Genomic DNA, 48,025 nt, shown 5'->3' on the forward strand with positions numbered 1-48,025 from the left:
GCTCGACCCCGGCGGCGGCAAATGGCGCTACGTCACCACCTCCCGCACAAGGATCGCGGATGCACTCGATCTCCGCCTGGCCCAATCGGACTAGGTGCCAGTCGGACTAGGTGCCAGTCGGACTGAGTGCCAGCCGGACCAGGTGCCAGCTGGACTTGGTGCTAGCCGGACCAGATGCTAACCGGACCAGGTGCCAGCCGGACCAGGTATCAGCGATCCGGCGAAACCCTCAGCACGATCTTGCCGCGAGTGTGTCCTTGCTCGAGCAGCCGGTGCGCCTCCGGACCCTCGGCGAGGTCGAACACTCGGTCGACATGCACGCGCACGGCTCCCTCGTCGATCAGCTGGGTGATCAGCTCCAGGGTGCGCGCGTCGGCGGCGACCTTGTATCCGGTGGCGCGGATGCCTGCGGCCGCGGCCTCGGCCATCATCGTCGGCCAGCTCCCGGTCGGCGCATTCACCAGAAGGCCGCCCGGCCGCAGCACCGCGAGCGACCTGCTGCCGGTCTGGTCGTGCACATTGCCGACCAGGTCGATCACGGAGTCGAGACCGGACAGCACCTCGTCGAAGCGCTGGTTCGTGTAGTCGACGACTTCGTCCGCGCCGAGTTCCCGCAGGAATTCAAGGCTCCTGGCCGAACCGGTCGCGATCACGTGGGCACCGAAGGCCTTGGCGAACTGCACCGCGAAGTGTCCCACGCCGCCGCTGCCGGCGTGGATGAGCATCCGTTGCCCCGGAGCGGCAACGTCGACGACCATGCCCCAGGCCGTGAGCGCGGCGAGCGGCACGGCCGCGGCTTCGATGTGGCTCAGGCGGGCGGGCTTCCGCGCGACGCTCATGCTCGACACGGGCACGTACTCGGCGTAGGTTCCCGGGGTGCGGGGCACCCGTGCCATCCCGTAGACCTCGTCGCCGGGCTGCAGGGGGAACGACTCGTAGGGCGCGCGCACGACCACGCCGCTGAAGTCGTTGCCGAGAATCGTCGGGTAGGCGGCGATGGCGGCCGAAGCGCCCTTCCCGGCCCTGGTCTTGGCATCGATCGGGTTGATCCCGGCCGCGATGACGCGCACGATGAGCTCGTCGCTGACCGCGATCGCCATCGGCACCTCCGCGAGGCGCAGTTCGTCGGGGTCGCCGGTTCGGTCGATCACGAGGGCGCGCATGGATGTAGGCAGGTCGGTGGCATGTCCCATGCCCCCAGTCTGCTCCATGGAGGGTGCCGGCGCCCTACCGAGCGGCCTGGCGGTTGAGCACGTCGATCAGGTCGTTGGCGAAGCCGACCAGGATGGCGATCTGGTCCTCGTCGCGTTCGATCCAGCGGCACTCCGGCTCCGCGCTGACGGGCACGAAGTCCAGGTGCTGCTCCCAGACGAGGAGCGTGCGTTCGGCGCCGAGCACGTACTGCTGCCACCAGACCTGGCGGAGGTACGAGCGCGGGATGCTCCGCCAGGGCTTGCTCGTCGTCTTGATCTCCGCAAGCTGAAGTGAGCCGTCGGACGAGTGCCCCACGCCGTCCGGCGTTGCGAGGTGCCGGGTCTGGCCGGCCGCATGGAAGAGGTTCGTGCTGGGTTCGATCCCGTGGTTGCGCAGCACCCAGGCGGCGATCTCCGGTTCCCGGGCACGTCCGTGGTCGGTGAAGGTGTTGCCGCTGAAGCCGGTGCCGTGGGTCTTGTCCCTGGCCGCGTTCCGCACGGATGCCGGGGTCGCCAGCTTGGCGGCATCCGTCGCCGTGATGCCCTGGCTGCGTGCCCGCAGCCAAGCGACCCGGTCGGTCGAGTCGGCCACGATTCGGGACAGGTGAGGGGCGAGGCGGGGCCCCCGGGGTGACGGCGGCTCGGCCTCGTCGAAGAGGGAGAGCACCTGGACCGTCACCCCCCTATTCTGCACGCTCTCCGCTCACAGCGTGGGCGCGGGGCGCTCAAAGCTGATTCATAGAAAACTCTGGATACTAAGAGGATCATGACCACGCCCGCGAAGAACCCGTCCCATGGCCCGCGCCTGACCAAAGCCGACGGCAGCCCGATCCGGGTTCTCGTGGTCGACGACGAACCGATGCTGACCGACCTGCTCTCGATGGCGCTGCGCTACGAGGGCTGGGAGGTGCGCACCGCCGGAGAAGGGCGTCAGGCCCTGACCATCGCGCGGGAGTTCCGGCCCGACGCCATCGTGCTCGACATCATGCTGCCCGATATCGACGGACTGCAGGTGCTGCAGCGGGTGCGGGCCGACGGCCACGAGACGCCCGTGCTGTTCCTGACCGCGAAGGACGCCCTCTCCGACCGCATCGCCGGCCTCACCGCCGGGGGCGATGACTACGTCACCAAGCCGTTCAGCCTCGAGGAGGTGGTGGCCCGCCTGCGCGGGCTGATCCGCCGGTCCACCCTCTCCGTGACCGACTCCAGCGACCCGCGGATCACCGTCGGCGACCTCACCCTCGACGAGGACAGCTACGAGGTCTTCCGCGCGGGTGAGCCGGTGGAACTGACCGCCACCGAGTTCGAGCTGCTGCGCTTCCTCATGCGCAACCCCCGGCGCGTGCTGAGCAAGGCGCAGATCCTCGACCGGGTGTGGAGCTACGACTTCGGCGGTCGGTCATCCGTGGTCGAAATCTACATTTCCTACCTGCGTAAGAAGATCGACGCCGGCCGAGAGCCCATGATCCACACCGTCCGCGGCGCCGGCTACATGCTGAAGACCGCCTGATGGCGACGCGCAAGCCGCGCACGCCCTGGACACTGCGCCGGAGGCTCGTCCTGGCCGTCGTCGGCCTCCTGGCGCTGGTGAGCCTGGCCATTGGGCTGGCGAGCGTCGCGATCCTGCGAGCCTCCCTGCTCGACGGCCTCGATGGGCGCCTCGCATCCGCCGCCGACCGGTCGAGCGCTGTCCTCGGCAGCGACGGGGACGGCGACGAAGACCACCCGCGGCCCACGCCCTCGGCCGAGGTCATCCTGAACGGTCCGGCCCAACCGCCAGGAACGCTCGCCCTGGTCTTCGACGGCAACACGATCACGGCCGGCTACACCAACGACGAGAGCGGCGAAATCGAGTCGCTGACCGCCGAGCAGATCAAGCTCCTCGGTGAGAACCTCGACCAGTCGGCGCCGGTCACCATCGACCTCGGGGGAGGACTCGGGGACTATCGGGTCGTCGCGCAGACGAGCAGGACGGGCACGCTGTACATCCTCGGCTACCCGCTGTCCACGGTGAACGGCACGGCCGCCCAGTTGGCCGTGATCATCGGCGTGGTCTCGCTCATCGGCCTGCTCGTCGTCGCCGTCGTGGCGGCCTGGATCGTGCGGCTGGCGCTTCGCCCGCTCGACCGGGTGACCGACACCGCCGCGCGGGTGGCCGAACTGCCGCTCGACCGGGGTGCCGTCGACCTCGTCGACCGGGTGCCGGCCGCCGACACCGACCCGCGCACCGAGGTCGGCCGCGTGGGATCCGCGCTCAACCGGATGCTCGACCACGTCGACCTCGCCCTGGAAACGCGCCACGCCAGCGAGAGCAAGGTGCGCCAGTTCGTCGCGGATGCCAGCCACGAACTGCGCACGCCGCTGGCCTCCATCCGCGGCTACGCCGAGCTCACCCGCCGGAGCGGTCAGGAACTCCCGCCCGACGCCATCCGCTCGCTGGACCGGATCGAGTCCGAGTCCATCCGGATGTCCGGCCTGGTCGAAGACCTGCTGCTGCTGGCCCGCCTCGACGAGGGCCGCGAGCTCGAACGCGAGCCGGTTGACCTCACGCGCATGCTCGTCGACGCGGTCAGTGACGCGCACGCGGCCGGGCCCGAGCACAGCTGGAATCTCGACCTGCCGGAGGAGCCGATCGAGGTGACCGGGGACGCGAGCCGGCTGCACCAGGTGTTGGCCAACCTCCTGGCCAACGCCCGCGTGCACACGCCGCCGGGCACGAGCGTCACGACCGCGCTCGCCGCGGAGGGCGACCGCGCCGTCGTGACGGTGACGGATGACGGCCCCGGCATTCCCGAGAACCTGCGGTCGACCCTCTTCGAGCGGTTCGCCCGCGGCGACAGCTCACGCTTCCGGGGGACCGGCAGCACCGGTCTGGGGCTGGCCATCGCCCGGGCCGTCGTCACCGCGCACAGCGGCGAGATCACCGTCGAGAGCCGCGAGGGGTTCACCCGGTTCCGGGTGACGCTTCCCCTCGACCAGACGCAGGTCGGCAACCCCGATCTGCGGACCTCGGGCGCCTCGCATCACAACTGAGTTGCGGACAAACACCCTTCCCCGGGCCAGGGAAGGTACATTCTCCGCAACTCAACCCCTGGCGCACGCGGCCTTGGCTAGCGCGGCGCGGTACTACTGCGCGTCGGGCGCGTTCAGCCGGGCGATCAGCGCGGCGAACTGCCGGAGGTCCGCTTCGGGCCAGGTGCCCAGCCGCCGGTTCACCACGGCGATCTTGCCGGCGCGCAGCTCGGCCAGCTTCTGCTCCGCGGCGGGCGTCAGAGCGAGGAACCGGGCCCGGCCGTCGCTGGGGTCCGCCTGGATCTCGAGCAGGCCCAGCTCCTGGAGCTGAGCCGCCTGCCGGCTGACGACGCTGCGGTCAACGGTGAGGGCCTCGGCGACGGCGCTGGCATGGGTCGGGCCGCTGCGCGAAAGCAGACGCAGCAGCTTCAGCCCGAACGGCTGCAGGGCCGGGTCGATGCTCAGCGCGGCATCCCGGATACTCCTCCGGATGAGGCCGGCGAGGATGTTCATCTGCTCCTCGACCTCCGCGAGTGCCTCGGCCGTGGTCATTTCACGACTTCGATCGACCCGGTCGGGTGCGCCTCACCGACCGGGGGCAGGGCTGCGGCCGCGGCGCTCACCTCGATCAGGATGTCTTCCGCGTCTTCGATCTCGCGCTGGTGCACGGATCCTTCGGTCTGAGCGAGTTCAATCGCGTTCTTGCGCCCGAGCGGAAGGTTGGGCAGGAGCGCGACCATGATCAGGGTGACCACGGCCAGCGGGGCCCCGAGCAGGAAGACGGTGCCGACGCCCGAGCCGTACGAGGATTCGACGAGCACGCGGATGGCGTCCGGAAGCTCCGACACGTGGGGGATCGCCCCGCTGCCGAGGGCCTTGCCCGCGGCGACCTGGTCGGCGGGGCTGAGCGAGCCGATGCCGTCCGTGATCGTCGAGGCGACCGTGCTGCCGAGCACCGAGCCGAGCACCGAGATGCCGATCGTGCCGCCGATGCTGCGGAAGAACGTCACGGCGCTGGTGGCCACGCCGAGGTTCTTCACCTCGATGGCGTTCTGCACGACCAGGACGAGGTTCTGCATGAGCATCCCGAGGCCGGCGCCGAGGACGAACATGTACATTCCGACGAGCACGAGGTTCGTGTCGTACTGAAGCGTGCCGAGAAGCAGCAGGCCGGCGATGACGAGCACGCTCCCCCAGACCAGGATCGCCTTCCATTTGCCGGTGCGGCTGACCATGCTTCCGAAGACGGTCGACGAGATGAGCAGGCCGCCCATCATCGGGATGGTCAGCAGGCCCGACTGGGTGGGGGTCGCGCCGCGCGCAAGCTGCATGTACTGGCTCAGGAACACCGAGGTGCCGAACATGGCGACGCCCACCGACAGGCTGGCCACGGTGGCCAGGGTGAAGGTGCGGTCCTTGAACAGGTCGAGCGGGATGATCGGCTCCTTCGCCCTGAACTCCACGAACACGGCGGCGATCAGCAGGGCAGCCGCGCCGGCCACCATGACGAAGGACTGGGCGGATGCCCACTCGAACTGGTTGCCGGCCTGGGTCACCCAGATCAGGAGCAGGGAGACCCCGGCCGCGATGAGCACGGCGCCGAGGTAATCGATGCGGGCGACGCGCCTGGGCCGCTTGGGCAGGTGCAGCGTCATCTGCAGCAGGATGATGGCGATCATGGCGATCGGCAGCGCGATGAAGAAGTTCCAGCGCCAGCCGAACGCATCCGTCACAACGCCGCCGAGCAGCGGGCCGCCGACGGTGCCGAGGGCCATCACGCCGCCGAACAGGCCCGCGTACTTGCCGCGGTCCCGGGGGCTGATGATGTCGGCCATGATGATCTGGCTGAGCGCCGCGAGGCCGCCGGCGCCGAGGCCCTGCAGCACGCGGAATCCGATCAGTGTGTTGGTGTCCTGCGAGAAACCGGCCAGGGCCGACCCGATCACGAAGATCGCCAGCGCGAGCTGGATGAGCAGCTTGCGGTTGAACAGGTCGGCGAATTTACCCCAGATGGGCGTGCTGACGGCAGTGGCGAGGAGCGTCCCGGTGACGACCCAGGTGTACGCGGACTGGTCGCCCCCCAGATCCGCGATGATGAGCGGCAGTGACGTGGCCACGACCGTGCCGGCCAGGATCGCGACGAACATGCCGAGCAGGAGGCCGGAGAGGGCCTCCAGAATCTGGCGCTGGGTCATGGTTCCGTCGGTGGTGACGGGGTGCGTGGGGGCCCGGCGGACCTTCTGCGTTCTGGGTGACATCGTGCTCCTGCTGATAATTGACAAGAGTCAACCATAACCATGTAGTGGACCTGTGTCAACTACATGGCCGGGTCGGCGGCGGCGCCCCGAACGGCATCCGCTCGCCCGGCCCGCGTATGCTGTAGGCCGTTCTATTTAGCCGGAGGAAGCCCCTGTGACGAACTACCCCCGCCTGGTGGCATTCGACCTGGATGACACTCTGGCCCCGTCGAAATCACCGCTCGACCCGCGCATGGCCGCGCTGATGCTGCGCCTGCTCGACGTGGCGGAGGTCTGCGTGATCTCCGGCGGGCAGCTCGCGCAGTTCCGGATGCAGGTCGTCGACACCCTCGAGGGTGCCACCGCCTCCCAGCTCGAACGACTGCACCTCATGCCCACCTGCGGCACGCAGTACTACCGCTTCTCGGACGGCGTCCTGGCGCAGGTCTACGCGCAGAGCCTCTTCGCTGACGAGAAGAAGAACCGGCTGCGCGCGGCCGTGCAGGCCCTGTTGCCCGACCTCGAGGTGCGCTCCGGCGGGTCGACGTCCGTCGACATCACTCGGCGCGGCATCGACAAGGCCTACGGGATGACGCAACTCGCCGAGCTGACCGGCGTGCCCCTGGATGACATGCTCTTCGTCGGTGACCGGCTCGACCCGGACGGAAACGACTACCCGGTGAAGGCGCTCGGCGTCGCATGCCACTCGGTCCGCGACTGGCAGGACACCGCGGGATACCTCGAGACGCTCATTCCCACCCTCCTGGCAACACCCGCCCGGGCCGGAGCCTGAGCCGGAGCGGCGGCAGGGTGCCGATTTGCACCCGGGCCGCCGCATCCGGTAGCGTGGGCAACAGCCAAAGACCGCCGGTTATTGCCTTGCCCAGAGATGGACAGAGCAATCGAAGGTTCATTCACGTGAACGGCCCGCGCAGGAATCGAAGTAGAAGTGCAGTGAAAGCTGCTCCCGCTCCGGCCTTGCGCTGGAGCTTTTTTCATGTCTGCGCCCCGGGCTACCGGCACATGAAAACTAAGAGGAGCGCCATGGCGAACAAGGAAGCAACGGTCGCCGAGCTTACGGAGAAATTCGAGAGCTCGACCGCCGTTCTGCTCACCGAGTACCGCGGTCTCACTGTTGCGAAGCTCAAGGAGCTGCGCACGTCCATCAGTGAGGACGCCACGTACGCCGTGGTAAAGAACACGCTGACCAAGATTGCGGCCAACAAGGCCGGCATCTCGTCGTTCGACGACGAGCTTGTCGGTCCGTCCGCAATCGCATTCGTGCACGGAGACCCTGTCGCCGTCGCGAAGACCCTGCGTGCCTTTACCAAGGCAAACCCTCTCCTGGTGGTTAAGGGCGGTTACTTCGACGGTAACCCGCTGACCGCCGCAGAGGTAGGCAAGCTCGCCGACCTCGAGTCCCGTGAGGTGCTGCTGGCCAAGCTGGCCGGCGCCTTCAAGGCCTCGCTGTTCGGAGCCGCATATCTGTTCAACGCACCGCTGTCGAAGGCTGTTCGCACCATCGACGCGCTGCGTGAGAAGCAGGAGTCCGCGAACTAGGCATCGGCCTGGCATCGCGGTGAGTAACTAAGAAACTATAAGGAGAAAATCATGGCAAAGCTTTCCACTGAAGAACTGCTTGAGCAGTTCAAGGGCCTGACCCTCATCGAACTCTCCGAGTTCGTCAAGGCGTTCGAGGAGACCTTCGAGGTCACCGCCGCTGCTCCGGTCGCCGTTGCCGGCGCTGCCGGTCCCGCCGCCGCTGCTGAAGAGGTCGAAGAGCAGACCGCTTTCGACGTCATCCTTGACGCCGTCGGCGACAAGAAGATCCAGGTCATCAAGGTTGTGCGCGAGCTCACCGCCCTGGGCCTCGGCGAGGCCAAGGCAGTCGTCGACGGCGCTCCGAAGGCCGTCCTCGAAGGCGTCTCGAAGGAAGCAGCCGAAAAGGGCAAGGCTGCCCTCGAGGCTGCCGGCGCCACCGTCATCCTCAAGTAGTCACGCCCCGCAAGGGGTACTGATTGAGGCGTGACCGGCGTTAGCCGTGTGAACGCAGAGGGCGTCGCATCCGTATGGATGCGGCGCCCTCGCTTCGTTAACCGGTGCCGGCCCTTCGGGGGAATCGGGCGCTGATCGGGCGATCCCCTGCCCCCGCTCGAGGGTATCGATTTGGCATCCACTCGCCGCAGGCCTTGCCGCGCTCGCGCGCCGCCTCTAGGTTGGTGGGCGAAAGGCTTGCCATGCGTTCGGCAGATCCTTGAGGCCACGTGGAAGCGCTTTCTTATACTCAACGAGGAGGAATCGCATGAGCGTGAAGAATCATCCCCGACTCATCATCCCGACCGCCGCTCTCGCCGCCATCGGGCTCGCCCTGACCGGCTGCACGGGCGACACCGCCGGGGGAGACAAGGCGAACACCGAGTGTGCCGACTACGACGCCTACGGGACGTTCGACTCCGGCACGGAGGTCAACATCTACGGCACGATCCTCGAGGTTGAGGCCGACCGCCTGCAGGCGTCCTGGAAGGACTTCGAAACCTGCACCGGCATCGACGTCGTGTACGAGGGCAGCGCCGAGTTCGAGGAGCAGATCAACGTTCGGGTCCAGGGCGGGAAACCGCCGGACCTCGGGATCACGCCCCAGCCCGGACTCGTGGCCGACCTGGCCCGGTCAGGCGCGCTGTTGCCGGCGCCGAAGGCCGTCGCGGACAACGTAAAGGAGTTCTGGTCCGAGGACTGGGCCGGTTACGGCACGGTCGACGGGGAACTCGTCGGTTCGCCGCTGATGGCGAGCGTCAAGGGCTACGTCTGGTACTCGCCCTCCACGTTCAAGGACAACGGCTGGGAGGTTCCCACCACCCTCGACGAGCTCAGCGCCCTCACCGACAAGATCGCCAAGACCGAGACCAAGCCGTGGTGCGTCGGCTTCGCCTCAGGAGTCGCAACGGGCTGGCCCGGAACGGACTGGGTGGAGGACATGGTGCTTCGCCTGTCTGGACCCGAGGTGTACGACCAGTGGGTCACCCACGAGATCCCGTTCAACGACCCGGCCATCGCCGAGGCCTTCGACGAGGTCGGTGGCTTCATCAAGGACGAAGCCAACGTGAACGGCGGCCTCGGCGCGATCAACTCGATCGCGACAACGGAGTTCGGTGACGCCGGGCTGCCCGTGCTCGAGGGAACGTGCGCCCTGCACCACCAGGCCACCTTCTACGAGGGCTTCTGGCCCGATGGAACAGAGGTCGCACCGGATGGTGACGTGTGGGCGTTCATCCTCCCCGGAACCGAGGCGGACGCGAACGCGGTCACCGGCGGTGGCGAGATCGTCGCAGCCTTCAGCGACTCGAAGGAGACCGTCGCGGTGCAGACCTACCTGTCGAGCGACACCTGGGCGAACAACCGGGTGAAGCTGGGCGGCGTGATCAGCGCCAACAAGGGCCTCGACCCGGACAACGCGAGCAGTGAGCTGCTCTCGACCAGCGTCGAGATCCTGCAGAACCCGGACACGACGTTCCGCTTCGACGCGTCGGACCTCATGCCAGGCGCCGTGGGTGCCGGATCGTTCTGGAAGGGAATGGTCGACTGGATCGGCGGCAAGAGCACCGCCGCGACCCTCGACTTCATCGAGGGAACCTGGCCCAAGTAGCAGCCCGGACCTCGGGGGCCGTGCGGCATCCGCCACGCGGCCCCCGAGGGCAACTCGCGTGACAGCACTCAATGGGGAGGCGGATTTCTCGTGACCACAACCGATCTCATCGGCAAGATCATCCAGGTCCTCGTGGGCCTCGCCGCCTTCGCGGCGGTCCTCGGGCTCGTCCTGTTCTTCATCGACCGGGCGCCCAAGAAGGGCCGGGACGTCATCCAGCTGGTCGCGTTCCTGCTGCCGGCCATGATCCTGGTCGCCATCGGGCTGGTCTACCCGGCGATCCGAACGACCATCACCGCCTTCGGCGACAAGTCAGGCAACTTCATCGGCCTGGACAACTTCGTCTGGATGTTCACCCAGCCCGAGGCGCTGATCACCCTCCGCAACACCGTCATCTGGGTGATTCTCGTCCCGCTGGTGTCCACGATCGTCGGGCTCGCCTACGCCGTCTTCATCGACAAGTCGCGGGGGGAGAGGATCTACAAGGTCCTCGTCTTCATGCCGCTGGCCATTTCGTTCGTCGGCGCCGGCATCATCTGGAAGTTCGTCTACGAATACCGTCCGGCCGAGCGGGACCAGATCGGCCTGCTCAACCAGTTCCTCGTCTGGTTCGGCCAGGAGCCCGTGCTCTGGCTGCAGACGGAGCCGGTCAACACTCTGCTGCTCATCGTGGTGCTGATCTGGGTGGAGACCGGGTTCGCCATGGTCGTGCTGTCGGCCTCGATCAAGGGCGTCCCGGTCGAGCAGGTCGAGGCTGCGGAACTCGACGGGACGAACGCGTGGCAGCGCTTCCGCAACGTGACGCTGCCCAGCATCCGCGGCGGCCTCGTCGTCGTTGTGACGACCATCACCATCGCCACGCTGAAGGTCTTCGACATTGTGCGGACGATGACCGGCGGCAACTTCAACACCAGCGTGGTCGCCAACGAGATGTACACGCAGGCGTTCCGCGCGGTCCAGCCGGGCCGTGGCGCCGCGCTGGCCCTCATCCTGTTCGTGATGGTCCTGCCGATTGTGATCTACAACGTTCGCGTCATGCGTCAGCAGAAGGAGATCCGATGAGCGACAACGTGGTCGACCTGCCTCTTCCCGGCGCCGCCAAGCCCCGGGACACCACCTTCGAGGTCGCCGCCGCCGACCTCACCAAGGCCGGCCGGGTCAAGCGACGCCTCACCTCCCGGACCGCGACCATCGCCTCCCTGGTGATCGCCGTCATCTGGACGATCCCCACCTTCGGTCTCCTGCTGTCCTCGTTCCGGCCGGAGGAGCTGATCCGGACGACGGGATGGTGGACGATCTTCCAGAATCCCGGTTTCACCCTCGACAACTACCGGGACGTGCTGTTCTCCTCGAGTTCGTCGGCGCCGCAGCTGGGCAGTTACTTCGTCAACTCCCTGGCGATCAGCATCCCGGCCACGATCTTCCCGCTGGTGCTCGCCTCGATGGCCGCGTACGCCTTCGCGTGGATCAAGTTCAAGTGGAGCGGCGCGCTCTTCGTGTTCATCTTCGCGCTGCAGATCGTGCCGATCCAGATGGCGCTGATCCCGCTGCTTCAGATGTTCACCACGGCGCTCCAGCCGATGCAGGACCAGATTCACGCCGTCATCCCGATCATCCCGGAAGACACCTACCTGCAGGTCTGGGTCGCGCACACGATCTTCGCCCTGCCGCTGGCCATCTTCCTGCTGCACAACTTCATCTCGGATATTCCCTCGGAAGTGATCGAGGCTGCCAAGGTCGACGGGGCGAGCCACAGCCAGTTGTTCTTCCAGATCGTGCTGCCGCTGGCCCTGCCGGCCATTGCCTCCTTCGCGATCTTCCAGTTCCTCTGGGTCTGGAACGACCTGCTCGTGGCGCTCGTCTTCTCCGGCGGCACGGCGGATGTCGCGCCGCTGACCCAGCGATTGGCCGAGCTCAGTGGAAACCGAGGCCAGGACTGGCAACGCCTGACGGCTGGGGCATTCGTGTCTCTCGTGGTGCCGCTGATCGTGTTCTTCAGCCTGCAGCGATACTTCGTCCGCGGCCTGCTCGCGGGGTCGACCAAGGGGTAGCTCCCCGGCAGGGGAATGGCGGGTCGGCCATCGCGCTTAGGGTAAGCGTATGAGTGGAATGCAGGGCGGCGGCAGGTCGCGCTCCCGCGTGAGCGGCGGGGATGTGGCGGCCCAGCGCGCCGAGAATGCCGAGGCTCCGCGCATCCCGAATCTGCTCCGGCGGATACTCGGACTGTTCGCGCCGCACCGCCCGGCCCTCATCGTCACGATCGTGCTCGTGCTCATCGGCGCCGCGATGTCGGTGCTCCCGCCGCTGCTCACCCAGCGCGCCTTCGATGAGGGGCTCTTCCCTCAGGACGGCCCGCCGGACCTCGAGCGGCTGGCCTTCCTCGTCGGGCTGATGATCGCTGTCTACCTCGGCAGCGTGCTGCTCGGCGTCTGGCAGACCTGGCTGACGTCCACCGTCGGCAACACCGTGATGGGCGCCCTCCGGGTGCGCCTGTTCACCCATCTTCAGGCGATGGAACTCAGCTTCTTCACGAAGACCAAGACCGGCGTCATCCAGTCGCGCCTGCAGAACGACGTCGGCGGCGTGGCTGGCGTGCTCACCAACACGATCTCCAGCGTGCTCGGCAACATCGTCACCGTGATCGCCGCGTTCGTGGCCATGCTGCTGCTCAACTGGCAGCTGACGATCGTCGCCGTCATCCTGATGCCCATCCTCGTGATCGCGCAGCGCCGGGTGGGCCAGGTGCGTGCCCGGATCGCCTCGAAGACGCAGGAATCGCTCTCCGACATGACCGCGATCACCCAGGAGACCCTGAGCGTCTCCGGCATCCTGCTCTCGAAGAGCTTCACCCGGCAGCAGACGGAGATCAGGCGCTACGCCGACGAGAACGACAACCAGATCCGGCTGCAAATCAGCCAGCAGATGAGCGGCCAGTGGTTCTTCGCGATGGTCAGCCTGTTCCTCTCCAGCATCCCGGCCATCGTGTACCTCGTGGCCGGCGCGCTCATGGTCAACGGCCAGACGGACGTCACGCCCGGCACGATCGTCGCCTTCACGACCGTGCAGGCCCGGCTCCTGTTCCCGCTCCTCGGGCTGATGCGGGTCGCGCTCGACCTGCAGACCTCGAGCGCGCTGTTCGCCCGGATCTTCCAGTACCTTGACCTGGTTCCGGCGATCAGCGACGCACCGGCGGCGCAGGCCGTGCCGGCCGAGGGCCCGGATGTCGGCCGGGTTGAGTTCGACCGGGTCACCTTCCGCTACCCGGATGCCGCCGCCGACTCCCGCCCCACCCTCGACGACGTCTCCTTCACGATCGAGCCCGGCGAGTTCGCGGCCTTCGTCGGACCGTCGGGGGCCGGCAAGACCACCGTCTCCTATCTCATCCCGCGGTTCTACGAGGTCGCGGCCGGGCGAGTGCTGTTCTCCGGCGTCGACGTGCGGGAACTGGAACAGAAGTCGCTCGTCTCCCACATCGGCATCGTCAGCCAGGAGACCTACCTCTTCCACGCGACAATCGCCGAGAACCTGCGCTACGCGAAGCCCGACGCGACACCTGAAGAGCTCGAGACGGCCGCGCGGGCCGCGAACATCCACGACACGATCGCATCCTTTCCCGACACCTACGACACGGTGGTGGGTGAGCGCGGCTACCGACTGTCCGGCGGCGAGAAGCAGCGGATCGCGATCGCGCGGGTGCTGCTCAAGAACCCGGAAGTGCTCATCCTCGACGAGGCGACGAGCGCCCTGGACTCCATCTCGGAGCGCGTCGTGCAGGAGGCGCTCGACACCGCCAGCCGCGGGCGCACCACCATCGCCATCGCGCACCGCCTCTCGACCATCGTCACCGCCGACGTCATCTTCGTCGTCGACGGGGGCCGGATTGTCGAACGCGGCAGGCACGCCGAGCTGCTCGCGGCGAACGGCGTGTACGCCCGCCTCTACTCGGAGCAGATCACCGACTGACGCTCTCCCCGCCCTCCACTCTCCTTATGCACTCCGAGCGGGTTGAGTTGCGGAAAGAGTACCTTCACTGTCGCCACGAAGGTACTTTTTCCGCAACTCAACCAGGGTGGCGCGCGGGAGCCCGGCTAGGCGCGGGCGGCGAGCATGCTCGTCATGAGCTCGATCTCGGAGTTCTGGCTGGTGACCACGGCCTGCGCGAACGACCGCACCGGCCCGTTGTCGCTGCGGTCGAGCACACCCTCGGCCATCTCGACCGCCCCCTGGTGGTGAGCGATCATCAGGGTCAGGAAGATCCGTTCGGCCTGCGTCCCGGATGCCGCGGTCAGCTCGGCGACCTGGGCGTCGGTGGCCAGCCCCGGCATGGCCTGGCCCTCGCCCGCCGCCGCCGAATGACCGTGCTCCTCGCCGGAGCGGCCCGCGCGGGTCATCCACATCATCGCCGGCTCGCGGCCGGCCTGGGGCAGGCCCCACTGGGTGAGCCAGCCGAAGAGCTGGCCGGACTGCTGCGCCTGGGTCGCGGCGATGTCGTAGGCGAGCAGGCGCACAGCCGGGTCATCCGTGCGGTCGCGCACGACCAGCGCCAGCTGGACGCCCTGGTTGTGGTGCACCTGCATATCGCGGGCGAATCCGGCCTCCGCGCTGGTGCCGGAGGGCGGGGCGTCGGCGAGCGTGCTCAGCCGGCCGAGCGAGAACGAGGCGATCCCGACGACGGCGGCGATCGCGACGACGGCGAGGATCACGGCAACGCGTGCGGGAAGACCCGGGATCCGAGGCACCGGAGTCGGCCTAGGAGACCTTGCCGGGGGCATCGATTCCCCCGGTGCACGGTGCTCCGATCTCCGGGGCGAGACCGCCCTGCCAGTACTCCTCGAAGAACGCGGGGATGCGCTTGTCCGAGGCCGAGTCGAGCTGCAGCTGTGCATTCCAGCCGCTGAGCACGATCGGCGAGGGCAGGTCGTCAGCGGGGGAGAGCACGACGAAGGTGGAGGGCACCTGCAGCCGGAGCGACTCGAGCTCGGCCTTGCTGATCGTGGGGTCGTAGGTCACCCAGATCGCGCCGTGCTCGAGCGCGTGCACCGCATTCTCGTTGGGGACCGGCTCCGTGTAGACGCCGCAGTTCAACCAGGTCGCGCTGTGCTCTCCGCCGGTGGGCGGGGTCTCCGGGTAGTCAACCGGCGTTTCCACGTGCCCGGCGGGATTCTTGAACGTCTCCACGCCCTCGATCGAGGCGCCCTCGCTGCCTGGCTTGTACGTCGCATCCGGGGCCTTCTGCGGAGTCATGACCACGGACAGGACCACGATCGTGATGACCGCGAGGGCCGCGGCGATTCCGGCGATGAGCCAGATCCGGCGCCGGCGGGCGCTCCGCTTCTGCTGCCGGTGGTACTCCTCGAGCTTCTTCGCACGCTGCGCGGCACGCTGCTGCTTGACGCTCGCGGCGCTGGCGTTCGGCGGCGTGGCGGACGGTGGTGCAGGGGTCACGATGGGCCTCTCTCGGTGGACTTCAATTCTATCCGAACGCATCCGCTCGCCCTCTGGGCTGCCTTCGGGGTCTCTCACAGCCACTTCACAGTCTGGTGGCTGCCTTCGGCCGTCAAGAGAACGTCAATAGAATGGGACCGTGTTCGACTGGGCGTCGTGCCCGTTGCCCCCGTGGCCTGGATGCCCGGCGTTGCCCCACGACGAAGGGTCCCATGAAAATCGCAGACACCGTCCTTGACCTGATCGGCAACACCCCGCTGGTGAAGCTGCACAAGGTCACGGACGGCATTGCCGCCACGGTGCTCGTCAAGCTCGAATACCTGAACCCCGGGGGCTCCTCCAAGGACCGCATCGCGGTGCGCATCCTTGATGCGGCCGAGCGCGACGGGCGCTTGTTGCCGGGCGGAACGATCATCGAACCCACGTCCGGCAACACCGGCGTCGGCCTCGCCCTCGTCGCCCAGCAGCGCGGCTACAGGTGCGTCTTCGTGCTGCCGGACAAGGTCGGCGAGGACAAACGCAATGTGCTCACGGCCTACGGCGCCGAGATCGTCGTCACGCCGACATCCGTCGCCCCCGACCACCCCGACTCCTACTACAGCGTCTCCGACCGGCTCGCGCGGGAGATCCCCGGTGCGTTCAAACCCAACCAGTACGCCAACCCGAACGGCCCGCTCAGCCACTACGAGACCACCGGCCCTGAGATCTGGCGCGACACCGACGGCACGGTGACCCATTTCGTCGCCGGCGTCGGCACCGGCGGCACCATCACCGGAACCGGGCGTTACCTGCGCGAGGTGTCGGATGACCGCGTGCGGATCATCGGCGCCGACCCGGAGGGCTCCGTCTACTCCGGCGGCACCGGCCGGCCGTACCTCGTCGAGGGCGTCGGCGAGGACTTCTGGCCGGCGGCCTACGATCCCACCGTCGTGCACGAGGTCATCGCCGTGTCCGACGCCGACTCCTTCGCCATGACCCGCAGGCTCGCCCTCGAAGAGGGCATCCTGGTCGGCGGTTCGAGCGGCATGGCCGTCGTCGCCGCGCTGCGGGCAGCGAAATCCCTCACCGCAGACGACGTCGTCGTCGTGCTCCTGCCCGACGGCGGCCGCGGCTACCTGGGCAAGATCTTCAACGACGGCTGGATGCGCAGCTACGGTTTCAGCAACGCGCCGGCCGGGCACACCGTCGGCAACCTGCTCACCTCCAAGGCGGGCACGCCCGCGTTCGTCTACGTGCGCCCGAGCGACACCGTGCACGACGCGATCCAGGCGATGACCTCGTCCAGCGTCTCCCAGCTGCTGGTGCTGGCCACCAAGCCCCCGGTCGTCATGGGCGAAGTCGTCGGTGCGCTGGACGAGCGGCGCCTGATGGACCTCGTCTTCTCCGGTGAAGCCAAACTCACCGACAAGGTCAGTGCGGTCGTGGGCGATCCGCTGCCCCTGATCGGCGTCCAGGAGCCGGTCGCGGCCGCTCGGGCCGCGTTCGCGCACAACGACGCACTGCTCGTCACCGACGGCGGCAAACCGCTGGGCGTCATCACCCGCCACGATCTGCTCACCTACCTGAGCGCTTAGACAGAGAGAAGAATCCCCATGGCCAGGAAGCACAAATTCGACACCGTCGCCATCCACGCCGGGCAGGCGTTCGACCCGACGACAGGCGCGGTCATCCCGCCGATCTACCAGACCTCGACCTTCGTACAGGAGAGCATCGGCGAACTCCGCGGCGGCTATGAATACAGCCGCGGCGGCAACCCCACCCGCACCGCGCTGGAGACCCTGCTCGCCGCCCTCGAGGGCGGCAAGCACGGACTCTCCTTCGCCAGCGGCCTCGCCGCGGAAGACACCCTGTTGCGGGCGATCCTCTCACCCGGCGACCACATCGTGCTCGGCAACGACGTCTACGGCGGCACGCACCGGCTGATCGAGCGCGTGCACGGTCCGTGGGGCGTGCGCAACACCACCGTGGAAATGTCCGACCTGCGCGCGGTCGAGCAGGCGATCATCCCGGGGGAGACCAAGGTGCTCTGGGTCGAGACGCCCAGCAACCCGCTGATGAAGATCAGCGACATCGCCGAGCTGGCCGACATCGGCCATCGCGCCGGTCTCGTCGTCGTCGTCGACAACACGTTCGCCTCGCCCGCCCTGCAGCACCCGCTGGCGCACGGCGCCGATGTTGTCGTGCACTCGACGACGAAGTACCTGGGCGGCCACTCCGATGTGCTCGGCGGCGCGCTCATCATCAACGACGACGAACTGGCCGAGAAGGCCAGGTTCCTGCAGTTCGCGGCCGGCCCGGTCTCCGCCCCGCTCGACGCCTGGCTCACCATCCGCGGAATCAAGACGCTGTCCGTGCGGATGGACCGCCACTGCAGCAACGCGCAGGCGATCGCCGAACACCTGGACAGGCATCCCGCGATCAGCGCCGTCTACTACCCCGGCCTGCCCGGCCACCCCGGCCACGAACTGGCCAAACAGCAGATGAGCGGCTTCGGCGGGATGATCTCGATCGCCTTCGCCGGCGGTGCGAAGGCGGCGCGCAAGTTCGCCGAGTCGATGACGCTGTTCCAGCTGGCCGAGTCCCTCGGCGGCGTGGAGTCGCTCGTGAACTACCCGTCCGAGATGACGCATGCCTCGGTACGCGGCACAGCCCTCGAGGTGCCCGACAACGTCGTGCGACTGTCCGTCGGTATCGAGGACATCGCCGACCTGATCGACGACCTGGACCGCGCCCTGCCCCGCAAATAGCGGCTCTGCCAGGAAGGCGCCGTCGGCCCGGCGGCCGGCGCGCCTCGGGGAGCATATGCCCGCGGCGGCATCCGACGAATTCGCCGCGCTGTCGGCGGAATAATTCATGTGACCGTCACATTCGCCGTGCATAATTGACGTGCGCTCACAGTTGTGACCGTGCACATGCGAGCAAGGTATCTCCGTGACCGTCGAATTGCCCAAGGGGCGTGCGCCCAGCATCCGGGATGTCGCGCGCCTCTCCGGTGTCTCGCACCAGACCGTCTCGCGCGTGCTCAACAACCATCCGAGCATCAAAGCGTCCACAAAGGCGCGTGTGCTGCAGGTGATGGAGGAGCTCCAGTACCGGCCGAACCGTGCCGCACGCGCGCTGTCCCGGGGGCGGTCGCGCACGATCGGCATCCTGTCGGCGTCGAGCGATCAGTACGGCCCCGCCAGCAGCATCGCCGCGATCCAGAACGCGGCCCGGGAAGCCGGGTACTACGTCAACACCGCCAATCTCGCCTCGGGTGACCGGGCGTCGATCGAGGAGGCACTGAACCACCTGATGCTCCAGGCCGTGGAGGGGATCGTGGTCATCGCGCCCCAGGTGCGGGTCTTCGACGTGCTCGCGCAGCTGTCGATCGACGTTCCGTATGTGACGCTGCAGTCCACCGGGCGGCTGGACGACCATGCCCTCTCGGTCGACCAGATCGCCGGAGCGCGGCTCGCCACCCGCCATCTGATCGACCTCGGCCATCGCAACATCTACCACCTGGCCGGCCCGCAGGACTGGATCGAGGCCGAGGCGCGGATGCGCGGATTCCTCGACGAGATGGGAGCCAGGGACGTGCCCACCACCGCGCCGATCCTCGGCGACTGGACCGCCGACTTCGGCTACCACGCCGGCCGGGAGTTATTGCGGGTGCGCGACTTCACGGCGATCTTCTCGTCGAACGACCAAATGGCCCTGGGCCTGATTCACGCGGCCCGGGAGGCCGGCCTGGACGTGCCGGGGGACCTGAGCGTCGTCGGCTTCGATGACATTCCCGAGGCGGCGCATTTCTGGCCGCCCCTCACCACGGTGCGTCAGGATTTCCCGGAACTGGGCCGGCGCTGCATCGCCCTGCTCCTCCGCAGTCTCGGCGGCGAAGCCGAGGGCTACCCCGGCACCATCGTGCCGGAGCTCATCGTGCGCGCCTCCACCGCGCCGCCGTCGTTCTAGCCAACCGAATTCGAACGCGCAACAGGTGCCCGCCCGCCTCACCGTGAGGGCGTTACCAAAACGAGATGTTTCGGGGTTGACAGGCAAATCATGGTGTCGGCTAAAGTGACAAGATCAAATGTGACCGTTCACATTGGACCGCAACATTGCCGCATCAGCGGCACCTCAGACAAGGGAGTCGATTCGTGAGCACGACCGTCGCGCAGCCAGACGCTGTTTCGTCAGCACGCGAAGAGTCGCACAGCGACGAGTCGTACGTCCTGGGGGTCGACTACGGAACTCTGTCCGGGCGCGCGGTCGTGGTGCGGGTCTCCGACGGAGCCGAACTGGGCTCCGCCACGCTCGATTATGCGCACGCGGTCATGGACACGACCCTCGCCGCCACGGGCGCCGCGCTCCCGCCCGAGTGGGCGCTGCAGGTGCCCCAGGACTACGTCGACGTGCTCAAGACCGCCGTGCCCGCCGCGGTGGCCAACGCCGGAATCGACCCCGCCCGGGTCATCGGCATCGGCACCGACTTCACCGCCTGCACCATGGTGCCGGTGCTCGCCGACGGCACCCCGCTCTGCGAGCTGCCGGAGTACGCCGGCCGTCCGCACGCCTACGTCAAGCTGTGGAAGCACCACTCGGCGCAGTCGCAGGCCGACCGGATCAACGACCTCGCGGCCCTGCGCGGCGAGGGCTGGCTGCCGCGCTACGGCGGCCTCATCTCCAGCGAGTGGGAATTCGCCAAGGGCCTCGAGCTCCTCGAAGAAGATCCCGAGCTGTACAACCGGATGGACCACTGGGTCGAAGCCGCCGACTGGATCGTCTGGCAGCTGACCGGCACCTACGTGCGCAACGCCTGCACCGCCGGCTACAAGGGCATCCTGCAGGACGGCGCCTACCCCAGCGAGGACTTCCTCGGCGCGCTGAACCCGGACTTCGCCCGGTTCGCCAACGACAAGGTCGCGCATGAGGTCGGCCAGCTCGGCGATGCCGCCGGCACGCTCTCGGCGGAGGCGGCCGCCTGGACGGGGCTGCCGGCGGGAATTGCCGTCGCGGTCGGCAACGTCGACGCGCACGTCACCGGCCCGGCCGCGCAGGCCGTCGAACCCGGCCAGATGGTCGCCATCATGGGCACGTCGACCTGCCACGTCATGAACTCCGACCACCTCACCGAGGTGCCCGGCATGTGCGGCGTCGTCGACGGCGGCATCGTCTCGGGCCTCTACGGCTACGAGGCCGGTCAGTCCGGCGTGGGCGACATCTTCGCCTGGTACGTGGGCAACCAGGTCCCGGCCCGGTACTTCACCGAAGCCGCGGCAGCGGGCCTGAGCGTGCACCAGTACCTCACCGAACTGATCAAGGACCAGCCCATCGGCGGCCACGGCCTGGTCGCCCTCGACTGGCACAGCGGCAACCGTTCGGTGCTCGTCGACCACGAACTCTCCGGCCTGGTCATCGGCACGACGCTGACCACGCGGACCGAGGAAATCTACCGGGCCCTGCTCGAGGCCACCGCGTTCGGCACCCGCGTGATCGTCGAGACCTTCAACGCGAGCGCCGTGCCCGTGACCGAGTTCATCGTCGCCGGCGGGCTGCTGAAGAACGCGTTCCTGATGCAGACCTACAGCGACATCCTGCGCCTGCCGATCTCGACCATCGCCAGCGAACAGGGCCCCGCGCTCGGCTCGGCAATCCACGCCGCCGCCGCGGCCGGTGCGTACCCGGATGTGCGCGCCGCCGGCCAGGCGATGGGCAAGCTCAACAAGAACGTCTACACCCCGAACGAAGAATCCTCCCTGGCCTACGACAAGCTGTTCGCCGAATACTCGCTGCTGCACGACTACTTCGGGCGCGGCACGAACAACGTCATGCACCGGCTCAAGGCGCTCAAGCGCGAGGCCGCCACGACGGCGGAGGCATCGGTATGAGCACCTACGGCCCGCAGATCGAGGTGGCGATCGCCCGCGTGCGCGCGGACGTCGCCCGCCTGCACTCCGAACTCACCCGCTACGGGCTGGTCGTCTCGACCGGCGGCAACGTCTCCGGTCGCGTGCCGGGCGCAGACCTGTTCGTGATCAAGCCGAGCGGCGTCGACTACGCCGATCTCGCGCCCGAGAACATGATCCTCTGCGGCCTGGATGGAGTCGTCATCCCGGACACTCCCGGCGCCGAACGATCGCCATCCAGCGACACCGCCGCGCACGCATACGTCTACCGGAATATGGCGGATGTCGGTGGTGTCGTGCACACGCACTCCACCTACGCGACCGCCTGGGCCGCCCGCGGCGAGTCGATCCCGTGCGTGATCACGGCCATGGCCGACGAGTTCGGCGGGGACATCCCGGTGGGCCCGTTCGCGATCATCGGCGACGACTCGATCGGCCGCGGGATCGTCGGAATCCTCACCGGCCACCGCTCCCGCGCGGTCCTGATGCAGAACCACGGCCCGTTCACGATCGGCAAGGACGCCAGGGACGCCGTCAAGGCCGCCGTGATGGTCGAGGATGTCGCCCGCACGGTGCACATCGCCCGCCAGGCCGGGGAACTCATCCCGCTCCCGCAGGCCGCCATCGACACCCTCTTCGACCGATACCAGAACGTCTACGGACAAGCACCGCAGGGAGCGATTCTCTAATGCCAGAACTCTCCACCACCCTGGACCACTACGAGGTCTGGTTCCTCACCGGCAGCCAGAACCTCTACGGCGAGGAGACCCTGCGCCAGGTGGCCGATCAGTCCCAGGCCATCGCCGCAGCCCTCGGCGCGAGCAGTGACATCCCGGTGAAGGTCGTCTGGAAGCCCGTGCTCAAGGACTCCGAGTCGATCCGCCGCGCCGCGCTCGACGCCAACGCGTCCGACCACGTCATCGGGCTCATCGCCTGGATGCACACCTTCTCGCCCGCGAAGATGTGGATCGCCGGGCTCGACGCCCTGCGGAAGCCGCTGCTGCACCTGCACACGCAGGCCAACGTCGAGCTGCCGTGGGCGGAGATCGACTTCGACTTCATGAACCTGAACCAGGCCGCGCACGGCGACCGCGAGTTCGGCTACATCCAGACCCGGCTGGGTGTCGCGCGCAAGACCGTGGTCGGCCACGTGTCCAACCCGGTCGTCAGCGCGAGCATCGGCACCTGGACCCGCGCGGCCGCCGGCTGGGCGGCATCCCGCACGATGAAGCTTGCCCGGTTCGGCGACAACATGCGCTACGTCGCGGTCACCGAGGGCGACAAAACCGAGGCCGAACTGCGGTTCGGCGTGCAGGTGAACACCTGGCCGGTCAACGAGCTTGCCGAGGCCGTGCACTCCGCCTCCGACGCCGACATCGACGCCCTCGTCGCCGAGTACGAGGACCTCTACGACGTCGTCCCCGAGCTCCGCAGCGGCGGCGGCCGGCACGACTCCCTGCGCTACGGCGCCGCGATCGAACTGGGCCTCAAGTCCTTCCTCGAGGCCGGCGGATTCAGCGCCTTCACCACGAACTTTGAAGACCTCGGCGCCCTCCGCCAGCTGCCCGGCCTGGCCGTGCAGCGCCTGATGGCGCAGGGCTACGGGTTCGGTGCGGAAGGCGACTGGAAGACCGCCATTCTCGTGCGCGTCGCCAACGTGATGGGCTCCGGCCTGCCCGGCGGCGCCAGCCTGATGGAGGACTACACCTACGACCTCACCCCGGATTCCGAGCTCATCCTCGGCGCACACATGCTCGAGGTCAGCCCGTCGCTGACCACCTCGCGGGCCAGCCTGGAGATCCACCCGCTCGGCATCGGCGGCAAGGAGGACCCGGTCCGCCTGGTCTTCAACGCCGACCCGGGACCCGCCGTGGTCGTGGCCATGTCCGACATGCGCGACCGGTTCCGGCTCGTGGCCAACGTCGTCGAGGTCGTCGAACCGACCGAGGCGCTGCCGAACCTCCCGGTCGGCCGTGCGGTCTGGCGCCCGGAGCCCGACTTCCAGACATCCGCCGCCGCCTGGCTCACCGCCGGCGCGGCCCACCACACCGTCATGTCGACCGCCGTCGGCATCGAGGTGTTCCACGATTTCGCCGAGATCGCTCGCACCGAGCTTCTCGTGATCGATAAAGCCACCACCCTGCGCGATTTCACGCGCGAGGTGCGTTGGAACCAGGCCTACTACCGACTGGCACAAGGCCTGTAATCCCACCTCCCGCACCACCTCACGCACATTTGACATCAATGTCGATCAAATAAAAAACGAAAGGAAACACAGTGAAGAAGAAAGCACTCTTCGCAATCGTGGCCGCTGGCGCCATGGTTGTCTCGCTGGCTGCCTGCTCCCCCGGGACCGACGGAGGCTCCGGCGAGGGCGACGGCGGTCTCATCGGCGTCGCGATGCCGACCAAGAGCTCCGAGCGGTGGATCGCTGACGGCAACGCCGTCAAGAGCCAGCTCGAAGAACAGGGCTTCAAGGTCGACCTCCAGTACGCGGAGGACGACATCCCCACTCAGGTCTCGCAGATCGAGAACATGATCACCAAGGGCGCGGAAGCCCTGATCATCGCCTCGATCGACGGCACCACGCTCACGAGCGTGCTGCAGGATGCCGCGGATGCGGACATCCCCGTCATCGCGTACGACCGCCTCATCCGCGACACCGAGAACGTCAACTACTACGCGTCGTTCGACAACTTCAAGGTCGGCCAGCAGCAGGCAACCTCGCTGCTGAACGGACTTGGCCTCACCGACCTCGAGGGCAAGGCTGCCGCCGACGCTCCCAAGGGCCCGTTCAACATCGAGCTGTTCGCCGGCTCGCTGGATGACAACAACGCCTTCTTCTTCTTCGACGGCGCCATGGACATGCTCCAGCCGCTGATCGACGACAAGACCCTCGTCGTGAAGAGCAAGCAGACCAAGATCGAACAGGTTGCCACGCTCCGCTGGGACGGCGAAACCGCGCAGAGCCGCATGGAGGACATCCTGACCTCCACGTACTCCGACGGTTCCAAGGTCAACGCGGTGCTGTCGCCCTATGACGGCATCTCGCGCGGTATCATCTCCGCACTCGAGGGCGCGGGATACTCGACCGGAGCCGAATGGCCGATCATCTCGGGCCAGGACGCCGAGCTCGACTCGGTCAAGGCCATCAACGGCGGCGAGCAGTACAGCACCATCTTCAAGGACACGCGCAAGCTCGCTTCCGTGGCCGTGGACATGGCTGTTGCACTGCTGAAGGGCGACAAGCCCGAGGTCAACAACACCAAGGACTACGACAACGGCAAGAAGGTCGTCGACTCGTACCTGCTCGACTCGCAGATCGTGGTGAAGGACAACGTCAACAAGGTCCTGGTTGATTCCGGCTACTGGACCGAGAAGGAAATCAACGGCTAACAACTTCGGATCGCTCGGAGTAGTCGAGTGCATTCCGGCCGGTGGGGGAGTAGTTTTGCATCACCCACCGGCCGGACGGCACGACCAGGCAAGGAAGCAGAACGGCGAATGAAGAAGGTACTGACGTGACCACCAACATCCTTGAGATGCGCAGCATCACAAAGACCTTCCCGGGAGTGAAGGCGCTGTCGACGGTGACGCTGGACGTCGCACGCGGCGAGGTCCACGCCATCTGCGGGGAAAACGGGGCCGGCAAGTCGACGCTGATGAAGGTGCTCAGCGGTGTGTACCCGCACGGTACCTACGACGGCGACATCGTCTTCGAAGACGAGGTGGTCCAGTTCAAGGACATCCGGGACTCGGAGGCCAAGGGAATCGTCATCATTCACCAGGAGCTGGCACTCAGCCCCTACCTCTCCATCGCGGAGAACATCTTTCTCAACAACGAACAGAAGGGCGCGCTGGGCCTCATCGATTGGGACAAGACCAATCACGAGGCTGCCACGCTGCTCGCCCGGGTGGGCCTGCGGGAGAACCCGACCACCCGGATCATGGACATCGGCGTCGGCAAGCAGCAGCTCGTCGAGATCGCCAAGGCCCTGTCCAAGCGGGTCAAGCTCCTCATCCTGGACGAGCCGACGGCGGCCCTCAACGACGAGGACTCCGACCACCTGCTGGACCTGATCCTGCACCTCAAGGGCCAGGGAATCACGTCGATCATCATCAGCCACAAGCTCAACGAGATCAAGAAGGTCTCCGACGCGGTCACGATCATTCGAGACGGGAAGGCCATCGAGACGATTGCCAAGACCGACGTCACGGAAGAACGCATCATCAAGGACATGGTCGGCCGCGACCTCGAGCACCGCTACCCCGACCACACGCCGCACATCGGCGAGGAGATCCTCCGCGTCGAGGACTGGACGGCATACCACCCCCAGGATACCTCGCGCCTGGTCGTCGATGCGGTGAACCTCAACGTGCGCGCCGGGGAAATCGTGGGAATCGCCGGGCTGATGGGGGCGGGGCGCACCGAGTTCGCCATGAGCCTGTTCGGCCAGTCCTACGGCAGCAAGATCACCGGCCGGGTGTTCAAGCACGGCAAGGAGATCAAAACGCGGACGGTGTCCGAAGCCATCGACAACGGCATCGCGTACGCCACCGAGGACCGCAAGACCTACGGCCTGAACCTCATCGAAGACATCAAGCGGAACATCTCGATGGCGTCGCTGAAGAAGCTCGAGAAAGCGGGCCTCGTGAACGACAACGAGGAATACCGGGTGGCCAACGAGTACCGCACGAGCATGAACATCAAGGCCCCGAACGTGCTCGTCAAGACCGGCAAGCTCTCCGGCGGCAACCAGCAGAAGGTCGTTCTCTCCAAGTGGATCTATTCCGACCCGGATGTCCTGATCCTCGACGAGCCCACCCGAGGGATCGACGTCGGCGCGAAGTACGAGATCTACACGATCATCAACAAGCTCGCCGCCCAGGGCAAGGGCGTCATCGTCATCTCGTCCGAGCTGCCGGAACTGCTCGGCATCAGCGACCGGATCTACACGATTTCCGAGGGCCGGATCACGGGGGAGTTCCCGATCAAGGAAGCCACCCCGGAGACCCTCATCAAGCACATGACCATGGAAAAGGCCCGCTAGCGTCGGCGCTGCGGAAGAGGAGAAACAATGAGTGATCTCGACACCAAGCCGGCAGCGGACACCAAGCCGGCCGTTGCACGGGCGGCCTCGCGGCTGACCCACGTCATCGCCGACCTGGGCAAGAACGGCATCTTCATCGCCCTGATCCTGGTAGTGCTGCTGTTCGCCTTCCTGACCGACGGCATTCTGCTTCGGCCGCAGAACATCTCCAACCTGATCGTGCAGAACGGGTACATCCTCGTGCTCGCCGTCGGCATGGTCATGGTGATCATCGCGGGCCACATCGACCTCTCGGTCGGTTCCGTTGCCGCCTTCGTGGGTGCCTGCTCGGGTGTCTTCGCGGTGCACTGGGGTCTGCCGTGGTGGCTGTCGATCATCCTCTCGCTCGGCATCGGCGCCCTGGTCGGCGTGTGGCAGGGGTTCTGGATCGCGTACGTGGGCATTCCCGCATTCATCGTGACCCTGGCCGGCATGCTCATCTTCCGCGGACTCGCCCTCGTCGTGCTGGGCAACTCGAACATCGGGTCGTTCCCGAGCGAATACCGGGCACTCGGAAACGGATTCCTCACCGACCTGTTCGGCGAATACGAGCTTGATCCGCTCACCCTCGGCATCGCCGCGCTGGCCATCCTCGCCCTCATCACACAGCAGGTTCGCACGCGAATCGGCCGTCAGAAGTACAGCCAGGAGGTCGAGCCGCTGGCCTGGTTCATCGTCAAGCTTGCGCTCATCACGCTGGCCATCGGCTTCTTCGCGTACGCCCTGGCCGCGTACAAGGGTGTACCGGTGACCCTGATCGTGCTGGCCGTGCTGGTCATGGTCTACGGCACGGTGATGACGCGCACGGTCTTCGGCCGCCACATCTACGCCATCGGCGGCAACCGTCACGCGGCGGAGCTGTCCGGCATCAAGACTCGCAAGGTCGACTTCTACCTGTTCGTGAACATGGGGACCCTGGCCGCCCTGGCCGGCCTGATCTTCACGGCGCGGTTGAACCTGGCCGGCCCGAAGGCCGGTGACGGCTTCGAACTGGAGGCCATTTCGGCCGCGTTCATCGGCGGGGCCGCCGTCACCGGCGGCGTCGGCACCATCGGCGGGGCCATCATCGGTGGCCTGATCATCGGTGTGCTGAACAACGGCATGTCGATCCTCGGCATCGGCATCGAATGGCAGCAGGCCGTCAAGGGCCTGGTGCTCCTCCTCGCGGTCGCCTTCGACGTGTACAACAAGCGACGGGCGGGCGGCCACTGACGCGCGGCATCCGTTGAGCGCTGGGCCCCGGTCGTCTTCGGATGCCGGGGCCTTTTGCATGCCGCCGCGACACGCCGCCGTGAATTCCACAGGCAAACAGGCCACCCCCTTTCGGGCCTGTGGATAACTCCCTGCGGCACCGCGGAAAATGGCTCAACCGGGCCGGGCGAGGCTGTGTAGAACCGGTGGAATGTCGGTGGATAACCACATAATTGTAATTACTGCATGTAGTGGCCGTGCCCGGACACAATCACTAGATGTAGTATTGAAGCATCGGTTCGGCGCATATGCCGAACACCCAAATCCACACCTTGTGAGCAATGAGAGAGGCCCCAGCGATGGCAATTACGGTCTACACCAAGCCTTCCTGCGTGCAGTGCACGGCGACATACCGTGCCCTGGACAACAAGGGCATCGAGTACGAGATCTTCGACCTGTCGGTCGACGAGAAGGCACTCGAAGCGGTCAAGGCCCTGGGCTACCTGCAGGCCCCCGTCGTCATCACCGACGAGGACCACTGGTCCGGTTTCCGCCCGGACAAGATCAACGAGCTGGCAGCACGCATCGCGTAGTTTCTACACGTCCGTCCGACCAGCTCCCGACCACCGAGGGGGTGCCCAATGACTGAGCTCGTCTATTTCTCCAGCACGTCCGGCAACACTCGCCGGTTCGTGGAGAAGCTCGGCCTTCCCGCGGCACGCATCCCTCTCTATGCCAGGGACGAGCCGCTGAAGGTCGACGAACCCTATGTGCTCTGCATCCCGACCTACGGCGGGGGCGGCCAGGGGGGAGCAGTCCCCAAACAGGTGATCCGGTTTCTCAATGATGAGAAGAACCGCTCGCTGATCCGCGGCGTCATCAGCGCCGGCAACACGAATTTCGGCGAGGCGTACTGCCTCGCCGGGGACATCATCGCCGAGAAGTGCCAGGTGCCCCACCTGTATCGATTTGAAGTATTCGGAACGCCGGATGATGTGCGCATCGTCCACGAAGGATTGGAATCATTTTGGAAGCAACAGCCGTGAAGTCGCAGCTCTCCCCGTCTGTCGGCGCGGAGATGGATTACCACTCCCTCAATGCCATGCTCAACCTGTACGGCCCGAACGGGGAAATCCAGTTCGAGAAGGACCGTGAAGCGGCGCGGGAGTACTTCCTGCAGCACGTCAACCAGAACACGGTTTTCTTCCACAGCCTGCGCGAACGCCTCGACTACCTGGTCGAGAAGGAGTACTACGAACAGGCCGTGCTCGACATGTACACGTTCGAGTTCATCACGAAGCTCAACGACCTGGCCTACTCGAAGAAGTTCCGCTTCCAGACCTTCCTCGGTGCGTTCAAGTACTACACCTCGTACACGCTGAAGACCTTCGACGGCAAGCGTTACCTCGAGCGCTTCGAGGACCGCGTCGTGATGACATCCCTCGGCCTCGCCCAGGGCGACGAGAAGCTCGCGGTGTCCCTCGTCGAGGAGATCATCGCCGGGCGGTTCCAGCCGGCCACCCCGACCTTCCTCAACTCGGGCAAGGCGCAGCGCGGTGAACTCGTTTCCTGCTTCCTGCTGCGCATCGAAGACAACATGGAGTCGATCTCCCGCGCCATCAACTCCTCGCTGCAGCTGTCCAAGCGCGGCGGTGGCGTCGCGCTGCTCCTCACGAACATCCGTGAGGCCGGAGCGCCGATCAAGCAGATCGAGAACCAGTCCAGCGGCATCATCCCCGTGATGAAGCTGCTCGAAGACTCCTTCAGCTATGCCAACCAGCTCGGCGCCCGCCAGGGTGCCGGCGCGGTCTACCTGCACGCGCACCACCCCGACATCATGCGCTTCCTCGACACCAAGCGTGAGAACGCCGACGAGAAGATCCGCATCAAGACGCTCTCCCTCGGCGTTGTCGTGCCCGACATCACCTTCGAGCTCGCAAAGAAGGACGAGGACATGTACCTGTTCTCGCCCTACGACGTCGAGCGCGTCTACGGCGTGCCGTTCGCGGACATCTCGGTCAGCGAGAAGTATCACGAGATGGTCGACGACCCGCGCATCAAGAAGTCGAAGATGAAGGCCCGCGACTTCTTCCAGACGCTCGCGGAGATCCAGTTCGAGTCCGGCTACCCGTACATCATGTTCGAGGACACGGTCAACGCTGCGAACCCGATCAAGGGCCGCATCAACATGTCGAACCTGTGCTCGGAGATCCTCCAGGTCGCCACCCCGACGACCTACAACGAGGACCTGTCGTACGACAAGATCGGCAAGGACATCTCCTGCAACCTCGGGTCGATGAACATCGCCCTGTCGATGGATTCGCCCGACTTCGGCCAGACGGTCGAGACCGCGATCCGCGGCCTCAACTCGGTGTCGGAGCAGAGCCACATCTCCTCGGTCCGTTCGATCGAAGACGGCAACGACAAGTCGCACGCGATCGGCCTCGGCCAGATGAACCTGCACGGCTACCTCGCCCGTGAGCGCATCTTCTACGGCAGCGAAGAGGGCATCGACTTCACCAACATCTACTTCTACACGGTGGTGTTCCACGCGCTGCGTGCCTCGAACAAGCTGGCCATCGAGCGCGGGCGTGCCTTCGACGGTTTCGAAGACTCGACCTACGCATCCGGTGCCTTCTTCGACAAGTACACCGACCAGGCCTGGACGCCGGCGACCCCGCGGGTCTCCGAACTGTTCGAGACCTCCGGCGTTGCGATCCCGACCCAGGCCGACTGGGCCGAGCTGAAGGCGTCGATCATGGAGCACGGGATCTACAACCAGAACCTGCAGGCCGTGCCGCCGACCGGGTCCATCTCGTACATCAACAACTCGACCTCGTCGATCCACCCGATCGCCTCGAAGATCGAGATCCGCAAGGAAGGCAAGCTCGGCCGCGTCTACTACCCGGCGCCGTTCCTCACGAACGACAACCTGGACTACTACCAGGACGCGTACGAGATCGGCGCAGAGAAGATCATCGACACCTACGCGGCCGCCACCCAGCACGTCGACCAGGGCCTGTCGCTGACGCTGTTCTTCAAGGACACTGCCACCACCCGCGACATCAACAAGGCGCAGATCTACGCCTGGCGCAAGGGCATCAAGACCATCTACTACATCCGTCTCCGCCAGCTCGCGCTGGAAGGGACCGAGGTGGACGGCTGCGTCTCTTGTATGCTTTAAGGCTGCAGCCTTAACGGATGCACCGGTGGTCGAGCTTGTCGAGACCACGAATGCCGATCTCGACAAGCTCGATTTACGAACCACTGAAGGAAGAAACCCATGATTGACAAGCTCAAGCTGGTCTCCCACGTTGACGCGATCAACTGGAACAAGATCGAGGACGAAAAGGACGTCGAGGTCTGGAACCGCCTCGTCAACAACTTCTGGCTGCCCGAGAAGATCCCCCTCTCGAACGACGTCCAGTCCTGGAACACGCTCACCCCGATCGAGCAGCAGCTGACCATGCGCGTGTTCACCGGCCTGACCCTGCTCGACACGATCCAGGGCACCGTCGGCGCCGTCTCGCTCATCCCCGACGCGATCACCCCGCACGAGGAAGCCGTCTACACGAACATCGCGTTCATGGAGTCGGTGCACGCGAAGAGCTACTCGTCGATCTTCTCGACGCTGGCTTCCACAAAGGAGATCGACGAAGCGTTCCGCTGGTCGACCGAGAACGTGAACCTGCAGAAGAAGGCCTCCATCGTGATGGAGTACTACCAGGGCGACGACCCCCTCAAGCGCAAGGTCGCCTCGACCCTGCTCGAGTCGTTCCTCTTCTACTCGGGCTTCTACCTGCCGATGTACTGGTCGAGCCGCGCCAAGCTCACCAACACGGCCGACCTCATCCGCCTGATCATCCGGGATGAAGCGGTGCACGGCTACTACATCGGCTACAAGTTTCAGAAGGGTCTCGAACGGGTCTCCCAGGAGCGCCGCGACGAGATCAAGGACTACACGTTCAACTTGATGTTCGAGCTCTACGAGAACGAGATCCAGTACACGCAGGACCTCTACGACGAGGTCGGCCTGACCGAGGACGTCAAGAAGTTCCTGCACTACAACGCCAACAAGGCGCTGATGAACCTCGGCTACGAGCCGATGTTCCCGAAGTCGGTCACCGACGTGAACCCGGCGATCCTGTCGGCCCTGTCACCGAACGCCGACGAGAACCACGACTTCTTCTCCGGGTCGGGCTCCTCGTACGTCATCGGCAAGGCCGTCAACACCGAAGACTCGGACTGGGACTTCTAAGCGGGGTCGTCGCCGCGGGACCAGGCGATCGCGACGAGGCGACGCAGCACGTCGAGGTCGATGTCGTCGAGCGTCTTCACGTAGACGCACCCCGCGCCCTCGGTGTACGCGCCGAGCTGCGGAAGGAGCGCGGCGCCCTCGGGGAGGTCTTTGAGCCCGTAGATCGACAGTTGCGCCTTGCGCGGCGAGAATCCGGTCTTCATCCAGTCGCCGCGCGTGCGGGGATTCGCGGGCGACACGTAGCGATAGCTCCCGTAGCCCACAATCGACGAACCCCACATGACGGGGTCGGCGCCCGTCACCTCGCGGAAGATCGCGTCGAGGGCCTTGCCGTCCTCGCGGCGGCGGGCGGGCGTCGCCGCGTCGAGGAAGTTCTCGACGGAGGAATCCGTCGGCTGCGTCTTGTTTTCGGCCATGGCCTCATTAAAGCGCGTGCGCCCCTTGCCCGCTCTGCTTGGTCTGAGATTGAGACTTCCGGTCGAGTTTGCCCGGTGTACCGGTCAAACTCGACCGGAACTGGCCAGGTCGACGCAGGGTGCGCCCATCCGGGCGGATCAGCGAACCGGCACAGTGAGCGAACCGGCACAGTCAGCGAACCGGCACAGTGAGCCGCGAAGTGAAGCGAATGAGGTACCCGTCCGGGTCCTGCACCAGGAACTGGGACACTCCGGCCTCGGTGCTGCCGGTCTGGTACCACTTGTCTTCGGGGGCCATGAAGAGCGGCCAGCCCGATGCCGCGAGGCGTTCGACCAGGGGCGTGATCGCCGGCACCGAGACCTGGAAATTCACGCCGCGGCCCAGGGGCCTTTCGAGGGTGTCGGCGACCCAATTCCGACCGACTCCGATCTGCTCGAGCATGATCTGCGCCGTTCCGTACTGAAGGTAGGCGAAACCCTCCTGCGGACGGTCGTAGAGGATCTCGAAACCGCACAGAGCAACCCAGAAATCCAGGCTCGTGGCGAGATCGGTGATCAGGAGTTCGGGGACGAGGCCAGGGAACGCGGGGGCAGTATCTCCCGATGCGGAGTTCATGTCTCCCAGTATGGGGCGGCAGCGGCAGCGGCAGCGGCAGCGGCAGCGGCACGCGTCAGCGCGGGTCAACCACCGGCGCCGTCTCGGGCTCGCCCGTCTCGAACAGCGAGATGACGTTCTGCGCCTGGATGCGGATGTACTCCGCCAGCGTGTGGTCGGAGAGGAACCCGACGTGCGGCGTGACGATCGTGCGCTCGTGGGTGACGAGCGGGTGATCGGCCGGCGCCGGCTCGACGTCCAGCACGTCCAGGCCGGCGGCGGTGATCTGGCCGCTGTCGAGCGCCTCAACCAGGGCGGGCGTGTCGATCAGCTGCCCGCGGCTCACGTTGACCAGGTAGCTGCCGGGCTTCATCCTGGAGATCGAGTCGGCATTGATGATCCGGTTCGTTTCCGGCGTCAACGGCAGGTGCAGGGAGAGCACGTCGGCGGAGGCAAGCACCTCGTCGAAACTCGCCAACCGCACGCCCAGCGACGCCAGACGCGCCGCGGCCTCCGGGTTCCGCGCGAGGTGCGGGTCGTAACCGACGATCGCGCCGAACAGGGGAGACGCGAACTCGGCCAGCTTCGCGCCGATCCGGCCCAGCCCGATCAGCCCGAGCGTCTTCTGGCTGAGGCGGGCAGGGCTCACGGCCGGGCGCGCGTTCCAGTCCACGCCGATGACGCGCTCGAAGAACGGCAGGTCCCGTGCCGTCGCCAGGATGAGCCCGAGCGCGTGCGTCGCGACCTCCTCGGTGGCCACGCCGGGCAGGTTGGTCACCCAGACGCCGGCTGCCCGCGCCGCGTCGAGGTCGATGTGGTCGAAACCCATCGAGACGAGCGAGATGATGCGCAGGTCCGGCAGGCCCGCGATCACGCGTTCCGGAATCGGCGCATACCCGACGAGCAGGGCTTGGGCGCCCTGGGCCTCGGCGAGGATGCGATCCGGGTCGAGGGTCTCGAGGAATCGAACCTCGAAGCCGTGTCCCTCGAGCAGACGGATGCCCGGGGTCGGGTCGATGTCCTCGTTGTCGGTGTAGATCGCGAGCGGTTTCTGCTCCGGCACGGCGGTCACAGGACCTTCGAGAGGAACGCCTGCGTGCGGCGGTGCTGCGGGTTACCGAGCACGTCCCTCGGGGCGCCCTGCTCGACAACGACGCCGGCGTCCATGAAGACGAGGTGGTCGCCGACCTCGCGGGCGAAGCCGACCTCGTGGGTGACTACGATCATGGTCATTCCGCTGTCGGCCAGGTCGCGCATGACATCGAGCACCTCGCCGACCAGTTCCGGGTCGAGGGCGCTGGTCGGCTCATCGAACAACATGAGCTTGGGCTTCATCGCGAGGGCACGGGCGATCGCGACGCGCTGCTGCTGGCCGCCGGAGAGCTGCGACGGAAACTTGTGCGCCTGGTCGGCGAGACCCACGCGCTCCAGCAGCTGCATGGCGCGCTCCCGGGAATCCTTCTTCTGCTCGCGCAGCACGTCGACCGGAGCCAGCATCACGTTCTGCAGCGCGGTCATGTGGGCGAAGAGGTTGAAGCGCTGGAACACCATGCCGATGTCGCGCCGCTGGTCGGCGACCTGGTTCTCGTTCAGCTCATACAGCTTGCCGGCGCGCTCCTGGTAGCCGACGAGTTGGCCGTCGACGGACAGCCGGCCCGCGTCGATGCGCTCCAGGTGGTTGATGCAGCGCAGGAGGGTGGACTTGCCCGAGCCGGAGGGGCCGAGGAGGCAGAAGACCTGGCCGGTGCGAACCTCGAGGTCGATCCCCTTCAGCACCTCAACGTGGCCGAATGACTTGTGGACGTTTTCCGCCGTGACCATTGCAGTTGTCATGAGGCTGCTCCACCTTTCGTGCCGACGGGCTGGGCGCCGGGTGCCGCCGCCGGCGACGTGACCCGTCCCGGCGTGAGATTCCTCAGTACGCGCTGGCGGCGAGGCGCGGCGCCAGCGACCCCGCGGGCGAACCGTTTCTCGAGTTGCATCTGGATCAGCGTCGAGATCGTCGTCAGGACGAGGTACCAGATGCTGGCGACGATGAGCAGTTCGAAGATGTAGAAGTTGCGCGCGGAAATCGTCTGCGCCCGGTTCAACAGGTCCGGCGCAGCGATCACCGTGACCAGCGACGTCATCTTCAGCATGGTGATGAGTTCGTTGCCCATCGGCGGAATGATGACCCGCATGGCCTGGGGCAGAACGATCTTGAACATGGTTGACCGGCGGCGCATCCCGAGCGCCATGGCGGCCTCGCTCTGGCCGTGGTCGACCGACAGGATGCCGCCGCGAACGATCTCCGCCATGTAGGCGCCCTCGTTGAGGCCGAGTCCGAGCAGCGCCGCCACGAACGCGGTGATCACCGTGTTCGTGTCGAGGCTGAGCTCGCCCATCCCGAGCCTCGGGAAGAACAGGGCGAGGTTGAACCAGAGCAGCAGCTGCACGAGCACCGGTGTGCCGCGGAATGCCCAGATGTAGCCCCCGGCCACCGAGTTCAGCACTCGGTTCGGCGACAGGCGCATGACTGCCACCGCCACTCCGAGGACGACTCCGATGATCATCGAGAGCACGGTCAGGGAAATGGTGACCCAGAGCCCGCTGAGGATGGTCGGGCCGAACAGGTTCTCCCCGACAACAGACCAGTCGAGGTTGTCGTTCGTGGCGACGGCGTAGAGGAGTGCAACCAGCACGGCGACCACGATGACGCCCGAGATCTGCTGTCCCCAGTGCCGTACCGGGATGGCGCGGATCGGGGTTTTGGCATCGGTGGAAGCCGGCTGGCCGCTCATTACAGGGTGCCGCCGTTGACCGTGACCTCGGTGACCGCGCCGGAGCCCAGGTCGTGCTCGTCGAGGATGGACTTGTACGTGCCGTCGGCGATCAGCTTCTCGATGGTCGCCTTGACCGCGTCCCGAAGGTCGGAGTCTTCCTTGGCGAACATCGGCCCCATGACAACGGGCAGGAGAGGCTCGTCGTTGCCGATCTCAAACTTGCCGCTGCCTCCCTCCGCCTGGGCGTTGAAGCGGGCGACGGCATCCTGGGAGAAGGAGGCGTCGGCGCGTCCGCTGCGCACCTGCAGCATGGCGTCGGCGTCGGTGGCGAGTGCGGTCACAACGATCGGGTCGTCGGCGCACTCCTCGGTGTTGAACTTCTCCAGCAGGCTGACCTGGGTGGACGCCTCCAGGGCGGCGACCTTCAGACCGCACATGTCCTCGATGCCCTTGATGCTCTTGGGGTTGCCGGCCGGGACGACGATGCCCTGTCCGGTCAGGAAGTAATCGACGAAGTCGTACTTCGCCTGACGCGCCTTGGTGTCGGTCATGGCCGCGACGACGACGTCGATTCGCTTGGCGTCGAGAGCGGGGAGCAGTCCGTCGAAGGCCATGTTCGTGATGTCGACTGTGAGGCCGAGCTCGTCTCCGATGGCCTGGAACAGTGCCATGTCGAGGCCGATGACGGTGGTGTTGTCTGCGTCGAGGTACTCGAAGGGCGGGTAGAACGCCTCGGTGCCGATCTTGAGCACGCCGGCTTCCTTGATGTCTGCGGGAAGCATGCCGCGCAGGGCGCTGTCCGCGTCCTTGGCAGGAGCCTTGTCCGCCGACGAGGCCGCGCCTCCCGCGGAACACCCGGCCAGCATCGTCGCGGCGACCGCGAAGGTGACACCGAGAACGACTGCCTTGTTGCGCTTATTCATAGACCTCATGGCTCCTCCTTGAGCAGTGATGTCAGTCACCACTTCACGTGATGATCAAACGATATTGCATGGTTGTTCTACATTATGACGGCAATTCGCAGAATTGTCCTACGATGGAGCAATCATGACGATAACTGAGACTGACGAGACCCCGACCTCCCTTCATCGCAATGGCGGGGCGGCGGTCGCCGAGACCCTTCAGGAGCACGGCGTCGACACGATTTTCGGCATCCCGGGCACGCACAACCTCGAGATCTACCGGCACCTCGTGCGCCTGGGCATCAGGCCCGTCACGCATCGTCACGAGCAAGGGGCCGGCTACGCCGCCGACGGCTACAGCCAGGTCGCGGGCAAACCCGGGGTCGTCATCACGACCAGCGGCCCGGGCACCCTCAACGCGATGGTCGCGGCCGGCACCTCGTACGCGGAATCCCGGCCCGTGCTGATCATCTCCTCCGGGCTCCCCTCCGGCACCGAACACCTCGACGGCGGCGAACTCCACGAGACGAAGGACACCCTCGCCGCCATGGCGAGCATGACCGAGTGGAGCACGCGGGCGACAACCCCCGAGGAAGCAACCGAGGCCATCGCGCATGCCTTCGAGGTCATGCGCACGGGTCGCCCGCGCCCGGTCTACGTCGAGATCCCGAGCGACGTGCTTGCGCAGGAGTGGGACGGCGAGGTCGCCCGAGCCGGCGACGTGCTGACCCCCGCAGTCGACGAATCCCTGGTGCGGCAGGCAGCCCTGCTACTCCTCGGCGCCACTCGGCCGGCGATCATCGCCGGCGGCGGATCCCGTGGGGCCGACGCGCAGCTGCGCCGGCTCGCCGAGCGCCTCACGGCGCCCGTGATCTCGACCTGCAACGGCAAGGGAGTGCTGCCCGAGGGCCACCCGCTCTCCCTGGGCGCGAACATCCGCCTGAGGTCTGCTCAGGACTGGCTGAATGCCAGCGACGCGCTGCTGGTCGTGGGCAGCGAACTGGGCGACTCCGACCTGTGGGAGGGCAGGATCACCTCGCCGAACGTGATCCGCATCGACATTGCCGAGAGTCAGTTGGCCCTGAACGCACCGGCGCGGATCGCCATCCGCGCGGATGCCGCGGATGCCCTCGAGGCCATCGACGAGGCCATCGACGCGGTCCTCGGCCGGCACGGCGCCCCCGCCGATTCCGCCGAGCCACACATGGCGTCCCGCGAGCTGGACGAACTCAAGGCGACGCTCACGGTCGAGGCCCTGGCCGACGGCGAGACCTGGTTCGAGCTGAACTCCGAACTCCGCACGGCGCTGCCCGCTGACACGATCATCACCGGCGACTCCTCGCAGGTGACCTACTTCGGAACGGTGCACTTCTTCCCGGTGCCGAACAAGAACTCGTTCCTCTACATGCCTCGCGTGGCAACCCTCGGCTACGCCCTCCCCGCCGCGATCGGCGCGAAGGTTGCCCGGCCCGACGCGCCGGTCATCGCCCTCCTCGGGGATGGCGCGCTCATGTTCTCGGTCCAGGAGCTGGTCACGGCGGTCGAGCAGGGCCTCTCGATCGTCGTCGTCGTCGCGAACAACGGCGGCTACCGCGAGATCCGGGACCAGCAGGCGGCACGCGGGATCGCCCCGGTCGGGGTCGACCTGCACGTTCCCGACCTGGTGGCCCTGGCGAACGCGATCGGCGCGACCGGCGAGCGGGCCGAAAACGCCCAGGATGCCGCGGCCAGGGCCCGGGCGGCCCTCGGCCGTCGGGGCCCGACGGTGATCAGCCTCGACTTCCCCTAGGGGTGCCGAGGCAGGAGCGTCAGGCTTCGACCGCGTCGAGCCGGGCGTGCAGCCGGCGAATCGTTTCGTCGATGTGGTCTTCCACGCAGCGTGCCGCTGCAGCGTTGTCCTGGGCGGCGATCGCCGCGTAGATGCGGCGGTGCTCATCGAGGAACGACGCATCCGCTGCGTAGTCGAGCCGGGATGACGCGAGGGCGTTGAGGTAAAACGAGAGCTCCACCGCGAGCTGGGCGTAGAAGGCGTCGATGCGCTCGCTGCCGAAATTACGAACGGTGGCGGCGTGGAAGGCGAGGTCCTTCTCGACAATGTCGCGGTCGTCGCCGGCGTCCGCGGCGAGTTCCAGGTCGTCCAGGGCCGTCTTGATTCCGGCGATGACCTCGGCGCTGGCGGGCAGGGAGACCGCGCCCACCTCAAGTCCGCGACGAGCGTCGTAGAGGTTGATCAGCGCATCCTTGGTCGGCTCCGCGACGATGGCCCCGCGGTGCATTTCATGGCGGATGAGACGACTCTGGCCGAGCAGCAACACGGCCTCGCGAACCGTGTTCCGGGAGACTCCGAGAGTCGTGGCGATCGTGTTTTCTCGCAGCGGAGTGCCGGGTTTCAGGCTGCCGTCCAGGATCAGGGTAGTGATGTGGTCGCGCACGTGTTCCGCCGTGCTGACGCGCTGGAAGGACATCTTCGTCAGACCCTGCATGGACGCCATGGACGCCATTCTACGGGTGACTCGCCGAATTGTTGTACGGTCCAACAGCTGGACCTCGACCGGCGCCCGCCGGGGGGAGCGTCACGAGGGACTCCGCGACGATCTCTTCCAGTACGGTCAGGTCGACCTTGCCGAGGTCGCCCAGGTAGAGGCATACGACACCCGCCCTGTGCGGGCCGAGACGCTCGAGCTGCGCGGCGTACGTTTTGCCGGCCATCGCTGCTCCTTGTCGTCCGTTCCGCGAATGCTAATGCACAGGGGCCCGCGGGGACCATGGGCCGGCGAGGATTCCCAGCCCAGGCCCCGTGCGAGCCCGGGTGGGCGACGGATGTCCCCACCGCTGGGAGTTGCAGAGCGCCCGGATACGCCGGAAGGCCGGGAACCCCACGGGTTCCCGGCCTTCGGCAGTGTCAGCGGGTGAGACGGAGGCTAGTTTCCTCCGGTCTCGACCTCGGCGTGTGCGCCGCCGGTGGCGTGCGTGTCGGAGAGGATCCGCTCGGCGATCGTCTGGACGGTCTTGCCGTACTCGCCGGCCAGCGCCGACGTCTCGACGTCCTGCAGGGCGGCGGCGCGGTCGGCGTCGGACGCATCCTTCACCGCCGTCAGGTCGGTCTGCAGCGACTCCGGGAGCTTGTCGAAGAGCACCGGGTTGTCCAGGAGCTTCTGGGCGATCTTCTCCACGGACTGGCCCTTCGCGCCGGCCTCCGCCTGGTCACCCTGGAGGACGGTTCGCAGGCCGTCCAGCGGGTGGGCGGGGTCGGCCTGGATCTCCTGGGCGAACTCCTTCACCTGTTCGCCGTAGCCGCCGGCCAGTGCCGTGGCGGTGATCGTCGTGGCGAGCGTGGTGCGGTCGGCCTCGGATGCTTCCTTCAGGGAGGTCAGGTCGGTCTGCAGCTTCTCGGGCAGGCGCTCGAAGAGTGCCGCGTGGCCGGACAGGGTCTCGGCGACGTTCTGTGCCTTGTCGCCGATGTCCGTGCCTTCGGACAGGTCGGCGCGCAGCTCCACCTTCAGCGCGGCCAGGACGGCGCCCTTGGTCCCGGCGTGCACCGAAGAGCTGCTGCTCGACTCGGTGTCGGATGACGCGTTCAGCGGCGCGGCGGTCGCGCCCTGGGCTCCAACGCCCAGCAGCGCGCCCGCGGCCAGGGCGGATGCGGCGCCAATGGCCACGCGCTTCGTGCGGGTGGCGGAGGTGCGGGTGGAGATCGTGTTCTTGTTCATTGTGGATCCTTTCGATTGCCTGCGGCCCGTCCGGCGATGATCCGACGGGGGCCGCACGTGGTCACCCGGCGAGTTTAGGGACGCGCCGGATGCCGAGCCTCCGTGGATGCTGGGAGCCGCGAAAAACGGGCTGCCGCCGTACGCCGGGCGTTTCACCGCTCCCGCGGGAGAAATAGCCTCTGAGCTGGGACTACGGGAAGGCGTCCTGGCTCGTTCGGGCCCGGAGGCAGCGCACTGGTGACTGCGATTTTGCTCTGCGGGCGCGGTGCCCTACGACAGGCCGAACGAGACGTTCGCTCAGGTTTCCGGCGGCGCGCTGATGACGATCGTCGGCGACACGATGTTCAGCACGAGCGCGTGGCTCACCGACCCCAGCAGGAGGCGTTCGACCCCGTGCAGGCCGTGGTTGCCCACGACGAGCACAGCCGCGCCGCGGGAGGCTTCCAGCAGGGCCGGCTGCGGTGGGCCGTGCATCAGCGTGCCCCGCACCGGGAGCTCGGGCCAGGCATCCGTCACCTTCGTCACGGATTCATTCAGGATCTGCTGGTGAGTGTCCTCGAGGGAATCGAGGAAGTCCTGGCTCGGCACGGGGTCCAGGGAATCCGGGCCCTGCCAGACCGGGGGCTCCTGCCAGGCGTGGATGATGCGGAGCGGCTGGTGGGACCGGCTCGCATGCTCCGCGGCGAACGCCACGGCGGCGTCGGAGGCCGTCGATCCGTCGATGCCGACGACCACTCCTGACCGGGTCGCACTGTCGGTCTCCGGCACGATCGCGACCGGGCCGCGTGCGCTCGCGGCGAGCCGTGCGCCCACCGACCACTCGAATCGCAGCTTCGAGCCCTCGCGCCGGTGCGTCCCGACGACGACGAGCCGGTTCGGTGCAGAGCGCCGTCGGAGTTCGCCGATCGGGTCGCCCCGCACGAATTCGGATTCCACGCGCAGGTCCGGATGCGCCAGCCGCACCTCGGCCGCGGCATCCTCGAGCGCCGCCCGCGCCGCATCGACCATGGAGTCGTCGACGATGTAGTCCGTGATTCCGATGGAGTCTTCCAGGACGCGCACGAGCGTGAGATCACCGCCGGACGCCCACCGGGCCGCCCACTCGAGGGCGGAGCGCGCCGGCGCCGAGCCGTCCCAGGCCACGATCGTCGTCTCAGTCATGTTGTCCTCCCGAGCACGACACTACGCGCCATCGGCCTCAGCGGAGCGGAGAAAGCCGGGCGAAGAAGTTCGGTTCCTCGCACGCCTGGCCGCCGGCGAGGTTGAGGCACTGGTCGAGGTAGGAAGGGAACGGCTCGGTATCGGTCGACCCGAACCAGCGAGTGTAGAAGCGCCAGAAGTTCAGGTTGCCAAACGCCGAGCAGGAATCCCCGTCGGTGCCCGGCCGGGCCAGCAGCGCGGAATTGGGCTGGTACGGCGTGTAGTTGTACAGGTTCGCGGTGGCCTGGTTCTGAATCCCTACCGGCTCGGCGCCGCACGCGGCATCCGGGTGGAAGCCCACGTCGACCGTGCCGATCTTGTAGGCGCGCTCCGGCTCCTGGGTGTACTGGCGGAATTGCCAGGCCGCGCGGTAGACCTGATTGAAGAACCCGAAGTACCGGGCGTCGCAGTCGGCCGTGTCGGGGCAGGCGTAGCCGGTGGCGCGCAGATAACCGGATGCGGTCGGCCGGGTGATCAGGGATTGTTCCTTCTGCATCAGCACGAGCAGCACCCGGGGGCTGATCGTGCAGGCTCGGGCGACCTTGGCGATGATGCGGCTGGCCGGCTCGTTGCGGGCGGCGGCATAGCGCGTGCAGTGGCCGGAGCCCTGGTTCGGCTGGGCGGTCGTGCTTTCGCGGTACTCCCAGAGGCAGCTCGAGCTATCGGCGGGGGAGCACGTGCGCGCCTCGAGGAAGGCCTGGATTTCCTCTTCCGTCATGGCCGAGGGGTTGAAGAAGTTGTAGTCGCTGATGATCAACCCGGGGTTGAACGCGACGGGGGCGGCGCGCTCCTCGGCGCGGTCCACGGCCGCGGGCACCGCCAGCGCGGCAACGAGTGCCACCAGCATGGCGACGGCAATCAGCACCGGCGCGCGCCACCGGCGCCGGGGCGGCGCGGGCACCCGCCGCCGTGTCGTGGACCTGGCGGGCGCGCTGCGTCGGGGCGTGGTTGCCGCGGGCGCCCTGCGTCGGGGCGTGGCGGGCGCTCGCCGACGAGGCCTGCCGGAAGAGCTCATAAGCCGACCCTACCGGGGACCGGTCGCAGCGTGCTGGGAGCCGACGGCGCTCAAGGCAAGGGCCAGGTCGTTCAGGAGCGGGCGATCCGCGCCCATGCCGCCGCGGCCGAGCACCTCCTGGAGTCGATCGCCCGGGGTGAGCGGTTGAGATGCGGAGAAACACCCTTCGTTGGGACGCTGAAGGTTGTTTCTCCGCAACTGAACTGGATTGCCGGCGGATGCCGGCGCAGGAGCGCGGGCGTTGGCGTGGTCAGGCGATGATGCCGGCGCCGAATTCCTCGATCGAAATCAGCGGCTTGATGGTGTCCTGCACGGCCCCGCGCGTGAAGTTGCGACGGATGACGTCGCCGCAGAAGACGTTCCCGATGGCGCCGAGAACCATCGCCTGGTCGAGCGAGAGGTAACGCCGGGCAACCAGGCCGGATTTCACGGCCACGGCGTCGTAGAAGCCGCCGTCACCGTACGCCTTCAGCTCTCGTTCGATCTTGACGAGGTTGTCGAAGGCCTGCCGCGGTTCGTATTGCATCGCCAGGAACGCCGCGTGCGGGGTGACGACACCGTCGCCCCAGGCCGGGGCGGGGCTCGTGCCTTCCCGGCAGCCCGCGAAGCCGCCGTCGTAGTGGGTGCGTTCCATGTCCGACACGTAGCCGTCCGGGTTCATCCCGATCGCCTCGACGCCCCACTCGCTGTAGCCGCCGCCCGGGCGGCTCGCCGGCGAGAAGCCCCAGTACCCGTACTTCGCGTCGTCCATCCCGAACTCGCGCTGGGCTCGAACGGTGAGCGGGTGGTTGACGCCCCAGGCCTTTGGTGCCCAGGCGGCCTCCGGCACGAATAGGTCGGGCATGAGCGCCTCGAACATGTCGCCGCCCCAGCTCGGCACGATGTGCATGCCGCGGTAGGCGAAGGCGCCCTCGAAGACGTCGATGCCGTGGTAGGTCTGGTGGTCGCCGACGGGCTTCTGCTCGAGCCAGGACCAGTCACAGGTGTCCGGGAAGACCCGCTGGGTGGCGAAGTAGTGGGCCGCGGGGATCTGGCCGCGGGAGATGCCGATGTAGCTGGCGATGCGCGGCTCGCTGTTGTGGATGTCGTAGTGGTTGAGCGTGTAGAACACGTCGGGCCCGTTGCCGAGGTAGTTGCCCTCGGCGGTGTTGACCGCCGGCTTGACGTCCCAAAAGCCGCCCCGGAGCAGGCCGGCCCCGATGCCCGGACGGGCATCCTTGTTGTAGAACATGCCGAAGTTCATTTTCTTCAGGATGCCGTTTGCCAGCCTGGCCGTGCGGGGCTCCGCGTTGCGCACCACCATGAGCGCGGCGGCGAACCAGCCGTTGTCGACGCTGGAGAGGAACGGGTAGACGGTGTTGCCGTCCTCCGGCCACGTGGTCACGACGTCGCCGGTGGCTTCGTCATACCAGTTGTAGAACATCCCGCTGGGCTCGTGGTGCTTCAGGCGCGCCATGGTGGTCAGCGTTCGGGTCAGCCGTTCGAGGCATTCGCCGGCGCTGATGATGCCGAGCTCGCGCGCGACGACCGCGCTCCAGAGGTAGCCGCCGATGTTCGTCGGGGAGGTGTAGCCGCTGCGCCGGGGCTCGTTCACGGGGCCGCTGATGTTGTCGGCGGGCAGCCCGGTCACCGGGTCGGTCATCGCGACGAGGGAGGCCCACGTGTCGCGGGCCCATCGCTGGAGCGTGCCGCGGTCGACGCCGGCTGAGGTCCCGGATGCGAACGGGGAGGCGTGCGCCGGCGTGGTCTGCGCGGTGGCCAGGCCGACCGCGGTGACGGCCGCGCCGCCGACCAGGAACTGTCGGCGGGTGGCGGCGAGCGTCGCCGCGGTGAAAGCAGGAATGGTTGTCATGGCGGTGCAGATCCTTCGTGTCGTCGTTGACGTTCGTGACTGACCCCCGAGTGTAAGCGCATACAAATGCCCGTGCAACCTTTTCCCGCGCTCTGCGGGCGTCGCTGAGCAGCGGGATGCCAGCGCCAGGCAGATCGCCCGGGGTGAGAGGTTGAGATGCGGAGAAACACCCTTCGTTGCGACGCTGAAGGTTCGTTGTCCGCAACTGAACTGGATTGCCGGGTGACGCCAGGATCTGACGGGCGGTCGGCTTGTCTTTGTCGGCCGCACCCGGCCCGCGGGCGATGTCTCCTGCATCCCAGCCCTGCGCGGGGAGCCTGTCAAGGCCGGCGAGGGAGTAACGTCGTCGTCATCAGGGAAAGAGCGAGAGGAGACCGACATGATGTGGGGCTATGGAGGCGGTTTTGACTGGATGTGGCTCCTCGGGCTGCTGCTCGTCGCGGGCATTGCGCTGCTCGTCGTGCTGATCGTGCGGCTGTCCGCCGGCAGCGGCCGTGGCGGACCGCCCGGCTACGGAACTTCGTCCGGCCGGACTCGCGCTCGCGAGATCCTCGGCGAACGATTCGCGAAGGGGGAGCTGACCGCCGACCAGTACCGCGAACAGCTCCGGGTGCTCGACGAGGACCGGTGATGCAACCGATCAGCCGTCGCGGCATCCTGCTCCTGGGCGGACTCGGCGTTACGGCCACCGCGGTCGGCGGCGCCGGCCTGCTCTGGGGCTCCAGCGTCCGGACTCCGCCCGGGCCGCGGTTCGCCGAGCCGACCGAGCTGGCCAGCAAGGCCGGCCGGCTCAGGGTTCGTTTGACGGCGGCCGGCGGCCGGGTTCGGCTCGGCGACCGGGACGCGAGCGCCCTGACCTTCAACGGGGGAATTCCGGGGCCCACGCTTCGCCTGAAGGCGGGGGACCGGCTCAGCGTGCGGCTGCGGAACGAACTCCAGGACCCCACCAACCTGCACGTGCACGGGCTCCACGTCTCGCCGGAGGGCTCGGGGGACAACCCGTTCGTCATGGTGGAGCCGGGGGATGCCTTCGACTATGAGTACGAGCTGCCCGCCGATCATCCGCCCGGGGTGTACTGGTATCACCCGCATCACCACGGCACGGTCGCCGACCAGGTCGCCGGCGGACTGTTCGGGGCCATCATCGTCGAGGATCCCGAACCCATCGAGGCGGCCAGGGAGCGCCTGCTGCTGATCTCGGACGTCAGCCTGGACGGCTCGGGGCAGATCGCCGACGTCTCGCCGATGGCCCGGATGCTCGGCCGTGAAGGCGACCTCGTGCTCGTCAACGGCCGGCTCACCCCCCGGCTCGCCGCGCGCCCGGGCGAACGTGAACGATGGCGGGTCGTGAACGCCTGCGTGTCCCGGTACCTGCGGCTGCGGCTCGACGGAGCGCGGCTGCAACTGATCGGCATCGACTCCGGCCGCTTCAGCAGCCCGCGGGACGTGGACGAAGTGCTGCTGGCCCCCGGGAACCGGGCGGACCTGCTCGTCACCACCACCGCCGGCACGGCGTCCCTGCGCGCCGCGCCCTACGACCGGGGCGACGCCGGCGGAATGATGGGCGGCGGGTCACCGGGCACCCTCTCGGGCGCCGTGCTGCTGGCGACCCTGGCGGTTGAGGGTGAAGCCGTCCCGGCCCTGCCCGAGGTCTCCGCCCAGCCGGCGCCGCGCGACCTCCGCTCCGCCCCCGTGACGGCCCGGCGCGAATTGACCTTCGCCATGGGCATGGGGGCAGGAATGGGCGGCGGCATGATGAGCTTCACCATCAACGGCCGGGAGTTCGATGCCGGCCGGGTGGACACGACGGCCGCCGAGGGCAGCGTCGAGGAGTGGACGCTGGTCAACGACAGTCCGATGGATCACCCGGTGCACCTGCACGTGTGGCCGATGCAGCTGATCGAGGTGAACGGGCGCGAGGTGGAAGCCGTGCCGCGGCAGGACGTCGTGAACGTGCCGGCGCGAAGCCGGGTGCGGGTGCGCATCGCCTTCGATCGCTTCACCGGCCGCTCGGTCTACCACTGCCACATCCTGGACCACGAGGACAACGGCATGATGGGTGTCATCGAGGTGCGCTGACATCGAGGTGCGCTGACGTGGGCTGATGTGCGCTGACGTGGGCCGCGCTGACGTGGGTGCGCGCGGCCGCCGGCTGGTTAGGAGCGGACCAGGCGGGCGATCGCGGCCGAGGCCTCGCGCATTTTCAGGTCCGCTTCCGGGCCGCCGGCCGCGCGGCATCCACGACGCAGTGGTTCAGGTGGTCGTCGAGCAGCCCGAGCGCCACGGACTGCAGCGCGCTCGTCATGGCGGAAATCTGGGTGAGGATGTCGATGCAGTACTTCTCGTCGGACACCATGCCCTGCAGGCCCCGGGCCTGCCCCTCGATCCGGCGCAGCCGCTTGAGGTAGTCGTCTTTGTTGGAGATGTACCCGTGCGGTCCCGAGTGGGGCATTGCCGCCGTTTCGGTCGATTCTTCCATGCCGACACTATACCCCCCGGAGGTATGAGGAGTATAGTGATTGCGGTACCCCTGGGGGTACGCCATCGAAAGGGACTGCAGCTCATGAGCGCAACTGACCAGAACGACGCCGGCCTGACCACGAGCATCCTCGAGGTCTCCGGGATGACCTGTGGACACTGCGTGAAGAGTGTCACCGAGGAACTGGGCCTGATCGAGGGCGCCCGCAATGTCGAGGTCGCGCTCGTGTCGGGCGGCGTCTCGAAGGTCCTCGTCTCCAGCGTGGGTGCGCTGGACCCCGCCGCGGTCGCCGCGGCGATCGACGAGGCCGGCTACGAGTTGGTGACCCAGCCCTGATGAGCGGGCAGCAGGTCGAACTTGTCGTTGGCGGGATGACCTGCGCGTCCTGTGCGGCGAGGATCGAAAAAAAGCTCAACCGCATGCCCGGCGTCGAGGCTTCGGTCAACTACGCGACCGAGAAGGCCACCCTGTTCGTGCCGGAGGGCACAACGGTCGACGACGCGATTGCCACCATCGAGGCGACCGGGTACACGGCCGTGCTGCCGGCACCCCCCGTCCTCCCGGATGCCGCCGACGAGGCGGACTCGGAAGTGGTCACCCTGCGGCACCGGCTGCTGGTCTCCGCTGCCCTCGCGACGCCGGTCGCGCTGATGTCGATGATTCCTGCGCTGCAGTTCACGAACTGGCAGTGGCTCGCCCTCACCCTCGCCGCTCCCGTCGCGGTCTGGGGCGCCTGGCCCTTCCACCGCGCGGCCTGGGTCAACGCCCGCCATGGCGCGGCGACGATGGACACCCTGATCAGCGTCGGCGTGCTCGCCTCGCTCGGCTGGTCGCTCTACGCGCTGTTCTTCGGCATGGCCGGGATGGCCGGCATGACGATGGAGTTCTCCTTCACGGCGGAACCGGGGGCCGGGGCCGACGAGATCTACCTGGAGGTCGCATCCGCGGTCACCGTCTTCATCCTGGCCGGACGCTACTTCGAGGCCAGGGCCAAGAAACGCTCCGGCGCGGCGCTCAAGGCGCTGCTCGAACTGGGCGCGAAGGAAGCAACGCTGCTCCGGGACGGCGTCGAAACCCGGGTCCCGACCGCCTCGCTGATGGTCGGCGACCTGTTCGTCGTGCGCCCCGGCGAGAAGATCG

45 protein-coding genes and 1 pseudogene are annotated in these 48,025 nt (G+C 67.1%); 27 read left to right on the forward strand and 19 right to left on the reverse strand.

The features are described from left to right. Nucleotides 1-209: 209 nt before the first annotated feature. Together BLQ39_RS13155 and BLQ39_RS13160 are read right to left on the reverse strand one after the other, a co-directional pair. A complete protein-coding gene (locus tag BLQ39_RS13155; RefSeq protein ID WP_241986987.1) occupies nt 210-1,193 on the reverse strand; it encodes an NADP-dependent oxidoreductase in 984 nt (327 codons plus the stop codon). A 34-nt stretch (nt 1,194-1,227) separates the two neighbouring features. Then, a complete protein-coding gene (locus BLQ39_RS13160; RefSeq protein WP_370254581.1) occupies nt 1,228-1,872 on the reverse strand; it encodes a YqaJ viral recombinase family protein in 645 nt (214 codons plus the stop codon). 87 nt (nt 1,873-1,959) lie between these two features. On the opposite strand from BLQ39_RS13160, the gene BLQ39_RS13165 reads away from it, so the two are divergent. Both BLQ39_RS13165 and BLQ39_RS13170 read left to right on the forward strand, forming a co-directional pair. Beyond that, nucleotides 1,960-2,703 carry a response regulator transcription factor gene (locus BLQ39_RS13165; protein ID WP_092324602.1) on the forward strand — a complete coding sequence of 248 codons (744 nt, stop codon included), beginning with the start codon at nt 1,960-1,962 and terminating at the stop codon, nt 2,701-2,703. Beyond that, a complete protein-coding gene (locus BLQ39_RS13170) occupies nt 2,703-4,226 on the forward strand; it encodes a sensor histidine kinase (RefSeq protein ID WP_092324604.1) in 1,524 nt (507 codons plus the stop codon). The genes BLQ39_RS13165 and BLQ39_RS13170 overlap by 1 nt, the downstream gene beginning before the upstream one ends. A gap of 93 nt (nt 4,227-4,319) precedes the next feature. Here BLQ39_RS13170 and BLQ39_RS13175 read toward each other — a convergent pair whose 3' ends face one another. Together BLQ39_RS13175 and BLQ39_RS13180 are read right to left on the reverse strand one after the other, a co-directional pair. Beyond that, entirely contained in the window at nt 4,320-4,757 is a 438-nt protein-coding gene (locus tag BLQ39_RS13175) for a MarR family winged helix-turn-helix transcriptional regulator (protein WP_092324605.1), read from the reverse strand. Continuing rightward, nucleotides 4,754-6,400: an MDR family MFS transporter gene (locus BLQ39_RS13180; protein ID WP_092324658.1), complete on the reverse strand. Its 1,647-nt coding sequence runs from the start codon at nt 6,398-6,400 to the stop codon at nt 4,754-4,756. The genes BLQ39_RS13175 and BLQ39_RS13180 overlap by 4 nt, the downstream gene beginning before the upstream one ends. A 217-nt stretch (nt 6,401-6,617) precedes the next feature. On the opposite strand from BLQ39_RS13180, the gene BLQ39_RS13185 reads away from it, so the two are divergent. The 7 genes from BLQ39_RS13185 to BLQ39_RS13215 all read left to right on the forward strand — a co-directional run bounded on the left by BLQ39_RS13185 (nt 6,618) and on the right by BLQ39_RS13215 (nt 14,048). Further along, on the forward strand, nt 6,618-7,235 hold the full coding sequence (locus BLQ39_RS13185; protein ID WP_241982940.1) for an HAD hydrolase family protein: 618 nt from the start codon (nt 6,618-6,620) through the stop codon (nt 7,233-7,235). A gap of 251 nt (nt 7,236-7,486) precedes the next feature. Further along, nucleotides 7,487-8,002 (forward strand): 50S ribosomal protein L10, encoded by a 516-nt coding sequence (gene rplJ / locus BLQ39_RS13190; RefSeq protein ID WP_092324607.1) that lies wholly within the window; start codon nt 7,487-7,489, stop codon nt 8,000-8,002. A gap of 51 nt (nt 8,003-8,053) precedes the next feature. Next, nucleotides 8,054-8,437, forward strand: coding sequence for a 50S ribosomal protein L7/L12 (gene rplL, locus BLQ39_RS13195; protein ID WP_092324608.1), 384 nt, complete (start codon nt 8,054-8,056; stop codon nt 8,435-8,437). 307 nt (nt 8,438-8,744) lie between these two features. After that, complete coding sequence (locus BLQ39_RS13200; RefSeq protein ID WP_092324610.1) at nt 8,745-10,085, forward strand: ABC transporter substrate-binding protein; 1,341 nt, start codon at nt 8,745-8,747, stop codon at nt 10,083-10,085. Nucleotides 10,086-10,175: 90 nt separating this feature from the next. Then, nucleotides 10,176-11,147 (forward strand): carbohydrate ABC transporter permease, encoded by a 972-nt coding sequence (locus tag BLQ39_RS13205; RefSeq protein ID WP_092324611.1) that lies wholly within the window; start codon nt 10,176-10,178, stop codon nt 11,145-11,147. Next, the gene (locus BLQ39_RS13210; RefSeq protein ID WP_092324613.1) at nt 11,144-12,136 is read left to right on the forward strand and encodes a carbohydrate ABC transporter permease; all 993 of its coding nucleotides are present in this window, start codon (nt 11,144-11,146) and stop codon (nt 12,134-12,136) included. Before BLQ39_RS13205 ends, BLQ39_RS13210 begins: the two co-directional genes overlap by 4 nt. Nucleotides 12,137-12,185: 49 nt before the next feature. Next, nucleotides 12,186-14,048 (forward strand): ABC transporter ATP-binding protein, encoded by a 1,863-nt coding sequence (locus BLQ39_RS13215; RefSeq protein WP_092324614.1) that lies wholly within the window; start codon nt 12,186-12,188, stop codon nt 14,046-14,048. 125 nt (nt 14,049-14,173) lie between these two features. Here the strand turns inward: BLQ39_RS13215 and BLQ39_RS13220 are convergent, their stop codons facing one another. Beyond that, nucleotides 14,174-14,824, reverse strand: a complete 651-nt coding sequence (locus tag BLQ39_RS13220) for a DUF305 domain-containing protein (protein WP_241976999.1) — start codon at nt 14,822-14,824, stop codon at nt 14,174-14,176. 10 nt (nt 14,825-14,834) lie between these two features. Further along, complete coding sequence (locus BLQ39_RS13225) at nt 14,835-15,530, reverse strand: thioredoxin-like domain-containing protein (protein WP_241982941.1); 696 nt, start codon at nt 15,528-15,530, stop codon at nt 14,835-14,837. Nucleotides 15,531-15,742: 212 nt separating this feature from the next. Here BLQ39_RS13225 and BLQ39_RS13230 point away from each other — a divergent pair, with 212 nt between their 5' ends. From BLQ39_RS13230 to nrdF, 13 genes are all read left to right on the forward strand, one after another. Next, nucleotides 15,743-17,104, forward strand: coding sequence for a cystathionine beta-synthase (locus tag BLQ39_RS13230; RefSeq protein ID WP_092324619.1), 1,362 nt, complete (start codon nt 15,743-15,745; stop codon nt 17,102-17,104). A gap of 18 nt (nt 17,105-17,122) precedes the next feature. Further along, nucleotides 17,123-18,277, forward strand: a complete 1,155-nt coding sequence (locus tag BLQ39_RS13235) for a cystathionine gamma-synthase (RefSeq protein ID WP_092324620.1) — start codon at nt 17,123-17,125, stop codon at nt 18,275-18,277. Nucleotides 18,278-18,461: 184 nt separating this feature from the next. Then, nucleotides 18,462-19,481 carry a LacI family DNA-binding transcriptional regulator gene (locus tag BLQ39_RS13240; protein ID WP_092324622.1) on the forward strand — a complete coding sequence of 340 codons (1,020 nt, stop codon included), beginning with the start codon at nt 18,462-18,464 and terminating at the stop codon, nt 19,479-19,481. A 185-nt stretch (nt 19,482-19,666) separates the two neighbouring features. Continuing rightward, nucleotides 19,667-21,397 (forward strand): ribulokinase, encoded by a 1,731-nt coding sequence (araB, locus tag BLQ39_RS13245; RefSeq protein WP_092324623.1) that lies wholly within the window; start codon nt 19,667-19,669, stop codon nt 21,395-21,397. Continuing rightward, nucleotides 21,394-22,104 (forward strand): L-ribulose-5-phosphate 4-epimerase, encoded by a 711-nt coding sequence (locus BLQ39_RS13250; RefSeq protein ID WP_092324625.1) that lies wholly within the window; start codon nt 21,394-21,396, stop codon nt 22,102-22,104. The genes araB and BLQ39_RS13250 overlap by 4 nt, the downstream gene beginning before the upstream one ends. Then, nucleotides 22,104-23,621, forward strand: a complete 1,518-nt coding sequence (araA, locus tag BLQ39_RS13255) for an L-arabinose isomerase (RefSeq protein ID WP_092324626.1) — start codon at nt 22,104-22,106, stop codon at nt 23,619-23,621. The genes BLQ39_RS13250 and araA overlap by 1 nt, the downstream gene beginning before the upstream one ends. A gap of 113 nt (nt 23,622-23,734) precedes the next feature. Continuing rightward, nucleotides 23,735-24,811: a multiple monosaccharide ABC transporter substrate-binding protein gene (gene chvE, locus BLQ39_RS13260; protein WP_092324661.1), complete on the forward strand. Its 1,077-nt coding sequence runs from the start codon at nt 23,735-23,737 to the stop codon at nt 24,809-24,811. A 125-nt stretch (nt 24,812-24,936) separates the two neighbouring features. After that, entirely contained in the window at nt 24,937-26,466 is a 1,530-nt protein-coding gene (gene mmsA / locus BLQ39_RS13265) for a multiple monosaccharide ABC transporter ATP-binding protein (protein WP_092324628.1), read from the forward strand. Nucleotides 26,467-26,493: 27 nt separating this feature from the next. Next, nucleotides 26,494-27,717 carry a multiple monosaccharide ABC transporter permease gene (mmsB, locus tag BLQ39_RS13270; RefSeq protein WP_092324629.1) on the forward strand — a complete coding sequence of 408 codons (1,224 nt, stop codon included), beginning with the start codon at nt 26,494-26,496 and terminating at the stop codon, nt 27,715-27,717. 338 nt (nt 27,718-28,055) lie between these two features. Then, nucleotides 28,056-28,289, forward strand: coding sequence for a glutaredoxin-like protein NrdH (nrdH, locus tag BLQ39_RS13275; RefSeq protein ID WP_092324631.1), 234 nt, complete (start codon nt 28,056-28,058; stop codon nt 28,287-28,289). Between the two features lie 48 nt (nt 28,290-28,337). Then, the gene (nrdI, locus tag BLQ39_RS13280) at nt 28,338-28,742 is read left to right on the forward strand and encodes a class Ib ribonucleoside-diphosphate reductase assembly flavoprotein NrdI (protein ID WP_092324632.1); all 405 of its coding nucleotides are present in this window, start codon (nt 28,338-28,340) and stop codon (nt 28,740-28,742) included. A 32-nt stretch (nt 28,743-28,774) separates the two neighbouring features. After that, nucleotides 28,775-30,880: a class 1b ribonucleoside-diphosphate reductase subunit alpha gene (gene nrdE / locus BLQ39_RS13285; RefSeq protein ID WP_092324662.1), complete on the forward strand. Its 2,106-nt coding sequence runs from the start codon at nt 28,775-28,777 to the stop codon at nt 30,878-30,880. Between the two features lie 99 nt (nt 30,881-30,979). Beyond that, nucleotides 30,980-31,954: a class 1b ribonucleoside-diphosphate reductase subunit beta gene (nrdF, locus tag BLQ39_RS13290; RefSeq protein WP_092324634.1), complete on the forward strand. Its 975-nt coding sequence runs from the start codon at nt 30,980-30,982 to the stop codon at nt 31,952-31,954. Here nrdF and BLQ39_RS13295 read toward each other — a convergent pair. The 6 genes from BLQ39_RS13295 to BLQ39_RS13320 form a co-directional block, all read right to left on the reverse strand. Next, a complete protein-coding gene (locus tag BLQ39_RS13295) occupies nt 31,951-32,370 on the reverse strand; it encodes a DUF1801 domain-containing protein (protein WP_092324635.1) in 420 nt (139 codons plus the stop codon). The two genes, nrdF and BLQ39_RS13295, sit on opposite strands and share 4 nt — an antisense overlap. Before the next feature lie 172 nt (nt 32,371-32,542). Further along, a complete protein-coding gene (locus BLQ39_RS13300) occupies nt 32,543-32,986 on the reverse strand; it encodes a bleomycin resistance protein (RefSeq protein ID WP_092324637.1) in 444 nt (147 codons plus the stop codon). 55 nt (nt 32,987-33,041) lie between these two features. Further along, nucleotides 33,042-34,037: a C-terminal binding protein gene (locus BLQ39_RS13305; protein ID WP_241986985.1), complete on the reverse strand. Its 996-nt coding sequence runs from the start codon at nt 34,035-34,037 to the stop codon at nt 33,042-33,044. Further along, nucleotides 34,034-34,798, reverse strand: coding sequence for an amino acid ABC transporter ATP-binding protein (locus tag BLQ39_RS13310; RefSeq protein WP_092324639.1), 765 nt, complete (start codon nt 34,796-34,798; stop codon nt 34,034-34,036). The genes BLQ39_RS13305 and BLQ39_RS13310 overlap by 4 nt, the downstream gene beginning before the upstream one ends. Next, the gene (locus BLQ39_RS13315; RefSeq protein ID WP_092324640.1) at nt 34,795-35,745 is read right to left on the reverse strand and encodes an amino acid ABC transporter permease; all 951 of its coding nucleotides are present in this window, start codon (nt 35,743-35,745) and stop codon (nt 34,795-34,797) included. The genes BLQ39_RS13310 and BLQ39_RS13315 overlap by 4 nt, the downstream gene beginning before the upstream one ends. Beyond that, on the reverse strand, nt 35,745-36,659 hold the full coding sequence (locus BLQ39_RS13320) for an ABC transporter substrate-binding protein (RefSeq protein WP_092324642.1): 915 nt from the start codon (nt 36,657-36,659) through the stop codon (nt 35,745-35,747). The genes BLQ39_RS13315 and BLQ39_RS13320 overlap by 1 nt, the downstream gene beginning before the upstream one ends. 115 nt (nt 36,660-36,774) lie before the next feature. On the opposite strand from BLQ39_RS13320, the gene BLQ39_RS13325 reads away from it, so the two are divergent. Further along, nucleotides 36,775-38,418 (forward strand): thiamine pyrophosphate-binding protein, encoded by a 1,644-nt coding sequence (locus BLQ39_RS13325; RefSeq protein WP_092324643.1) that lies wholly within the window; start codon nt 36,775-36,777, stop codon nt 38,416-38,418. A gap of 19 nt (nt 38,419-38,437) precedes the next feature. Here BLQ39_RS13325 and BLQ39_RS13330 read toward each other — a convergent pair whose 3' ends face one another. The 6 genes from BLQ39_RS13330 to BLQ39_RS13355 form a co-directional block, all read right to left on the reverse strand. Continuing rightward, entirely contained in the window at nt 38,438-39,121 is a 684-nt protein-coding gene (locus tag BLQ39_RS13330) for a GntR family transcriptional regulator (protein WP_166784490.1), read from the reverse strand. Between the two features lie 10 nt (nt 39,122-39,131). After that, complete coding sequence (locus tag BLQ39_RS16010) at nt 39,132-39,338, reverse strand: hypothetical protein (RefSeq protein ID WP_092324647.1); 207 nt, start codon at nt 39,336-39,338, stop codon at nt 39,132-39,134. A gap of 212 nt (nt 39,339-39,550) precedes the next feature. Further along, on the reverse strand, nt 39,551-40,339 hold the full coding sequence (locus BLQ39_RS13340; RefSeq protein ID WP_092324648.1) for a hypothetical protein: 789 nt from the start codon (nt 40,337-40,339) through the stop codon (nt 39,551-39,553). A gap of 297 nt (nt 40,340-40,636) precedes the next feature. Beyond that, on the reverse strand, nt 40,637-41,500 hold the full coding sequence (locus BLQ39_RS13345) for a universal stress protein (protein ID WP_092324650.1): 864 nt from the start codon (nt 41,498-41,500) through the stop codon (nt 40,637-40,639). A gap of 37 nt (nt 41,501-41,537) precedes the next feature. Further along, nucleotides 41,538-42,404: a LasA N-terminal domain-containing protein gene (locus BLQ39_RS13350; protein WP_241986984.1), complete on the reverse strand. Its 867-nt coding sequence runs from the start codon at nt 42,402-42,404 to the stop codon at nt 41,538-41,540. A gap of 400 nt (nt 42,405-42,804) precedes the next feature. Further along, nucleotides 42,805-44,406, reverse strand: coding sequence for a glucoamylase family protein (locus BLQ39_RS13355; protein ID WP_092324652.1), 1,602 nt, complete (start codon nt 44,404-44,406; stop codon nt 42,805-42,807). 379 nt (nt 44,407-44,785) lie between these two features. On the opposite strand from BLQ39_RS13355, the gene BLQ39_RS13360 reads away from it, so the two are divergent. Further along, complete coding sequence (locus BLQ39_RS13360; RefSeq protein WP_092324653.1) at nt 44,786-45,037, forward strand: SHOCT domain-containing protein; 252 nt, start codon at nt 44,786-44,788, stop codon at nt 45,035-45,037. After that, nucleotides 45,037-46,485: a multicopper oxidase family protein gene (locus tag BLQ39_RS13365; protein WP_092324655.1), complete on the forward strand. Its 1,449-nt coding sequence runs from the start codon at nt 45,037-45,039 to the stop codon at nt 46,483-46,485. The genes BLQ39_RS13360 and BLQ39_RS13365 overlap by 1 nt, the downstream gene beginning before the upstream one ends. 77 nt (nt 46,486-46,562) lie before the next feature. Here BLQ39_RS13365 and BLQ39_RS13370 read toward each other — a convergent pair. Continuing rightward, nucleotides 46,563-46,885 (reverse strand): annotated as a pseudogene (locus BLQ39_RS13370) (metal-sensitive transcriptional regulator). Between the two features lie 84 nt (nt 46,886-46,969). Here BLQ39_RS13370 and BLQ39_RS13375 point away from each other — a divergent pair. Both BLQ39_RS13375 and BLQ39_RS13380 read left to right on the forward strand, forming a co-directional pair. Further along, entirely contained in the window at nt 46,970-47,221 is a 252-nt protein-coding gene (locus BLQ39_RS13375; RefSeq protein WP_241986983.1) for a heavy-metal-associated domain-containing protein, read from the forward strand. Next, nucleotides 47,221-48,025, forward strand: an 805-nt coding sequence (locus tag BLQ39_RS13380) for a cation transporter (RefSeq protein ID WP_143006473.1), incomplete at its 3' end; no start/stop codon positions are given. The genes BLQ39_RS13375 and BLQ39_RS13380, both read left to right, overlap by 1 nt.

Origin of the sequence: Cryobacterium psychrotolerans (assembly GCF_900101115.1) — a bacterium.
Taxonomy (GTDB): Bacteria; Actinomycetota; Actinomycetes; order Actinomycetales; family Microbacteriaceae; genus Cryobacterium; species Cryobacterium psychrotolerans.

What these genes read in the sequence shown, in the direction of transcription:
- BLQ39_RS13165 (WP_092324602.1), top strand. Translation starts at nt 1,960, where the DNA reads ATGACCACGCCCGCGAAGAACCCGTCCCATGGCCCGCGCCTGACCAAA.
- BLQ39_RS13180 (WP_092324658.1), bottom strand. Translation starts at nt 6,400, where the DNA reads ATGACCCAGCGCCAGATTCTGGAGGCCCTCTCCGGCCTCCTGCTCGGC.
- BLQ39_RS13330 (WP_166784490.1), bottom strand. Translation starts at nt 39,121, where the DNA reads ATGGCGTCCATGCAGGGTCTGACGAAGATGTCCTTCCAGCGCGTCAGC.
- chvE (WP_092324661.1), top strand. Translation starts at nt 23,735, where the DNA reads ATGGTTGTCTCGCTGGCTGCCTGCTCCCCCGGGACCGACGGAGGCTCC.
- BLQ39_RS13375 (WP_241986983.1), top strand. Translation starts at nt 46,970, where the DNA reads ATGAGCGCAACTGACCAGAACGACGCCGGCCTGACCACGAGCATCCTC.
- BLQ39_RS13215 (WP_092324614.1), top strand. Translation starts at nt 12,186, where the DNA reads ATGAGTGGAATGCAGGGCGGCGGCAGGTCGCGCTCCCGCGTGAGCGGC.
- nrdF (WP_092324634.1), top strand. Translation starts at nt 30,980, where the DNA reads ATGATTGACAAGCTCAAGCTGGTCTCCCACGTTGACGCGATCAACTGG.
- BLQ39_RS16010 (WP_092324647.1), bottom strand. Translation starts at nt 39,338, where the DNA reads ATGGCCGGCAAAACGTACGCCGCGCAGCTCGAGCGTCTCGGCCCGCAC.
- BLQ39_RS13310 (WP_092324639.1), bottom strand. Translation starts at nt 34,798, where the DNA reads ATGACAACTGCAATGGTCACGGCGGAAAACGTCCACAAGTCATTCGGC.
- BLQ39_RS13345 (WP_092324650.1), bottom strand. Translation starts at nt 41,500, where the DNA reads ATGACTGAGACGACGATCGTGGCCTGGGACGGCTCGGCGCCGGCGCGC.
- BLQ39_RS13175 (WP_092324605.1), bottom strand. Translation starts at nt 4,757, where the DNA reads ATGACCACGGCCGAGGCACTCGCGGAGGTCGAGGAGCAGATGAACATC.
- araA (WP_092324626.1), top strand. Translation starts at nt 22,104, where the DNA reads ATGCCAGAACTCTCCACCACCCTGGACCACTACGAGGTCTGGTTCCTC.
- BLQ39_RS13295 (WP_092324635.1), bottom strand. Translation starts at nt 32,370, where the DNA reads ATGGCCGAAAACAAGACGCAGCCGACGGATTCCTCCGTCGAGAACTTC.
- nrdH (WP_092324631.1), top strand. Translation starts at nt 28,056, where the DNA reads ATGGCAATTACGGTCTACACCAAGCCTTCCTGCGTGCAGTGCACGGCG.
- BLQ39_RS13155 (WP_241986987.1), bottom strand. Translation starts at nt 1,193, where the DNA reads ATGGGACATGCCACCGACCTGCCTACATCCATGCGCGCCCTCGTGATC.
- BLQ39_RS13235 (WP_092324620.1), top strand. Translation starts at nt 17,123, where the DNA reads ATGGCCAGGAAGCACAAATTCGACACCGTCGCCATCCACGCCGGGCAG.
- BLQ39_RS13355 (WP_092324652.1), bottom strand. Translation starts at nt 44,406, where the DNA reads ATGACAACCATTCCTGCTTTCACCGCGGCGACGCTCGCCGCCACCCGC.
- BLQ39_RS13325 (WP_092324643.1), top strand. Translation starts at nt 36,775, where the DNA reads ATGACGATAACTGAGACTGACGAGACCCCGACCTCCCTTCATCGCAAT.
- BLQ39_RS13320 (WP_092324642.1), bottom strand. Translation starts at nt 36,659, where the DNA reads ATGAGGTCTATGAATAAGCGCAACAAGGCAGTCGTTCTCGGTGTCACC.
- BLQ39_RS13230 (WP_092324619.1), top strand. Translation starts at nt 15,743, where the DNA reads ATGAAAATCGCAGACACCGTCCTTGACCTGATCGGCAACACCCCGCTG.
- BLQ39_RS13170 (WP_092324604.1), top strand. Translation starts at nt 2,703, where the DNA reads ATGGCGACGCGCAAGCCGCGCACGCCCTGGACACTGCGCCGGAGGCTC.
- nrdE (WP_092324662.1), top strand. Translation starts at nt 28,775, where the DNA reads ATGGATTACCACTCCCTCAATGCCATGCTCAACCTGTACGGCCCGAAC.
- BLQ39_RS13210 (WP_092324613.1), top strand. Translation starts at nt 11,144, where the DNA reads ATGAGCGACAACGTGGTCGACCTGCCTCTTCCCGGCGCCGCCAAGCCC.
- BLQ39_RS13315 (WP_092324640.1), bottom strand. Translation starts at nt 35,745, where the DNA reads ATGAGCGGCCAGCCGGCTTCCACCGATGCCAAAACCCCGATCCGCGCC.
- nrdI (WP_092324632.1), top strand. Translation starts at nt 28,338, where the DNA reads ATGACTGAGCTCGTCTATTTCTCCAGCACGTCCGGCAACACTCGCCGG.
- BLQ39_RS13360 (WP_092324653.1), top strand. Translation starts at nt 44,786, where the DNA reads ATGATGTGGGGCTATGGAGGCGGTTTTGACTGGATGTGGCTCCTCGGG.
- BLQ39_RS13250 (WP_092324625.1), top strand. Translation starts at nt 21,394, where the DNA reads ATGAGCACCTACGGCCCGCAGATCGAGGTGGCGATCGCCCGCGTGCGC.
- BLQ39_RS13200 (WP_092324610.1), top strand. Translation starts at nt 8,745, where the DNA reads ATGAGCGTGAAGAATCATCCCCGACTCATCATCCCGACCGCCGCTCTC.
- mmsB (WP_092324629.1), top strand. Translation starts at nt 26,494, where the DNA reads ATGAGTGATCTCGACACCAAGCCGGCAGCGGACACCAAGCCGGCCGTT.
- BLQ39_RS13300 (WP_092324637.1), bottom strand. Translation starts at nt 32,986, where the DNA reads ATGAACTCCGCATCGGGAGATACTGCCCCCGCGTTCCCTGGCCTCGTC.
- rplJ (WP_092324607.1), top strand. Translation starts at nt 7,487, where the DNA reads ATGGCGAACAAGGAAGCAACGGTCGCCGAGCTTACGGAGAAATTCGAG.
- BLQ39_RS13365 (WP_092324655.1), top strand. Translation starts at nt 45,037, where the DNA reads ATGCAACCGATCAGCCGTCGCGGCATCCTGCTCCTGGGCGGACTCGGC.
- BLQ39_RS13340 (WP_092324648.1), bottom strand. Translation starts at nt 40,339, where the DNA reads ATGAACAAGAACACGATCTCCACCCGCACCTCCGCCACCCGCACGAAG.
- rplL (WP_092324608.1), top strand. Translation starts at nt 8,054, where the DNA reads ATGGCAAAGCTTTCCACTGAAGAACTGCTTGAGCAGTTCAAGGGCCTG.